This is a genomic window from Clostridium sp. TJA085 (assembly GCF_058310235.1).
Genome location: NZ_JBZEEZ010000003.1, coordinates 57,672 through 115,342 on the forward strand (window position 1 = coordinate 57,672; position 57,671 = coordinate 115,342).

The window sequence follows — 57,671 nt, forward strand, 5'->3', positions numbered from 1 at the left end:
TCATAACCTTTAACTATTTCTTTTCCATTTAAATTTGAAGAGTCTATTCCTTTTTTCTTAGCTACACTATTTACTAACGCAGTTGTTGATGCAACCTTTTGAATTTCTTCTCCATCAACTATCATATATCCTATCTCTCCTGCTGAATTAGTAAATCCATGAACAACTTTTCCATCTAACACAACTGCACCACCAATTCCTGTTCCAACAGTTATACATACCATTGACTTTTTACCTTTTCCAGCTCCAAGCCAAAGCTCACCAAGAGCAGCACTGTTGACATCATTTTCAACAGTACAAGGAATTTCAAATTCTTCTTCTAAAATTTTTTTAATTTCAACTCCAATATAATTTGGAATAGTAGGTCCTGCATATAATATTTTACCTTCTTTAGGACATACCATTCCTGCAGTTGATACACATATACCATCTATATTATAACTTTCTTTAAATCCATGAATTATCTCTTTGACTTTATCTATTATACTAATACCACCTTTATAAGCTTCTGTTGGTCTCTCTGAAGATTCTAATATATCACCATTTTCATTTATAATTCCATATTTAATATTAGTTCCTCCAATATCTATTCCAGCAAATAATCTCATAAAAATCACCTCTACAAATTCTCATATAAATTAATTAATTCTTTTATATATTTTTTATTTTTTTCTAAATCTATTTTATATTTAAAGTTAAGTTGTTTATCTCCATAATAATAGTTATAAATATTATTAGCTAATTCTTCTCCAAGTTCATTCAAAGCTTCTTGTGAGTAATGTACTTCATCAATTAAAAGATTTCTTTCTCTAAATGATAATGCTAAATTTGATGCTACAATTAAATCTTCACATTCTTCTGCAGTAATAATTTGTGTAGCTGCAATATTGTAAACTCTTTTATCATCAACACCTTCCCAATATCCCGTAAGACTTACAAATACTTTTTCAATACCTATATTCTCCAAATCTTTTACTAATCCTTTTAATTTTTCTCTATAATATAAAGGATCCGCACCATATTTAGCATCACTTTCACCTTGAATCCAAATAGCACTTTGATTATTTATTGTGTAGATTTTTTTTAATTTTTCAATACCAGCCTTATATTTATCTAATGCATTCATTAAATAACTGTATCTATCATGCCCCCAATTTTTTATCATAGAACCATCTACAGCACTATGTATAAAACATACGTAATTATCTGTTAATTCATTCCACTTAACAGAAAAATTTTGTGCAATAGTTCCATTTCCCCTAGATAACTCTAAAAATTTTCTCATTGGTATAATTTCATCTACTTCAATGTACTCAAAACATTTACCATTTGGAGTTATTGCATAATTTGTATCTCCCATTCCAAGAGCATTACTTTGTCCTATTAAAAAAAATACATCAATTAAAGGCTTATTCATATCATTCTCTCCTTTTAATTTTAAATAGCTTAATACCCTATAGCACTTTAACGTGCTACAGGGTATATAAAGACCTAAATATTTAAACTTATAATATCACCTTATAAATTGCCTTTTTAACATTGCTTTCTTTTTCATCTGCTTTTAAACAGGTCATATGAATATCCTCTGGATAGCATATTAAAAAGTCATCTTTTTCAAGAACTACTGTAGAATTCTCATCTCCTTCAAATTCAAGGAAATCGTCTTCTTCAACATACTTTTTAAAACTTAAATTATCTTTAAAATTTAAATTTATTCTTTCTTTTCCCTCAAACACTACATGAACATCTATATATTTTTTATGTCCTTCCCAAAATCTCTCTTCTTTATTTTTGGTAGTATAATTAACTCTATTTAAGAAAAGTTTTTTTCCATCAATTTCATGACTACCAGCCTCATAATTTATAACATTATTCTCTTTAGCATGTAATAGTGCTTCCTTAACAAGATTTTCTAAAAATCCATATCTTTCTATATCCTTTAAATTTCCGAATATCATTTCATTTCCTCCTAAATATAAAGAAATTAAATTTAAATTTATGATAAAGCTGCTTCTCTATTTTTTTCTTCTTTATCCTTTTCTTTATAGTAAACTGTAGCTTCTCTTTGAGTTTTTTCATCAACAACTTGTGATTGAGTCATTAATGATACTATCATTCCAACTATTACAGATACACCAATTGAAATAATTGAATATGACCATATACTTACATCAAATCCACCGTATTTACATACTACAACAGCTACTGCTGATGCTATAAATCCAGCATACGCTCCTGCTTTTGTTGCTTTTCTAAAGAATATACCTAATACAAATATTCCTGCTAAAACTCCAAGTACAAGTCCCATAAATCCATTAAACCATTCATAAGCTGATTTAACTCCTCCATTTGCAAGCATAATTGACATACCTATTGAAGCTATACCAACACCAAGTGATATATATTGAGCAAGCTTTGTTTGTTTTTCCATTGACATATCTTTTGATATATATTTTTGAATATCTAAAGTCCAGCTTGTTGCAACTGAGTTTAATCCAGTTGAAAGTGTTGATTGAGCTGCTGCATAAATTGCTGCAAGTACAATACCAGTAATACCAACAGGTAATTGATATGCTATATATGAAGCAAATATTTGATCTTGTTGAGCTGTTTGTAATAATTCAGGATTTTGTTTATAGAATACAAATAATGCTGTTCCAATTAAATAGAATATAGTTGCTACTACTAATGATAAAATTAAGTTTCCATAAGTCATTTTCTTTAATTGTTTTATATCAGTAGTTGTTGTAAACCTTTGCACTATATCTTGACTTGAAATATATGATGAAAAAGTATTTAAACCTCCACCAACAATTAATAAGAATACACTTGTCTTTAATATATTTGGATCGAATATTGGTTCATTTGAAGCTAAGAATTTTCCACCTTCAGTTAATTCTCCCATAACTGCTCCAAAACCACCGTTAATTGTTGAAACTAAGAATATTAATGAAAATATAATACCTGCTATAAGTACACAACCTTGAATAAAATCTGTCCATAATACTGACTTTAATCCACCTGTGTATGAATAAATTATTGCAATAACACCCATTGCAATGATAAGTACATTAACGTTTATTCCTGTAAGATTAGCTAAAACCATTGATGGTAAATACATAATTATTGCCATACGTCCAACTTGATAAATAATAAACATTATAGCACCAAGAATTCTAAGCCCTTTATCTTTATATCTTATTTCTAAATATTCATACGCTGTATCAATATCTAATCTACTATAAACTGGTAAGAAATATCTTATTGTAAGCGGTACAGCTACAAACATACCTAATTGAGCAAACCACATTATCCATGTACCTTTATAAGAGTTACCTGCTAAAGATAAAAATGAAATTGGACTTAAAAGAGTTGCAAATATTGAAACTGAAGTAACCCACCAAGGAATTGTTCCATCACCTCTAAAGAATTCCTTTCCTTTCATTTCTTTCTTTGAAAACTTTAATCCAGCAAATAACACAAGTCCTAAATAAACAACTAAAACAACTAAGTCAATCTTTGTAAAACCTTGCATCTCATTTTCTCCCCTTTTACTTTTTTGACTTCATAACTTAACTAATTAATTAGTTAAGTTATGAAGTTTTATTTTAATTACTAAAAATTAAAAGTATTTCTTATTTATTTCCTTTGCCTTTTCAATCATTTCTTCTGTTGCTTCTTTCATTGGTTGTCTGCAATATCCTGCATCTACACCTTGCTCTTGTAAAATTAATTTAATTGTTTGATATAATCCATTATTTAATATATCTGTAATTAAATCATTAGTTACATGTTGAACTTCTAATGCAGTTTTTATATCACCCTTTTGTGCAGCTTCAAAAATTTGTCTTGCACGAACTCCATTAACATTAAATGTTGAACCTATAGCCCCATCAACTCCTAATACTGTTGCTGGCAACATCATCTCATCAAATCCTGCAAAAATTAATTTATCTGGGAATGCCTTTCTCATACGCTCTAATAAATAGAAGTCTGCTGCTGTGAATTTAACACCTATTATCTTCTCATTTTCAAAAAGCTCTGCAAATTGATCTATTGACATATTTACACCTGTTAAAAATGGTATTGAATATATAATAAGTTTATTATCAACTGAATTTATTATTGTTTCATAATAATGTTTAATTTCCTTGAAATCAAATTTATAATAGAATGGTGTAACTGCTGATATTGCGTCATATCCTAAGTCAGTTGTAAATTTTGCAAGTTCAACTGCTTCCTTTAAATTAACTGAACCTACCTGAGCAATCAGTTTAACTTGTCCTTTCGCTTCATCCATAGCTATTTCAAATATTCTTTTCTTTTCATCAGTTGAAAGCATAAAGTTTTCACCAGTACTTCCCCCAACATAAAGACCATCAATTTTACATACATCAATATTATGTCTAATTATTTCTCTTAATCCCTTTTCATTTATATTTCCTTCCTTATCGAATGAAACTAATAAAGCTGAATAAATACCTTTCATAATATAAAACCTCCCAATAAAACCTTTTTAAAATTATTTATTTTAAAACATTTGTAAATCTTCTAGTTATTTGTTGCGGTCTTGTTATTGCACCGCCAACTACAGCTGAGTGTGCTCCTAAATCAAAAGCTTGTCTCAAATCTTCTGGTGTATTTATTTTCCCTTCACAAATAACAGGAATATTTACTGTTTTTACCAACTTCTTTAATAATTCAAAGTCTGCTTCATCACTTTGTGTTGAATATGGTGTATATCCAGAAAGTGTTGTTGAAACACAATCAAATCCAAGTTTTTCTGCTTCTACACCTTCTTCTAATGTTGATATATCTGCCATAGCTAATCTATTATTTTCATGTATATAATCTACTAAATCCTTAAGTTTTTCATCATTTGGTCTTCTTCTTCCCGTTGCATCTAATGCTATCATTTCACATTCAGTGGTAAGAAGATCATCGATTTCTTTTTTAGTAGGTGTTATATAAATATCTGAGTCATTATAGTTTACTTTAATTATTCCAATAACAGGTAGCCCTGTTACCTTTTTTATTTCATTAATATCATTAACTCCTTGTGCTCTTATACCTACTGCCCCACCTTCTTTTGCAGCCTTAGCCATTCTTCCCATAATAAACGAACTATGTAAAGGCTCGTCCACTAACGCCTGGCAAGATACTATTAATTTCCCCTTAACTACATCTAACATCTAATCACCTTTTCTGAAAATTTTTTTCTTTTATATTTACATTGTAATCATTTTCTTAATATTTTTCAATAGTTTTTTAAAAAATATTTTCACTTAAAGAAAATATTTTTCAAATTATTGGTTTATAATTTTCATTAATTTACATTTATAAAACAAAAAGCGAAGATTCAAATGAGTTAAATATGAATCTTCGCTCTAAAAACAATTATCATCTCTTATATATTTTTGTTTAAGTAAACTGAATCATTATTTATATTAATTAATAAGTTTACTATAAATATTCCTACTAAGAATACAAATAAAAATAATTTCCCCATCTTTTCTTCTCCCATACCCTTAAAATTTTATGTAATTAAATTACATTGTAAAATAATTTTATAATATAAATAACCATTTTTCAAAACATTTTTATTATGTATTTATAAACTTTATATCCATTTTAAATTACATAAATAAAAGAAGGCTTTTATACCTTCTTTTATATTTTATAAATACTTTTTATAATCTTTTTTGCCTTCAAGTTTATTTAAAAGATGTTTTATTTCCTGATCTTTTTCCCTATTCATAACAAGCAATACATCACCTGCATCAACTATCACAATATCTTTTACACCTAATCCTATTATTAAGCTTTTTTTACCAAATACAGAACAATTCTCACATTCTTCTAAATATACATTTTCAGATACTGAATTACTATTTTGTTTCTCTAAAAATCTACTTAAAGCACTAAAACTACCTATATCATCCCATGTAAAATCACACTTTATAACATAAGCTTTTCTAGTTTTTTGCATAACTCCAAAATCTATGGATATACCATCTATAAGCTTATATTGTTCCTTTATTACTTCTTCTTCATTTTCTTCTCCTATATACTTATATATTTCCATTAAAGGCTTATGCATTAATGGAAGATATTTTTCTATTTCCCTTATTATTACATCAGCTCTAAATATAAACATTCCAGAATTCCACAAATAAGTTCCTTTATATATAAAATCCTTTGCAACTTCCATATTAGGTTTTTCAGTAAATCTAGCTACCTTATATGCTGGTCTATTGCCATTAATTTTATTGCCCATTTCAATATATCCGTAACCAGTTTCTGGTCTTGTTGGATATATCCCTAAGGTTACTATACATCTTCTCCTATTTGCTAATTCAACAGCTTGGGCAAGAGTCTCTATATATTCTTTTTCATTTTCTATATAGTGATCTGATGGTAAAACTATCATTACTGCATCTCTATCTTTTTTTAATAATTTAACTGCTGAAAGTCCTATACATGTAGCAGTTTCTTTGTTTATAATTAAGGTTCTATATATAATAAATTTTAATTCATATACTTATTTACTAATTCATAACATCTTTTTTCAGTTTCATGTGCTAAAGTCATTCTATAATCAAAAGATGCCATTCTCGCTCCATTATATCCTGCTCTTACTTTTTCTGCTTTTTCATCTCTTTCTTTTATCCATTTTATTTCATCTCTTTCTAATATTTTAAATTTATCTTTAGGTAACTTAGCTTTTAAAGTTCCATATATATCATTTAATTCATTATCCCATTGATTATATATATCCATAGCTTGGTTTTGCATTTCAGGATTTGTTTCTCCAGTAACACTACCTTCTGTTTGCTCTTTTATTGTATTTAATTTATTTAAATAGTTTTTCTTATCAACAGCTGCATCTCCTAAATAACCTGTTGAACCACTTTTTTCTTCTGATTTACTAAGTTCAGAATTTACTCTACCTTTCAAATCTTCTAATTGCTGTTTTTGATTTTTATTTAAATCACTTTTTTGTAATTTTTCAATTAAACCTTTTGCATCTTGATAATTCTTCTTATTTATTTGATCTCTTATTTTATCTAAGTTATCATTTATTTCTTTGCTATTTTTAATTGCTTTATTTATTTTATCTTTTAAACTATTTACATCATCTTTAAATCCATTATAATTTGAATATTCATTATTTATTTCGTTTATTTTTTTATTTGCTTCATCAAGATCTCCTTTATCAAAAAGATCTTTTGAGTCTAAATAATTATTAATCATACCTTTTAATTGTAATGCTTTTTCATTGTTTGGTTTATCATCTAACACTAAATCAAAACAAGCTATTGATTTTTGATATTCTTTCTGTGTCATTAATTCAATTCCTTTATCTATTTCCTTATTAACTCCTGAGTTTTTATAAATAAAAAATGATCCTACTCCTATAATAGCTATAACTAAAATAACTATAGGAATTATGTATTTCTTTTTCATAAAACTTATCCCCCTTAATTTATATATTTTTATTATACAACTTTGAAATAATTTTACTAGTTAATATATATTTACCATTTATAAATAACTTTAACTTTTTTTGATTTCTTTATGTTTAAAATAATATATTTTTTCATATTTGTAATTGGTATTTTCTCTTGTAAAATTCCATATTATATAATTATTTTCTTTATATATTTTAGAAGAGGAAGAAATTTAATTCTTCCTCTTACATACTTTTTATATATTTAAAATCTATACATATAGTTCCATCAATATATATAACTATTTTTTCTATTATAGATTTCATCATTGAATTATTCCATTTATCTATAGGTGTATCTAATAAATCATCTATGCCTCCTATAAGTTCTTTTTCCTCTTCCTTAGAATTATCCTTTTTATTTAACTTACCTTCTATTTTCTCTTTTCTTTTAACTAAATTATCTAAGTTATCTCCTATTGATTTATTTTGTAACCTATATTGGTTTTCATTTATTATACTATTTGTATAACTCTCTAATAACTTATTAGAAAGGTTAGTATATTTTTTTATTTGTTTAGCTAAACTTTCTAACTCTTCTAATAAAATTTTATTATCATCTACTTTATTTTGTTCTTTTAACTTTTCTTTAAGCTTTCTATAATTATTTTTCACTAAAGAATCTAATTTATTTTTTATATAATCTATTAATGTATCTTCCCATATGAAATTTGAGGAATGATTACATCTAACTTTTCCATACATATCATAATCTATACACTGATAATATGGCTTTAAATTTTTTAATGATTTTTTTCTTTTTATTGTCATAGTTGATCCACAATTTCCACACTCTAAAATGTTACTAAATAGTGCCTTATTACTATATCTACTTCTTTTACCATTACTATAACTCTTCAATTTAGAACTTCTTCTCTTAACTTCATCTTGAACTTTATTAAAAAGCTCTTCTGATATAATTTCTTTATGATTATCAAAATGCTTGTACCAATCTTCTTCTGCTACTTTCATTTTAGTATCCATTGTAACATCTAATGTTCTTGTCTTTCCTTGTGTTAAAATACCTATATAAAAATCATTAATTAAAATTTTTCTTACAGTTTGTGCAGTCCATTTTCCCCCTCTTTTAGTTTTCACTTTATCTTCATATAAAATTTTCGCTATTTTATTGAAACCATTTCCTTGTATATATAAATTAAATATCTTTTTTACTATAATTGCTTCCTCTTCATTAATTATAAAATTCTTTTTATCAACATCATAATTATATCCATAAGGTGCTAAGCATACATGGATCTTTCCTTCTTGATTATAAGAATCCCAAACCATTTTTATTCTTTCAGAAGTTTTTTGAGCTTCTTGTTCTGCAAGCCATGCAAATAATCCAAACTTATTAGCATCTATTTTACTATCTAAATTATCTTCTAAAAATATTACTCTTATACCATTTTCTCTTAAAGTAGAAATTGCTGCTAACGTTTCCCTTTGATTCCTTCCAAATCTTGAGTATGATTTTGCAATTAAGACATCAAATTTCTTATTTTTCCCATCCTCTAACATCTTAAGCCACTGTTTTCTTTTATATCCTTTAGCTCCACTTATTCCTTCATCAATATATATTTTTTCTATTAAATATCCTTTATTTCTCTTTATCCAATTTTCAAATAATTCTTTTTGATTTTCTATAGATGAATGTTGATCCATAGTGCTAACTCTAGCTAAACAAGCTACTCTTAACATTTAATTCACCTCTTTTGTTATTAAAATAAGTATGCCATGTGGCATACTTATTTATTGAAAAATTAATGATTTCTTCTTTCATACATATTTTCTATGCACCTATTAACATCATCTTGACCATATATTGATATGAATTTATATATCTTTTTCCCTATCTTTTTTAAATCTATCTCAATTCCATTTGAATTATATATGTTCTTTAAATCTCCATCAGATAAAGTTTTGCACATTTTTTCATAATTTTCTTTTGATACATATTGAAATATATTATCCATTTTACTGTCCTCCTTAAATTTATTGTTCCCATTTTAATTCCCACTTTTAATTAACTACTAAAGTCCTTAATTAACTATATTACTATAGTTTAGGGTTTATTCCCCAATTTCCCACTAAATAGAATCCAATTTATTATATATACTTTTATATACAACTAAAACTCTAATACTTTTATTACCTATTTTTATTTTCTTTGTTCTTCTTATAGTTTCTTTTCCTGAATTTCTCTCTTTTGAAACTTCTATAGCATTAATTTTTTCTAAAGCTTTATTAACAGCTGTTTCTCCTACTGGAAATTCCTTGTCAAGACCTTTCCAAAATTTCTTTATTTTTTCAAAAGCTATTTTAGGTATTAAATAATATTTTTCTTCATCTTCATATCCAATAAAGTAATTATTTTTGTTGTCATCTTTTATACTATTTACTTTAACTTGTCCACTATAAATCAATTCTTTTAATGCTATCAAATACATAATTGCCGGATCTTCATTAAGATTATTTTTTTCATGCTCTCTAATAACATTAGCTAGTTTATATAACCACTCTTCTTTTTTTAAAATTTCACTACTATAATTTAAATCTTCAAAATATATAAAAATTATATTTACAGTTATATTTAATATTGAATATACTTCTCCTAATCTTGGGTGATTAAATTTATTTGTATAATAAGTTCTTATTTCATAAAACTTCTTTTCTATATACTTAGTAATATCTTCAAAATTATATGAAACCCATTCTATAAAATAATTCATATATGTTGAAAATATTAAAGGATTTCCTTGATGAAAACTTAATATTGTTTTATCAAATTCTTCACGATTAACTTCAATGCCAACATATCTAGCTATTGTTGATTCTCCACCTATAAGATCCTCACCTGTAATTACACAAAGTCCTCTTGGTGGATATACTTTTTGTTTTTGCATATATTTGTTAGATCTTCCCTTACTTATTCCATCACCATACATTCTTAAAATATTTGAAGCCTTTGACTCCATATCCTTTTTCTCTATATATGAAGATGAAGGATGGTAATCATCAATTAAAAGAGAACAATCTTTATGTTCAAAAGCCTTTAATTCTAAAGCTGCTTGAGTATCTTTAAATGTTGCTGATATTTTCATATCTTTTCCTCTATTAAATAAATTGAAAAATATTTTTGATACAGATGTTTTCATAGAACCTGTAAGTCCATAAATCCATAATACAAATTTAGGTTCAGCTCCTGCTAAAGAAAATAACTCTTTTAAAACAGAAAGATGTGAATATACAAACATAAAAATTGATTTTTCGTCATTTCTACATATTTTAGTTAATAATAAAATATCTTCAAAATTTGAATATCTATTATCAATTTCTATATTATACTTTCTATCTCCATGTATATTAATATCATTGCAACCAATTGCCCCTCTTCCATGTAAATAAACATACTTACCATTTATATTTCTCCATCCAACTTGCTTATATTCTATTTCCTCTTTAACAAACTTAGCTGATTCTGAAATATATCTATCCAAATATTTGTACGTCTTGCAATCTGCTCCAAGATAATATTTAATTCCAAGTTTATTTTTTATCCAATTGCTATCATTTAAGTCAATTGGTTCTAATATTATTGTTCTCTCTTCTATTCTATTTTCTAATATACATCTTAGTTTATATTTTTTGCTTTTATTACTTCCATCATCCTCAACTATTATTTTTTCTACTTTCACATTAAAATTACATATATCTAGCTGTCCATTAGGAGTATTTAAATATAAGTGTCCATTTTCTGCAACAACTATATCCCAAAAAACTTTTATAGGACATTCTAGTTTTTCTTCATTATTACTATAATTATTTTTATTAGTATATCTTACTACTGATCTAACCTCATTTTTTTCTTCATAGTTATTTAAGTTTATTTTCTCATCATTATTTATCATTTCATTCATTAATCTATTATCTTCATTTATCATTGTTATTGGACTATCTTCTATTGTTAATTCACTACTTTTTTTATTTTTACTCAAAATATTTATTGGGGTTTCTAATTCACTATTTTTATTTCTTTCCATATTAAATTCTCCTATTCTTAATTTTTTTTAGGAGTTGCAACTTCTAAATTTATCTTAAGATATTTTATATGAAATTTTTCAACTTCAAGTTAATAAAAATTTTTTCAACTTGAAGAATTTAAAAAACATCTAAATTCTTTCTACTTCTTGCTATACAACTTATATTTTTAAATATTTAATCTATTTATATAAGTGAGTTTTTCACCTGAAAATTTTTATACTTTTTTTATACTTTTTTTATACATAAAAAAAGATTATCTTTTAATTTCTTAAAAGATAATCCTAAAATATATTTTTAATAATCATTTTCTAAATATTCTTTTCTCAATCTAGAAAACATCATTTCTCCTAATGCATTATTTAAAATATGTTCTATCTCAACTTGAGAGCCATTTTGATTTAAATCATTTACAAATTCTTTCTCTAACTCAATTAATTTAGGAAGTAATAAATCAATATATTCCTTATATAATCGTCCTATATCTTTTTCACCCTTTCCTTTAATCAACATATCAGAGTAACCACATGAAAATTCAAAGATATCTTCTAAGTTATATTCCACAAAAACTATTATAAGATTCTTTTGAACATTATTTTCACAATTTTTAAAAAAATTCTTTTTGCATCGATTCATTAAATTTTCATCTATTTCTATATTATATTTATTTTCATCTACAATTAAAAACATTTCTTTATGAAAATGTTGCAATACATTAATTATAAATATTTCTTTATTATAATTATTTCTAAAAGATAGTAATTTTGTATTATTTTTAAATTCTTTATAATATTTTTCTATACTTATAACTTCATTTTTATCTAAACTTAATAAATATAATAAAAATTGTTTATGTAATTTTCTTTTTACATACTCATTATCTAATTTTGAAATATGTCTATATAAACTTTTATTATCATTTATTATACCTTTATCTATATCCCTAAAAATATTATTTATTTCACTCTCTAAATCATTATTATTATTTTTTAAATTAATATTTAATATATAATCCTTAAAACCAAAAATATTTTTATTTTTTATATATTCTATATCATATTCAATAACATCTGATTTATTTTTCTCTATAGTTTTGCGACTCTTATATTCCCATTTAATTTTCAAATCATCAAATTCATTTTTTAATGCAGATTCTAATGAATATTTAGATCTATTTTTAAAATTTATATTAAAATCTTCATCCAAATTAATTTGCTTTATATTTTCATTCATTAAATATTTTTTAAAAATATAATCATCAAAATATCTATATATCAATATATCTATGTTTTTAATTAATTCATCTAATATATTTCCAGCTTCAACATTACTCCTTAACATAATTATTGAAAATAATACGGATAACTTTTCAATTAATATTTTACTTAATTCATTGAACTTATAATTATATTTATATGAACTATCTTTTTTTATATTATATTTTATATAATCTGGAAGTTTCTCTATTTCATCAAAAAGTTTTTTATTATAATTTATTATTTCATCCATTTTTAATGTTTTTTTATTTTTAGGAAACTTTTTACCTTTTGTTATGCTTAATTCATAAGCTTTTATCATACAATTTAATATATCCACAAATTCATAAGGTATATCATATCTTGTTGAATTATTATTTTTATCATTATGAAAGAATCCTCTATCTATTTTAAAATATTTTAATGTTTCTCTTATTTTTCTCCTGTTTCATTTTTTTTACCACCAAATTCTTCTATAAAATCATTAATAGTGTAATTAAATTTTTCATTTTTTATATAATTTCCCATAAAAATTCTCTCCTCTTATTTTTAAAATACCTAAAAATAGAATATCTTTATTTGTAAACATTTACAAGAAGAGGTGTGTAAATATTTTATAAATTATATTTTTATATAATCCCTTTTTCTTTAAGACTACTATAATTATCATCACTAATTATTATATGATCCAATAGCTTTATTCCCAATATACTACCTGATTCATATATTCTTTTAGTAACATTTATATCTTCATTAGATGGATTAATACCTCCTGATGGATGATTATGTGCTAATATTATGGAATTAGAATTACTTAATATAGATGCTTTAAATACTTCTCTTGGATGTACTAATGATGAATTTAAAGTCCCTATACTTACTACATTAATACAATTAGGTTCATTTTTTGTATTTAAGCAACATACTATAAGCATCTCCCTATCAGCCTCATAAAAAAATCCTTTAAATAATTTTACTGCATCTTCAACTGAATTTATTGATCTGTTTTTATACAGAACGCTCTTTTCTTTAACCATTTTTAATGATACTATATCTATTCTTTTTGAATGTTTATTTTCCATTTTTAACTTCTTCCTCTCTACTTCTAAATTTATTTATAAGTTTATAAAAAGTATTTCTTTTTAAATTTAATTTTTTCATAGCCTCATTAGCTGTAATTTCTCTATTTTTCCATTTACCATAAATCTCATTCCAGTTTTCTGGATAACTAATTTCTTTTCTTCCTTTATATTTTCCTTTTTGTTTTGCTATAATGATTCCTTCCTTTTGTCTTTCTAAAAGGTTAGCTCTTTCAAATTCATTAATTGCTCCAATCATAGTTAACATTAACTTTCCAGTAGCTGTATTAGTATCTAAATTTTCTTTTACACTTATTAAATTTATTCCTTTTATTTTTATTTTTTCTACAATTTCTAATAAATCTTTAGTAGAACGTGCTAATCTACTAAAATCCCAAATATATATACTATCTCCTTCACGTGCAAAATCTAACATTTCTTGTAATTTAGGTCTACTCATATTTTTAGCAGATATTTTTTCTTCAAATATTTTATCTATATTATATTTTTTAAGACCTTCTAACTGCCTACTTTCATTTTGTTCTATTGTACTTACTCTAATATATGCAATATTCAATTTACTTCCCTCCTAAAAATAAAAAGCCAAGAATGTTTGTTTAACATCCTTGACTTTCTTAAACATATATTTTTTTATTGAATTTTAAACTCTAAATAAACATATTTATTACTTTCAAATATATTTATTTAAAGTATACTCTATTAAAATACTTTTAACAGCTATGTATTTAATATAATTATACTTTATCCATGTACATTATCTTGAATATAAGTGTTTAATGAATCATGTAAAAATGTATTTATTTCATCATGAGATATTTCTACATTGTTTACACTCATGTACGGAAAATATACATGTCCATGATCAACTATCATTTGTATAACTACATCTGCATCTTTATTAGCATAAGTACATTTACCAGTAAATTCTGCTACATCTACATCTGATTCAGTATCATGGAAAGCTCTCCATTTAGGATTTACAAAATAGTCATTAAACACTTCTTCAAATGTATATGATGAATCTAATACATTTCCTTTTTGAACACTTTCTAAGAAGCTTTTGTTATGAACAGCTATTTCTCTTAGATTATCTTTATCAACTCCATTTTGAACTACATCTTTATATCCTGGATTACTTCTTAAACCTAATTTATCTGTTTTAGATTTGTTATCTCCAATTACTCCAAGTCCAGCTAATATAAATACCACAATTAAACAAATACCTATTCCTATAATTCTATATTTTATTCTGCTATGACGCCTTTGTTTTCTTTCCTGTTTTCTAAGTTCTTTTTCCTCATCTGATACTTGTTTTACATTAAAATCAAAATTTCCTATTTTCATTTAAAAAAAATCCCCCTTCAATAAGCTTTATTATTTTTTAAATTTTTATTTATAATTTGTTTTATCCATCTTTCTGTATAACCTAATTCTCTTGATAATTGTTTTATATTATTTCCATTATAATTTTCTTTTAAATATTTAATTATATATTCTTTTGAATATAGCCTCATAGGAAATGTCACTTGTTGACCTTTATAATTTTTATATACTTCTAATGTGATTTTTTCTCCAAGAACTTCTATCATATCTTTATAAATTCCACTATAATATCCACTCTTACTATTCATACATACTTTTTCCTCCTTTATTTTACTTGTACATTTAAAATGATAACTATTTTTTTAATCGTTGTAATTGCAGTTTTCTCTTGTAAAATTCCAATTTCAATTTAAAAATCTTTTATATATGCATAAATGTAAGAATAACTATCTAATACAGGAACTAGTTTTATTACATACTTTCCAATTTCTAAATCAATATAAAGTAAAGTTTCTTTTTCATATCCATAACCTCTACATAATTCAATCACTTTAGAATAATTATTTAATACATCAAATTGAATATAATTTAATTCTTGTTGTAGTTTTTTTATATTTATCTTTTCAATATTTTTAAAATTTTTAGGATTCCATTTATTTGCTAATTCCCCATTATAAAAATCAATCCTCATTATTCCTAAAAGATCTTTTAAATCATAATTAAAATACCTTTTTCTACTTAATACTTTCATATATATTCCTCCTTAATAAAAAAACTAGGCACCATATTGGTGCCTAGAATTCCGAAATTTTTTATACAGTTATTTAAACTAAATAAGTCCAACCTTAAGTTGGACTATATCAATACTATAATATATGCTTTAAAATTTATTTTTTCACACTTGTATTAATCACATATAATCAATATAGTGAAATTTTTTATTTTTTTAATAAATTAAAATTATCATTCTTTACTCTTCCAATAGATGAAAACTTTAAAAATTTAGAGTTATAAAATTCATTTGATATTTTGTTTTTTAATAAATTATAAAATGATTCATCATGCGTAGATACAACTATTTGCCATTGTCCCTCCCTAACTATATTTCTTAACAAATCCACGAATGCAAGAACATTTATATCATCAAAGTGTCCTACTGGATCGTCTATAAATATTGTCTTTACTCTTAGATTCTGTAATGATAACGCTCCTGCAAAAAAAATACTCAGTGCAACTGTATTTAACTGTGCAGAGCTAAAGAAATATTCAGGTATAATCTCTTTATCCAATTCAGAATTTTTCCCTTTTATATATAATTCCGGTATATCATTTTCATTAAAGTTTACTTCACTTTTTAACTCCGTAAATTCTTTATTAGGCTCTATAATTTTATATATTTGATTTATTACTTTGCTTCCAAAAACTTTTTCGATATTTAATTCTAAATTAACTTTTAAAGCTGTAAATATTTCTTTTATTTTCTTTTCACTTTTTTTATAATTATCATGGCTTTTTTTTATTTTATTTAACTCTTTATATAATTCATCATGCTTTCTATTATATTCAGTTATACTTGATTCATTTATTATATAATTTAATATATTAATTTTAAATTCTAAATTTTTTATTGTATCTTTATTTTTCTTAAAGTCAAAAATCATATTATTGTAACTAATGTTATTATCAATATAAATTTGTGTATAATACTCTTTATACACATCAATATTAAAATAATTTTCTATTTTATAATCCATAATTTCTATAGGTAGCCCAGTATATTGTGCTAATTTCAAATTAACTAAATCTAATCTTTCTAAATAGGAATTATGTTCATCTTTTAAATCTTCATAATATTTTTTAAATACACTCCAATTAATATCAGATATATTACTTAATATTATAACCAACTCTTTATTTTCATCATTTTCAATAAATGAATCATATTTATTAGATAGTAATTTAATATCATTATCTAATTTGTTAATTTTTAATTTAATATCATTTATTTCACATATAAGTTTTGTTAATATTATATTTTCTTTTTGTAATCTCTCATTATAGATTACCTTTAGATTATTAATCCAAACTTCTAAAGAACTTCTAGAAAAATCTCCCTTATACTCTCCGAATTTTAATAAGTATTCCTTAAATTCTTTTATTTCCTCATTAATAGTTATAATTTGATTTTCAATATCCAAAAGTAATTTTTCTTTTTTTAAAATTTCATCAGATTTATCTGTAATTTGACTTGCTATTTCATCAATTTTTTTCTGACATATTTGATTCCAACTCTTAATCATTATAGATTTTTCATCAATTTTATAATTTTTTAATTTCTTTAATTCCTCTAATTCTAAATATATCTTCTCAGTTACTTTTTGATAATCATTTAAGTTTATCTTTGAGATCAATTCATTTACATTTCCAAATTCAGTTTTACATACAGGACAAGTCTTACTATTATTCATATATATATAATCTTTTATTTTTATTAAACTCTCTTCTAAATTCGAATAATTTTTTTTAGACTCAATATACATTTTTTCTTTTTCAATAATTTTATTATCAATTTCATTTATTTCTTTATATAAATAATTAGATTTTACTTCATAAATATTCTTATATTTATAAATTTCATCCTCAACATAACTAAGGCTAGATATATGAGTATAAAATTCTATCTTTTGATTATTATATTTGAAATTTTCTAAATTATCTATTAATATCAAATACTTTTCTTTCAAAAATTTATTTTCATGTATATACTTATTGATTTCAATTTTTCTTTTACTTAAATCTATAAATTCTTTTTTAAAATTCTCTATTTTAATTGCAGTATTAAAAATATAATCTGAATTTTTTAATAATTTATCATTCAAATCTAAATTTACTTTTATATTTTCATTTATACTATTTTTTTCTTCAATTAATCTATTTAAATTTATTTTACTTAGTTTTAAAATCTGATCTTTTTCTTTTATTTGAAATATTAAACTTTTATGGTCTAAATATTGATTAAGCCATCCCTCTCCAGCTTCATATAACTTTGCTTTTTTAAATAATTCTACCTCTATTTTGTTTATTTTTTTATCAATAAGCTTTTTTTCTTCATTATAATATTCATTATGGAATTTTATTAAATATATAATTTTATTATTTTTTAATGTAATATCCTCTTTTAAGCTTATTAAATTTGATTTTTTATTATCAATTTCTTTGTTATCCGGAATATTTATTATCTTATTATTATGTTTTTCTATTAATTTTATTTCTTCTTCATTGTTTGAAATTTTATTATATAAAGATATATTATTATTTATGTTTTCTATTTTTTCATCAATTATTGATAACTCTTCTATCTCTTCTTTAATATTTTCTATTTCTATTTTTAAATCCGAAACTTTTTTATTGCATGCCTTATTTAATAAATAAACTTTATTAAATAATTCACGTTGTTTTCCATCTAAATCCCAGAAATCTCCCCATTGTTTATATTTTTCAATAGGACTAGTAGCATAAACAAAATTATCAATTTTGCTATGTGGTAATATTTGATTTTCTGATATTATATTTTTGAAAGTTTTGGGAACAATACTTCCTTTTAGATAATCATTATTAGAACGACTACTATTTAATGTTGTCCTTTTAGCACTTTTCCCATCAGAAAATATCACTCTTACGTATGCATTTTCATCTCCTGCTCCTCTATTTTTTAATATGCTTCCCTTATACTTTTTTAATTCTTTACTTATATCTTTATCTTTAAATTTATGTATTTCTCCATATGAAAACCACTCTATACCATCAAAAAAAGAGGTTTTTCCCATTCCATTCTGTCCATAAATACATATAAAGTCCGCAATTTCACCTGCTTCATTTTCAAAATCTAAAGTTTCATTGCCTTTAAATGCTCTAAAATTATTGAATTCAACTTTTGAAATTTTTTTCAAGACTATATTCTCCTCTTCAAATTAATTATTTAAAATATCTATAGCTCTATTAAGAACAATATCATCAATTTTACCTATATTAATTTTATTAATAAATTTATAAAACTCTTCATTGTATTCTTTTAAAATTATGTCTAGCATAATATTTTCTTCATTCTCCTCAATACTAAACTTAAACAATCTATTTTCTACTATATCAATTAATTTTTCTTTGTCACTTGGCATTTTACTATTTATTACAATTTTTCGTGATGAATACTTATCCTGCTCAATAATATATAACAATTCTTTCGTTATATTTTCAATAAAAAAAATAACATAGACATTATATAATTCTATAATTTTTTCTAAATCAGTTTGTATATAAATAGCAACATTATCTATTATCTTTTTCCAATATTTTAATAAATCATTTTCATCTTTAAACTCACAACATATAATATTTATTTTATAATCATTGCTTTTTTTTTGAAAATGCCGCATGTCCAAATAATCACACGTTATATCTTCTTTTATTAAATCTATATATTTACCTATTAATTCCATATCATTCTCCTATTAATGCTTATATAATATTCTCAATAGCTTTTACCATATTAATTAAACTTTCGTCTTCTATTGAATTTAATAACTCATTTATATTTATTATAGATAATTCCTTTGGTTGACTAAATCCCTTTAAAATATCAAATCCTGTACCGTACAAAAATTCTCCCTTTATGTCACTAATTATTTTTTTGAATTTTTGAGAACTACAAACCTGCTCCCCCCTTATCTGTTTCTTTGTATTCCATATAATCAATGTATTATCTTCAACTTTATTCCTCATTAAATAATCAGTTTTCAATGAGCGAATAAAACTCTCTATACTAAATCTACTTAAATCCAAATCACCATCAGAACAAATATATTTAACTGGTATTAATTTAGATTTTAAATTAATTATTGGTTTTTCAAAATCAACTGATTTATTCAGATACTTTAATATACATAACACTATTAAAAGCGAATTTCTAAATATAGTGCATTCATGTGGCGTAATATTACTTTCACATTCCTTTGAATTTCCACAAAAATCACATTTGAACACGTAATCAAAATTTTCATCAATTAATTTATACATTATTTCTACTAATTCATCATTATTTATTTCATCTAAAAAATTTTTTGCACAATCTTTTAAATTTCCACAAATATCACAAACAAATTTAGGCTCATCCCATCTCATATCCTTACAAATATCATAAATTAATTCACATGACATTCCTGAAAATGTACCTAAGCCTGCATTTACACCTACTCCATTTGTATGAATACCTAAGAATAAAATCTCATCTGTACTATTTAAAAATATGCCTGCACCTGAAATTCCAATCATTTCTTCGTCTCTTTCTACATTGTTCAATCCAGTACTTAATGAATAAGTAAACCTTTTACTCACCCTATCTATATTTTCACGTATAGCATCTATCTTTTTATTACTCATAACAAATGATTTATCATTCAGTACATCTGGAAAGCCTCTGAAAATAATTTCTTTATTATCTATCGTATTTTCTGGCTTTAAGAATTTATAAGAACATAATTCTATATTCATTATTTTTTCCCTTTTACACCTTATTACAGCCACATCATTCATTGGTAATTTCCCATCTTCTAAAAACAACTCTTTATGTATTGCTATATCACCTCTATCTACTCTAACGCATCTATATTTTTGATCCTTATCAATATAAGAAATACTTATATTTTCTTCACTAAATATATGAGCTGCAGTGAAAACATATACATATTGTGAATTTGGATTAGGTTGCCACCATATACCAGATCCTAATATATTTTTATTCTCATTACCTTCTTGAAAACTCTCTATTCTAACAGAAAGATATAACAACTTATCTTCTAAATTCATTTATATATCCTCCTCATTTTTAAATACAGTTTTTTCACAAATAACCAATCTTTTATTTGTAATATATTTTTCTTTATCCTTCAAACTAAAGTAATTGTTGCCCTTCCACCACTCATAATTACAATATATTATCGCACTATCACAATAATTAGTTATTCTGGCTATAGTTTCTTTATCTACAGGTCCTTTAGATGATATAATGAATTCTTTACATTTTAAACTATTTAAAAGATCATAGCTTGTATTATATTTACTTCCATGATGTGCTATTTTAACTAAATCAAATTTTTCATTTAAAAAGTATTTGTTTTTACCATATATTACATCTTCTGAATGGGCATCCCCTAAAAAAGCAATCTTTTTACCTTTATACAAAAAAGCAAAAGAAATAGATGCTTCATTGGTATCACTACAATCACATTTATATTTATCTAATATAATTATTTCATCTATATCTTTATAATCTATATTAGATTTATGTAGATTATGTTTATCAATTATTTGTGCTACTTTTAAAAGACTTTCATATTTAGGAGTTATAACTTTTAAAAATGCTCCATTTATACTTTCTTGATATCCTTCATAAATAGGAGATTTTAAATTTATATTTTTTTCTTTTATTAAGTCAACCAATTTAGTTATATTATTAGGTGAATGCTGCTGATTAGTTCTATACGCCAAACTACCTTCTCCATTTAGCCATATATTTTTAATAATTTTAAAATCATTTTTTCCACTGCTAATATATTTTTTAAATCCCATTATATGATCATTATCTATATGTGTTAGAATCAATAAGTCAATATTTTCTCCATACTGTTTAATTTTATAAATTATTTCTTTAAATTTTAGGCTAAAACTTGCAGGTCCTGAATCTATTAATATATTAGTTTTTTTCTTTTCTCCATAACGTATCCAAATACTATCACCTTTGTAAGCTTTTCCAATCCTTATTTCTAATCCCAATTTCACTAGCTCCTATCAATAAAAATTACTTATATTATACATTTTATTACATTATTTTTCATAAATAAATATCTTTTTAATACATTAAATAATGACTAATTTAGTTTAAAATAACACCTCAAGAAAGTTATGTGTTATTTTTATGAGTAAAGATAATAAATATTCAAATGAATTTAAAAAATAATAGATGAATATTTAAGTGATAAAGAAAGCTTTTATTCAATATTAAAGAAAAAAACTTTATACAACAACAATATTAACTCTTTAGAAAAGTATAAAACTTTAGTTGAAGTGTAGATATTATTTTATAATATAGAACGTATAAAATTAAGAAAGTCAGGAAAATAAACTTCCTGACTTAGCTTTCTATTTTGGAGAATATTTAGGATTTACTTCAAGTTTTTAGTATATTTCCTATAATTAAGTTAACAACTTTTTTCATAAATTACTTATATCATGCCAATTATTGAAATATTATTTCCTTGATATTATACTTAACTTAGAACTTATTGTATTTAAATAAAAAATATCTACTTCACTATATCAACTGCCCAAGCTGGAATATTATTTTCTCTCCATATTAAAATTCCATTATTTACATAAGCAATTTCTCTAAATCTTTTTGTATTATCATATATATTTATTTCATCACATATATTAATAACTTCCTTTAAATTATGTAATGAATCATAATATCTTCTTTCTATATCATTATCAGGAATTCCATGTCCTCCATTACTTACTCTAATTTTAACTCTTTCTTTTGCAATTTCAGGATTATCAACGCCAATATAATTCATAACAATATAAAATCCATTTTCTTTTGCCAATTTAATATTCTTTATAATACTTTTTCCTGATAATGTTGTCTCCTGATTAAATGAAATTCCTTCTTTAATATATTTCTTAATTAATTTAACTGCTTCTCTTGGTTTACTAAAAATCAATTCCCAAATTCCTACGTTCATAATTTTATCATATTTACTTCATTGTTTAACTACATATAAAATTTAATCTTCAAAGTTTAAAAGTAAAACTTAACCATTTATAGGCATCCTTAAAAAATAGAAAATCTTTAAGATATTCAACCATATATTTTATTCCACTTGTATGATTCCTATAATTTTAACCTATAATAAAAAAGTAATGAATCAGATTACTTAAATTTTAACTTATTCATTACTTTATACTTTCATTAAATTATTTATATATATATTTAATTTGTATAAATACTTATATATCAAAATACTTACAAATATTTTACTCATTTTAATAAATATCTATCCTTTGACAATAAAAACTTATATATTCACCTTCTAAAATATCTACAGGAATAGTCCCATCTTCTAGTTGTAGTGCTATTTCACCTACCTTAGCTAAATTATTTTTTTATCTATTAGTTTAGCAATTATATTATAATATAACTCTTCTTTTTGCTTTTCTATATAGAATTTTTCATTATCGGATTTAATTACATTTCTATTATTAAAACAATACACAAACTCTGTTATTACCTGATTTACAGCTAAATTACATGGCTGAGAAAAACATATCAACTCATTAACCCAATCTGTAATTGAAACTTCTGCTTCTAATGCACTTTCTGAAATCATATTTATATTTTTTATTTTAAGCATATTATCCTCCTTATTATTTAATAAATCCTAAACTTAGAGCTTTATTTAATAATTTTAATACAGTCCTAATATGAAATGTTGTAATAATTTTCAATTGATCTATCGATTCCCACAAATACATATTTATCACTACTAATATCAGCTAATAACTTAATAAATCTATTTAACCAAGAATTATATTTCCATTTATAACCTTACCAAATATAATTATTACCTTTAGTCATGTGACCTTTATGCCTACAAATAATTACCAATATTTACTATCAAATAATAATTTTTTTAAGTTTACTAACAATTCCTATTTCTTTATAATTTAAATTATATTTTCTATTAATAGATTCAGTGATTATATACTAAATAAACTATGCTATATTCCGCCTTCATATTCTCTACAACCTTTAGATAAATAATATTTATACTTTTCAATTTGTATAATATCAATTTTATTCAATATTCATATAATTATTTAATTATTGAAAATACTGTTTACCCATACACGTATTTTTCTCTTGTTTGATTATATACACCATGTGTGCTACATAATATTTCATACACATCTTGAGCATAATATCTTATATATCATTCTTTAAATGAACTTTCATACATTTTCCCATCTGAATAATAAACTAGAGGAACAACAATTACAGCTTTAGGACAACCATCTAACCCTCAGTAACAACTAGATAGTAAAATATAAACATTTATAACAATAAATTTATTTCTTTTAATATTATTAGCATTTGATTTTTTAAATAAATCTATATCCAAAAGATAACTTTATTTAAACAATATACATTAATTTTATTTATCATAAATTTAATAATAAATAAATATATATATATATTTATGAAAATTTCAAATTAACTAATTTCATATTAATTCTTTGGTGGATAATATATATACTCTTGATAACCTATTGTATATTTATCTATAAAAAGTAAGAACAGCTTAATTGCTGTTCTTACTTTTTATAAAATTAATTATTTTTTATAAAAGATCATTCCAAAAAGGAATATAATTTAATTTTTCATAATCTATATCACTTTGATTTTTATCTCCAAATTCTATTTTTAAATATGAACTTAGATTTTCTCCATAACAAATTATATCAGTATCATGCATTGAAAATATTGGGATATTTTTCATGTTAACTTGTGGCATATATCTATGAAAATATATAGGTATTAATTTAGGAGCTTTTTCTAATAAATTTCTAATTATTTCTACTTTTTCTGATTCATTATTAGGCTCTTTTCCCCAATCATCACACCAATATACTTCATTCGCTAATTCATATATATCTTTTATCGGTCTTTCTATAACTTCCTTTATAAATTTTACATTTTTATCATCAAAATTTCTCCAATTACAAAATCCTTTGGATACAGGTAAAGCTATATTATATAAATTTTTTAATTCTTCTGGCAATTCAATATTATACACTTCTTCTATTTTTTTTATCTCGCTATTTGATAATCCAACTTCAAATTCTATTCCTTTATCTTTTAACTTATTAATTAACTTCATATACATTTAAAGTTCACCTTCTTTATTCTATATATAGTATTTGTAAATATTATATTAATTAAAAAAATTACTAATATAAATATATCTATACTCATTCTCGATAAATACTTTTTGAATTTAATATTTAAATTTCCCTATTTAAATTATCCATTCTTATTTATAATATTATACCTTTTTTATTTTTCTCTTCCTATTATTAAACTTATTATAACCCTTTTTATATAAATAAAAAATTAAGCCCTACTTTAAAATAGTAAGGCTTATTTGAATTTATTTTCTTAAATCACTTTTTTGTATCTAGATATTGAATTAATTCATATTATTAAAATAACCATAATAATTATTCTTAGTAGTATTCTCTCATACATTATTTATAAAATCCTATCATAATTTCACCATCATGATAAAATTCTATAACATATTCTTCATCTACTTAAAATAGCCATGTATCAAAGCTTACTGCTGTTACATCATAAATAACATTTAGCACACTACACAGATTGCTTTTTATTATTGGTAAATCTAGCTGATTCCATATAACATAAACTTCAATACTATTATTTAATATTTTTTCTTTAATATCTACAATATTATTTATTCTTTCTTTTTTAATAACTTTATCCTAATTAATTCTTCCCCAATCAGTGAAAGGAAATTTATCATACAAATTATTTAAAATCTTATTTTTTTCATCATCTAATACTATCATATAGTTATCTTTTAATTCTTCTAAACATTCTTCATATAATGTCACTTTTCAATCAATTCCTTTAATTTAAATTATCCCGATTATTTCTGTACTTAATAAAATACATTAATCATACTTATATTATTAATTAGAATTTTACAATTTTCCATTGTTTCTGATGTTAAAAATTCATCTATAGGATCCCCAAACGTCAACCATTTATTTGATATATTATTTAAAAAATATTTCAAGTTTTTCTCATCTAGTTTCTCGTAAAATTCTATTTCAACCTCAACTACATACATGGAATCATCTTTCCAATACAATTCATTTTTTATAAATTTTTTTGTTTTAATTTTTTCATTAATTGACTTTATTAATTCTTCAAAAGTATTTTTAGACTCTAAACTACTACATGAATATATATACGCCCTAATAAACATCCTTTAACCACTTTTCCTATTTATTTACCAAAAAATTTTTATGAATTTAAAACTAATTATCTATTAATTATTCACTATATTTTTCTTCTTCTCTATTGAATTCAATCATTTCATTAATAGCGTCTTTTAGCCAATCCCAAAAATAATCATATTTTTTTCTTTGCTCATAACCTTCTGATGAAAAATCATGTATTATTTGTACACTTTCACCTTTACCAATTTCAAAGCATGCTATATCATCATTGTCATTTCGTTTTGCAAAAGGTATTAATTTTCTAGATGGATACCTTTACCTAATCCCATTTAATCTATCTATTGTCATTTCTTCATTCATTATATATCATAAATCAAAATTCAACAGATCTAATTCTAAAGCTTTAATAAACGATTGTGGATATTCAAATCCGTAAATTTCTAGTTTATTTTTTAAAATATCTATTTTCATCTCCATTTTAATAGTTTAGTTTCATATTATATCATTGATTAATTCTATACACTGTTAACTGAAATTTTTAGTAACATCATTTTTAATTATATATAATAAAAATTTTAATACTATTAGCAGCATCAACAAATAAATTCTTTTTTTATCAAGAAAAAGAGTACCGAAAAAATCGATACTCTAAACTTTTAAAATTTATAAACCATTATAGCCTCATCTACATATCTATCTAAATCTTTCTCATTTAACCAGGAATTTTCATTTTCTCTAATCTTGTAGAATCTTAATGTAACATATTCCTTATCTGAACTAAAAACTATACAAAATTTATCATTAGGATACCTTAATTTAAGTTTATACTTTAATATCTCTATAATTTTAAAACTTAACTTAACAATTGAATTGAATGATCCTTCAATAATATAATCATTTACCCTAATTTCATTTCGTGATGCTTCATATCCTACCCTATCTCCAAATCTTTTAAGTATAAAATCAAAGTCTATATTTTTTTTAACTACTCTATTTTCTAAATCAAGAATAACACAATCATGTACTTCTATTATATTAGGATTAATTATTTTTTCTAATTCATTTAAATCTATTTTTATAATATTTTCTTTTTTATTATTTATATTTTTTAATATTCTTTTCATGTTTTGATTAACTTTTCTCAAAATTCATCATCTCTTTACTATAAATTTTTTTCACCTAAAAATTTCAATGCTTTATTTATACTTTTAAAAAACTCATTATCTTTTAAAAGATTTTGTATTTTCTTAGGTGCTAATTCACCTGTATCAATATCATAAAATTTCTTATTCTCTACATCAAAGTACCATTTTCTATTATTAGACTCATGATAGTGAATTTGACCTGCTCTTACTCCTGGTGCTGGATTTTCTACATCAATTCTTTCTGTTTTACTTTTTTCCAAACTGTTTTACTTGAAAACTGCGCACCGGATTCTCCCAAAAGCTTTTTTGCACAATCATTATGAACTAATAAACTATTAATTTTATTTTTAAACTATATAATAAAAAATACTAGAATGACTTGATTATCATTCTAGCATATTAAAATTATATTTTAAATATAAAACATATCATTAAATATTGACTCTTATACTGAATAAATTAATGATAGTATTACTAAACAGTATCTTTTATTATTATTTTGAATCCTTTAAGCTCCTTTTGAGCTTCGTCAAAAATCTCTAATAAACTTTTCGCATAGTCACCTAAATATTCTTTGCTTCTTTTAAAGTTTATCCATACAACTTCCATAGGTAAATCAATCCACCCTGTTAAGCAATCCCATAATGCATCCAAATTCTCTCCATAATATTCTGGTAATTCTAGTTTTGTCTTTAAAACCTTATGAAGTTCTTCTTTAGTTTTAAAATCTTTCCCGTCTAAAATAATTTTGTTCATTTTTTTCTCCTATTAATTTATTTTATTTTTTCAAATGTCTTATAGTGATTATTAGTTTTATATATTAAACCATCATTTGAATATAATATCCTTTCTGAACCCCTAAAGCCTGAAACATAATTAATATCTGCCTCATACCATATTCTTCCTTTAGCAACAGGTAATTTTTTTTCTTTATTTAAAAATATATCTCCGCCTATGCTTTTCCCTGGTGCTACCTCATGAAGATTTCCCTTTTTAGGATCCCATCCTAAAAGTTTAGCTTCATTCTTTTTAATGAAATTTCCAGGTAGTTTTCCATTTTTCTCAATATAATTCGCAACATCAGTAAATCTAATAAGTGATGCACAATCATTATGAACTAATAAACTATTCTCTCCAACAAAATAAGTATGATAATCATCTACTGACAAATTATATACTTTTTCTGGTTCTTTTAACTCTTTTACTTCAGTATTTTTTACCTTTATTATACCAGTTTTAGTTACTATTTCATCATTTTCTTTTAAATCTTTTGCAGATACCCAACCTGTTCCATTTACAAAGAATGGGTGATCTTCTGTTGATTCTATAATCTCATTTTTTGATGTTCCACAAACTGTTATATATACTAAACTTCTACTTTCTTTTATGAATGTATTTTTTACTTCTTTTAACTCTGTTTTTCCTGTTAGTATATCTTTTGAATATACCTTATCACCTATTTTTATATCTTTTATAGGTACTAATCCATTTTCAGTAATTACTAGTGTATTCCCAGTAAAGCAAACTGGTTTAATTAATTTTTCAGCTACTTCTTCTCTAGTTACTTCTCCTTTTTGTGCTTTTCCAACTAACATTGAAAGTTCTTCTAGCTTTCCTGACTCACTTATTATCTCAGTTAACATTCCAACGCCATGATCTACTATTACACATATAACTATTTCGCCTACTATTCGACCAATTCGTTTTGCATTCTCATTTGCATTTCCTTGTGAAACATCACTTACAAATTTTTCTGCCATTTTTGCAAATGCTTTATTTGCATCTGTTCCTGGTACTATTGCTTTTCCTACAAAAACAATACATTCTGAAGTACTTGTTAGTCCCTTTATTGGATGTGCTAAAAAGTCCCAAACACCTTTTACACTCTCTCTTCCCGCATCAGCTACGCCTTCTAAGAAGTTTCCTGTAACAGTAATTACATTAACTTTTTCTTTATTTGAAGATGAGCTTGAACTACTACTGCTTGATGAAGTTGAACTACTATGACTTCCACTTGTACTTGAAGATGAACCTGAACTAGGTTTTAATGATGAACCTTTTTTACTTGAAAATGCAAAATATCCTTGTGCTTCATTTATTATTGCATTTTGACTTAACAAGATAAATCCATCATCTTTTACTGTATCAATTATTTCACCATCATATATATAATATTCATTCCATCTATGTGGATCGTATACTTTAAAATATACTTTTCCATTTATTGTTGTATATCCTGCAAGTACTATATAGTGTCCCTGTCTTGTAACATGTCCACGTCCCATACTTGCTATTACTAAATGTTTATTATCTGAAAGTATGCTTTTAACCCCGCTTATACTTCCTACTGATTGATAATTTAAATTATATCTTGGATTTGCTGAATCATAAGATGCCCCACTAAATAGATATGGACTTGTACCATTATTATCCGTTCTATATCCATGTGATAAAGCATATCTACATATTTCTGTTGGCGGTACATCTATATTATTTAATGTTGATACAACAATTGAAAAAGCAGACGGTCCACATGCTGAATTTGCTATTGTTTGCCCTCTATCACCATGATTACTATACATTCTGTTTCCATATCTAGGGTCATCTTGTGCATAATATCTTATATATCCATCTTTAAATGATGATTCATATTTATATTTATCTGATCCTATTGATAGAGATCCACCTCTAACAACATAATCACTTCTTACATATCCTACTTTACCATTGAATTTAATTTTATACCATTGACCTTCTGTTCCTATTATCTCAACTACAGATCCATATGGTAAACTACCTATTACGCTAGAATTTATTGATGCACTACTTCTTACATTTAAACTACTTGATGGATCTTGTAACTTTATTGTACCTGTATTCCCAGTGCCTCCTGAAGCTGCTCCTAATCTTACATAGTCTCCTTTTACATATCCTACTTTACCATTGAAATTTATTTTATACCATTGACCTTCTGTTCCTATTATTTGAATTATTGAACCATGTTGTAAGCTTCCAATTACTCCACTAGTTATTGAAGCTTCACTTCTTACATTCAAACTACTTGATGGATCTTGTAATTGTATTGTACCTGTTCCTTTAGCAGAACTCATTGATCCACCTAGTATAACAAAATCATTTTTTACATATCCAGTTCCACCATTAAATCTTATTTTATACCATTGACCTTCTGTTCCTATTATTTCTACTACAGAACCATGTGATAAACTACCTATTACACTACTAGACAGTGATGCTCCATTTCTTACATTTAAGCTACTTGATGGATCTTTTAATGTTATTGTTGCAAGACCATTGCCTTTTCCTACAGCTCCACCTTTAACTACGTAATCATTTCTTACATATCCAGTTATACCATTATAGCTTATTTTGTACCAATTTCCACTTGAACCTAGTATCTTAACAACTGAACCATGTGATAAGCTACCAACTATACTATATCCAGTAGATGGACCACTTCTCACATTTAAACTACTTGATGGATCTTGTAATACTATAGTTCCATTACCTGATCCTATTGTTCCACCCTTTGTTATAAATTCATTTTTTACATATCCTGTTCCACCATTAAACTCTATTTTATCCCATTCGCCTTCAGCTCCTATTATTTTTACAACTGTTCCATGAGCCAAACTTCCTACTATATTACTTGTTATTGATGCACTACTTCTTACATTTAAAGCACTTGATGGATCTTTTAATGTTACTGTTCCATTTCCTGAACTTATTGATCCTCCTAATGTTACAAAATCACATTTTACATATCCTGTTGTTCCATTGAAATTGATTTTATACCAATCTCCACTTTTTCCTGTTATTTGTACAACTGTTCCATGGGCTAAACTTCCTACTACACTAGTATTTGTTGATGGACCACTTCTTACGTTTAAACTACTTGATGGATCATTTAACTTTATTGTTCCTGTTCCACTTCCTGATCCTGCTGATGCCCCACCTAACGTTAAATAATCTCCTCTTACATATCCTACTTTTCCATTGTAACTTATCTTATACCATTGCCCACTAGTTCCAAGTATATTTACAACTGTTCCATGTGGTAAACTTCCCACTACATTACTATTTGTTGACGGACCACTTCTCATATTTAGACTACTTGATGAATCTTGTAATCTAATTGTTCCAGTTGTAGCTCCTTCAGCACTTCCTAGATTTAAAAACTCCCCTTTTATGTAACCAATCTTTCCATTATAGCTTATTTTATACCAATCTCCACTTTTATCTAAAATACTTACACTTGTCCCATGAGCTAAACTTCCTATTATATTTGCTGATGTTGACGGTGTACTTCTTATATTTAATGAACTTGTTGGATCTTTTAACTTAACAGTTCCAAAAAATGCTTGAGAATATTCAAATGCTATTCTATTCCAATCATCTCTGTAGATACTGCTATAATCTTTATAAGCCTTCTCTAAATTAGATAAATCTCTTAAGCTATAGCCAAGTTCTTTTCTAATATAGTTTTCAATAGTTCCTGCAAATAGTTCTTCTTCTAATCTGTCCTTTTTACCTTCTTGTCCTCTTAATCCGTGTATTAACTCATGAAATAAAACAAAAGCCATATTTTCATCATCTTTTGCTTTTTCACTTAATATTATTAATTGATTAGTACCTTTCCCTCCTATAGTAACTCCAGCATTGTCATCTGTAAATTTTTTATTTATTACTTTTTCTTCATTTATACTGTATTCGTTCCAGCCATTATCCCTTCCAATAATAGTGACTTTATCACTATTTATTAACTTATCTAATATTCCAGAACATATCTTTGAATTCTTAGTATTCTTATTATTGTTTCCAGTACATCTTAAAAATCCATTGTTGTCGATATAATACTTTTTACTTGCAACATTATTTATTATATTTATAATACCTTTTCTATCTTTTTCTAAAATCCAAACACCATTGCCTTTTGGTATTTCATTTTTGAATTTATTTATGTTTTCTTCATTTACTTCAGTCTTTTCATTACCTAGAAGACCTACTATTGCTACATCAAATATATCTAGATTTTTAGTTATATGTTTATCTTCATCTTCAACACTTGAAGTTTCTTCTTTTTCTTTAATATCTTCATCTATTTTTTTGTCATTTTTATTATCTATATTTTTTTCTTCATTACTTTTTTCATTTGAATTTTCTTTACTGTTTTCTTTTTTATCAGATTCCTTTTTAGTATCATCATTTATTTTTATATCATTATTATTTTTAGAATCTTCTTTAACTTCTTCATTACTTGAATCATCTGAAGCATCTTTTAATGTACTTATATTTTTTAATTCTTTAAATAGAATTTCTTCTAAATCTAATTCATTTTCACCATTTAATATTAATAAGTCCCTACCAACTTTATCATTAAATTTAACCAACTTTTTATTTGAATTAAAATTTTTTATTTCTATTTTTTGTTCTTTATCATTAAATTCAGCCCATTTTTCGCTTTTAGCAATAATGACTTTTTTATTTTCGCTTAGTATATTATCAATTATTTTGGAATATTTTTTAGATTTTTCTGTTTCTTCTAGATTATTCGATTTATTTGAACTTTTTTTAATAAATCCTTCTTCATCTATGTAATATTTTTTACCTAAAGTTGTATTTATAATACTATTTATTACTTCTCTATCTTTTGAGAAAATATATATACCATTTTCTTTTGGCACTATGTCTTTTATCTTATTTATATCATCTGTATTTATTTTTACATTATTTTTTTCTTGCAAAATTCCTGAAAGAGCTACGTCTATCTTGTTATAATCCCATATGGATTGTTTCTTTTTTAGTTTATCTTTTAAATTATCATCTTTAGATATATTTTCTTTTTTTGACGTATCTTTATTTTCAGGTATATATCCCGTAGTATTATCACCCGTCTGTGTTTTTTTATTTTTATCTGTCTCCTTATCGTCCTTAGTATCATAATGAAGAATATTAACTTCATTATAATATTTTAAATTTCCAGCCTTAAGCTTTACTTTATTCTTGAATAACGTTGATGCTTCTACAACATTTACAGAACAAATATTAATTATAAAAATCATAAGTATGGTCATTGCCGTGAGTTTGTTTCTTGTAATTGATTTAAAGTTCATAAAAATATTTCTTCCCCCTTACTTTTCTTTTGTTTTAAATTATTCCCCTCCTAAAATATTCATTTTATTAATTTTCATACATAATTTTCACCCCTTTTTATAATTTTATTAATAAATTCTTAATAATAAGTCTTTGAAATTATAACATCTGTATACTAAATATTCAAATTAATAACAAATAAACTATTTATCCCCTTACATTTTTTAGTAATTTTATATGTTGAAAAAAATTTATTTATTAATTAAATTAAATTATTTTTAAAACAATTTAACTTTTCCTCCAAAAAATTTATGATTATTACCAATTTAATATTTTTAAATGAAATAGTTATAATATAATAATATACTAATCCTATTTAATTATTTTTCATTACTCCAAAATAAAAAAGCTTCTATATGTAATATTATTAATTACATATAAAAGCTTTAATTAATATTTTTATTCTTAACTATATTTTTTAAAGTTTATATTATCTATAACAAAAAACTTTTCTATATTATCAAGTTTTGTAAAATTACTATTATTTAATTTACCACTATTGCAAATAGTACTACCGTTGATATAATATTTTTTTAGTTTATCAATTTTACTACATAGATTATCCCTATCTAATTCATCATTTTTTATTTCATCTCTTAATAACTTTAATTCTCTTTTTAAATCTAATATTTCACCATTATTATTTTGTAACCTCAAAATTCATCACTCAAATCAAATACTGCTTCATTATCCAAGTCATTGTATATAATAATATTTATTAATATTATTATTTGTGTAACCATTTATTTCTGTTATTATTCCATAGTTATTAATCCCTTTTTTCTTTACTTCCATATTTAATACATATATAACTAGTAAAAAATAATAAACTTGGTATAACTACCAAAATTCCCTTAATATTACCCAATTTATTTCTAAATCTAATTTAATATTCTTTATAATACATAACATTTTTCCCTGATAATGTTGTCTCCTGATTAAATGAAATTACTTATTTAATATATTTCTTAATTAATTTTACTGCTTCTCTTGCACACTTCATTTGAATATTATTATCTTTCCATGAACCAAATTTCGCTACCATTTCATCAGAGTATTTATTCTATTTTCATCTTTATTTTCATTATAATAAATAGACTTATATATTGATGTTTTACCAGCACCATTAACCCCTGCAAATATTGTATAAGTTAACACATTTACTTACCTATAAATCTCTTGTTCTTTTTATAAAACTAAATTAGATAAAATCATCTAGAAATCTTGTTCTTCTTTTGTCTTGGCTTTTTTAAATAACTCTTTTAATTCACTATAAGAATAATGTGTAAATATATCATATAAATCAACTTCTTTATTTTTCATGACTATTACCTCTATAATATTTTATCTATTAAATATATTATTACATTAATTTACTATTTTACAACACTGATATATTTTTATATTGTATAAATTTAGAACCTTAATTATAAACTTAGATGTTTCTTTATTCATAGGTTCTGTAATAATATTTTCTCTCTTTATACATTTAAGTTCTTCAACTATCTTTTCTTTATAATCTTGATTTGTAACTACGTAAATATTATTTTTTTCTATTAGAGGAGTTATTCTATCAACAGTATTTTCTAAGAAGCTTTTATCGTTTATTACTTTAAGAAACTGCTTAGGATTCTCTGTTCTTGACAACGGATAAAGTCTACTCCCCTTTCCACCAGCTAAAATAAGCCCGTATATCACACCTTTTCAACTCCATGTAATACTATAGTGTATTCTATGTTATTTTTTATTACTTTGTGCAATAAAACTTTTTCATTGCTATAATACTTAAATTTAACTTTAATCAAACATATTTTTAACATATAAAGTCTATACTTTTCATAATATATATATGGAGGATTTAGCTATGAATTTTTTAAATAACTTTGTAGATATTATTGTTTCTTTAGTAGGTAACTTCGGTTATATGGGAGTATTTATAGCAGTATTTTTAGAATATGCTTGCCTTCCATTACCAAGTGAAGTATTACTTCCTTTTGTAGGATTACTTGCAGCTACTGGAAAAACTTCATTAATTGGTGCTATATTTGTTAGTGTACTTGGAGGAATATTAGGTTCTCTCACTTGTTATGCTATAGGATACTTTGGTGGTTCATTAATAATAGAATCTTTACAAAGAAAATTTCCAAGTTCAAGAAAAAGTATAAGTAAAATAAATCATTTTATAATAAAATATCAAAAATCATCTGTATTTTTAACTCGTTTAGTTCCACTTACAAGAACTTATATATCGCTAGTTGTTGGAACATTAAAATTTAATATTATACCTTTTATTTTATATTCATTAGGTGGAATAATTTTATGGAATACTTTATTGATAGTTATAGGATATTTTCTTGGAGAAAATACACAACTTATTAGTAAAATACTTAAAGACTATAGTTTTATTATAGTAGTATTAATTATTATTTTTTGTATATATATCTTATACAAAAAATTTCTAAAGAAAAGAAGAAAGTAAAATTAAATTTAAAAGTCATAGTTTTAATAATTTAATCTATAACTTTAAAAATATAAATAATATCAAAATAAAAATCTAAGAATATTATTAAAATATAATAAAATAACTTTTTAATAATTTATTTTAAAAGGAGGTGGTACTCTTTGCTTAAAGAAATATTAAAAATATTAACTTTTATATTAAATAGCTGCTCAGTAATTATTATTGTATGGGGAGTTATTCTAGCTTTTATTGCATTTGTAAAATTAGAATTAAAAACTAATGATAGACTTGATACAGTAAAAAAAATTACAACAATTAAAAATTATTTAGGAACTTACATTTTATTAGGACTTGAAATTTTAATATGTGCAGACATAATTGAATCAATATTAAATCCATCTATTCAAGATATACTAGTATTGGCTTCAATAGTTATTATTAGAACTATTATTTCATACTTCTTAAATAAAGAACTTAAATCTAGCGAAAAATAACTTATTTTTATTTATATATTTAAAATTATAAGTTTATTTATATATTAATTTTTACATACATTTAACAATGAAACTTCTTTCTATATTGTTGACTTTTAAAGTTTTAAGTATTATCCTTAAGTTAATAAATTAATAAGCGTCTTAAAAGGGAGTAGTTTAAAATATAACGTCAACAAACGCGGTATTATTTATACCTGGTGTTATATACCCTAGTGGTTACGAGACTTTTAATATAAATCATAAACTTATGATTTATATTAAAAGTCTCTTTTTTTGTATTAAATATTATATTTTGAAAGGAGAAATTTTTATGAAACAATTTTTTAACAAGCCAGCTAATGAAGTTTTAAAAAACTTTGGTACTACAACCGAAGGATTAACTGACAATGAAGTTAAGGCTAAAAGAGAAAAATATGGCTATAATGCTTTAAATGAAAAGAAGAAAAAAAGTACAATTCAAGTTTTCTTTGAACAATTTAAAGACTTACTTGTAATAATTCTTATAATTGCAGGTATAGTATCCATGACAACTGGTAATATTGAAAGTACTATAGTAATCTTTGCAGTTATTATTTTAAACTCAATACTTGGAACTATTCAACACATTAAAGCTGAACAATCCTTAAATAGTTTAAAAGCTCTATCTGCTCCTACTGCTAAGGTAATTAGAAATGGAATTAAAACTGAAATTCCTTCAAAAGATATAGTTCCTGGTGATATTTTAATACTAGAAGCTGGGGACTTAGTTGTTGCTGATGGTAGAATTATTGAAAATTATTCACTCCAAGTTAATGAAAGTGCCTTAACTGGTGAATCAGAAAGTGTTACAAAAACTTCTGATTGCATAAATAAGGACGAGCTTGCTTTAGGTGATCAAAAAAATATGGTTTTCTCTAGTTCATTAGTTACTTATGGACGTGCTTTAGTAATTGTTACTGCCACTGGAATGAATTCTGAACTTGGTAAAATTGCTACACTTATGGAACAAACTCAAGAAAAGAAAACACCTTTACAAATTAGCTTAGATGACTTTTCAAAAAAATTAGCAATAATAATACTTATTATTTGTGCAGTAGTATTTTGTTTAAGCGTTTATAGAAATACACCAATACTTGATTCATTAATGTTTGCTGTCGCTCTTGCAGTTGCTGCTATTCCAGAAGCTTTAAGTTCAATAGTAACAATTGTACTAGCTATAGGTACTCAAAAAATGGCAAAAGAAAATGCAATAATTAAATCACTTAAAGCTGTTGAAGGTTTAGGTTCTGTTTCAATTATCTGCTCAGATAAAACTGGTACTTTAACACAAAATAAAATGACTACAAAACAAATATACGTTGATGAAAAACTTATTCCTTCTGAAAAACTTGATTTATCAAATGAAGTAGAACAATATCTTTTAAATGGTGCTATTTTGTGTAATGATTCAACATGTATAGATGGCCAAGAGCTAGGCGATCCAACTGAAGTTGCTTTAGTAAATCTTGCTCACTTATATAACTTAAAAGAAACTGATATAAGATCTGAATTTGAAAGGTTAAAAGAATTACCTTTTGATTCAGATAGGAAACTTATGAGTACTGTTCATGAGATTAGTGGTAATACTATAATGTTCACTAAAGGTGCTGTCGATGTACTTTTAAATAGAATTACTTCCATTAAAACTTCTAAGGGAATAAAACCTATTACAGAAAAAGATAAGCAAAATATAATAGATACTAATATGGAACTTTCACAAAACGGATTAAGAGTTTTAGCTTTTGCTTACAGAGAACTTCCTGAAGTTCGCGATTTAACTTTAGATAATGAAAAAAACTATACATTCTTAGGATTAATATCAATGATTGATCCTCCAAGAATAGAATCTGCCGAAGCTGTAAAAGACTGCTTAACTGCTGGTATAAAACCAATTATGATTACAGGAGATCATAAGATTACTGCCTCTGCAATTGCAAAACAAATTGGTATATTACAAGATGGTGATATGGCTATAACAGGACTTGAACTTGATAAAATGGATGATGAAGAATTATCAAGAAAACTTGATCATATATCTGTTTATGCTAGAGTTTCACCAGAGCATAAAATTAGAATAGTTAACGCTTGGCAAAATAAAGGTAATATAGTAGCTATGACTGGTGATGGAGTTAATGATGCTCCTGCACTTAAACAAGCTGACATAGGTATTGCAATGGGGATTACTGGAACTGAGGTATCAAAAGATGCAGCATCTATGATACTTACTGATGATAACTTTGCAACTATAATTAAAGCTGTTACAAACGGAAGAAATGTTTATGCAAACATAAAAAACTCAATTAAGTTCTTATTATCTGGTAATACTTCTGGTATACTAGCTGTACTTTATGCATCAATAATGGCACTTCCTGTACCATTTATGCCAGTTCATTTATTGTTTATTAATCTTTTAACAGATAGTTTGCCAGCTATTGCAATTGGTGTAGAAAACCCAACTAAAGATCTTTTAAAAGAAAAACCAAGAAATAGTAAAGAATCCATATTAAATAAAAGTTTTATTACTGACATAGTAATAGAAGGTTTAATTATAGCAATATTTACTATAATTTCATTCCATATTGGACTTGAATCTAGTGCCGCTATTGGTGCTACAATGGCATTCTCTACATTATGCTTGGCTAGATTATTTCATGGATTTAACTGTCGTAGTAAATCTTCAATATTTAAACTTGGTTTAACTACTAATAAATATAGCATATATGCTTTTTTAACAGGTGCTATTCTTCTAAACTTAGTTTTATTTGTTAAACCACTACAAAAGTTATTTGAAATAGCTCCACTTAATGTAACTCAAATAGGGCTTATTTATCTTTTAGCTTTCTTACCTACAGTTATAATACAAGGTATTAAAGTATTTAAAGAATCCTTTACAAAACAAAATTCTAAAGAAGATAGCAAAGAAGCTACCATATAAAAAAACTCCAACCAATTTTAGGTTGGAGTTTTTTTTATTTCATTAACTTCTTAACAAGCTTTAATTTATCCTTAAATGGTGCAAATCTAAATGGTAATTCAATAAATGTACCTCTATGGACTACTGATTTTCTATGAGTAAAAGTTTCAAAACTTGCTTTACCATGATACTCTCCAATACCACTATTACCAACTCCTCCAAAAGGAATATATGTTGACGCCACTTGTATTACAGTATCATTTATTGTGGCACCACCAGACGTTGTATTTTTAATTACATAGTTTATTTTATTTTTATCTTCTGAAAAATAATAAAGTGATAATGGCTTTTCTCTATTATTTATAAAATCTATAACATAACTTAAATCATTAAATTCAAGTATAGGAAAAATAGGTCCAAATATTTCATTAGACATTACTTTGCTATTTTCATTAATATTAGTCAATATGGTAGGTTCAATAAACCTCTCTTCTATATTAAAATTTCCACCATAATATATATTACCTTCATTTAAATATGAAGTTAATCTAATGACATCATCTTTTGTTATTATCTTTGGATATTCTTCATTATTTTTTATATTTTCTCCATATTGTTTTTTTATTTCATGAACTAATAATTTTAAAAATTCATTTTTTATATCTTTATGTACAAATAAATAATCTGGTGCTACACAAGTTTGCCCCGCATTTAAAAGTTTTCCCCAAACTATTCTTTTTGCACTTAATTTTAAATTTGCATCTTTATCTATAATACATGGGCTTTTCCCACCAAGTTCTAATGTTACTGGTGTTAAATTTTTAGCCGCTGCTTCCATTACAATTTTACCAACTGTAACACTACCAGTAAAAAATATATAATCAAATCTAAGCGATAATAATTCTGATACGGCTTCTTTTCCCACTTCTGGGGCAACAACTTTTATATATCCTTCATCAAAATTATTATTTATAATTTCTTCTAAAAGTATTGATGTATGCTTTGATCTTTCTGATGGTTTTATAACAGAACAATTTCCACCAGCAATTGACCCTATTAAAGGAGCAATTGTTAATTGAAATGGATAATTAAAAGGACCTATTATTAAAGAAACTCCATAAGGTTCTTTATAAACATATGCCTTGCTTGGAAAATATACTATTGAACTTCTTTTTCGTTCCCTTCTACTCCATTTCCTTAACCCTTTTATCATAGTATTTATTTCTTCATATACTATGCCAAGCTCTGTAGAATATCCTTCAAAATAACATTTATTTAAATCCTTTTTCAAAGATTCTAATATTTTATCTTCATTATTTTTTAAGATTGATTTTAATTTTTTTAAATTATGTATTCTAAAATCAATATCTAAAGTTTTTTTGCTTCTATAAAACTCTTTTTGCTTTATTAAAACCTTCTCTAATTCCCCCATCCTATTTCACCTCTATTTCTTTACTTTATTTAATTTTATCATATATAAAGTTACCATCAAATTTTTGTATAGGTATATTAAACTCTGGAATTCCTGAAGCATATGGTGCTATTTCATATTGTCCATAATATATAACTAAATTATCTCCTCTTATAAAAAATTTAACATCATCATTTATTCCATTAAAACCTTCTGAACCTTCAAAATATTTATCTTTATTCAAATCTATTTGCCTATTAATTTCTTTGTCTATAAACAACTTATAATCATAGCCATCTTTAAATAAATCTTTTATTTTTAATTTTTCTCCCTTTTCAATATCTACAGTATATGCATTTCTAGTTGTTATGCCATGTGCTCCTCCTGTAAATTGATAATAATCTATATAGAAACTCATTAAACTCTCTTTCTCTAAAGTTATAAAAAATTGTGAAATTAATTGATATTGCATGTTGCATATATATCCTGCCTTTTTATAATCATTCAATATTCCCTTTACATCATTAATCCAGTCATCAGTCCATCCTTTTATTTCATTATTTATTAACTTTAACGAATTGGGAACTAATTGTGGATAACTTACATTAATTTCTATACACTTATTATTCTCTTTTATATTCTTTTCAATAATAAATTTATTCTCATTTAACTTATTAGTATACCCAAAACAAGTTATCCACATACCCTGTGTAAAGTTTGTGATAAAAAAAATTATGAATATTAGTATTGAAATCTTTATCATACTTAGTTTTCTCATATAAATACTCCTTTTTTCTACATAATATACTTTAAAATTCAACTTTTTATTAGTATTCTTCAAATTTCAATAAATTATCTACAGCTATATCAACAACTTTATCACAAGTTATCCACAAGCTTTTGTGGACAATGTTAGTAATATTTTGAATTTATATAAATATTTTATTATTAATAAAACTTAAATATATAATAAAAAGAAGTAGCTTTATAAATCTACTTCTTTTGTCTTCTTAGATTTTTGTATTAAATTATTTATTCCTTGAAGTTCTTTTTTAGTTAAGTCTCTCCATTCACCAATTTTAAGATCATCTAAATTTACATTCATAATCCTAATTCTTTTAAGCTTAACAACATTATATCCTAATGCTTCACTCATTCTTCTTATCTGTCTATTCATACCTTGAGTTAAAATAATTCTAAATGTTTTCTCTCCTTCTTTTTTAACAAAACATTTTTTAGTAATAGTTCCAAGTATTTTTACACCATTACTCATTTTATGAATGAATTCATCAGTTATAGGTTTATCAACAGTTACTATATATTCCTTTTCATGATTATTTCCAGCTCTCAATATTTTATTTACTATATCACCATCATTAGTTAACATTATTAATCCTTGTGAATCTTTATCTAACCTTCCTATTGGAAAGATTCTTTTTTTATGATTTACAAAGTCAACAATATTTCCTTTTACCTTTTTTTCAGTAGTGCATGTTATTCCAACTGGCTTGTTTAATATTATATAAACTAATTCTTCTTCTTTTGAAATTATTCTACCATTAACTCTAACAACCTGCCCTTTAGAAACCTTAAGTCCCATTTCTGCTACTTTACCATCAACAGTAACTTTTCCAAGTTCTATAAGTTTATCTGCTTCTCTCCTTGAACATATACCTGTTTCACTTATATATTTGTTTAGTCGAACTTCTTCACTTCTATCTAAGTGTTTTATAACATCTTTAGTATTTTCTTTTATAGTATTCTTTCTTTTAGATTTATTTATAGAAGCATTATTTCTAATCTTTTTATTTTTATTTAAATTATTATTTTTTCTTGTACTATTATTGTTGTTAGTTTTTTTAATTTTCATTTTTATCTTCCTTTATTTTTGCTTGATGATTGTATAAACTTCTTTCATTTCCAACATTGTTTATAGTTAAATCTATTTTATTTTTAACTACATAACTTCTTGTATTTTCTAATGCTCCATATTTTATAGGTTCTCCTGTTACAGTAATTAAAACACCTTTCTCTGGCAACATACCATTTTCTTTTGCATATTTTAAAATACCTTCTAATGTATTATCTAGCTTTGCATGATTTAAATCTAAATTTTTAATCATATTCTCACCTTTATCTGTTGGGGAATACGCTTCTATCACATTATTAAAACAATTAAGCTCTAGTTTAACTTTAGATGTAGTATTTATAAGAATAGTTCTATCTACAGTGTTATATTTATAAGTAAAAAATACTGCCCCTACCGTAATAAATATTAAAGCAACAATAATAAATGGTTTAAAATCTCTCATTCTTTTTGTTGGTTCAGAATTAATTTCTTCTCCAATATTTATCCCATCTTCTTTATGAACCTTACAAACCCTTCCTGTACTAGTTAGTATAAGAACACCATTTTTTAATATTTTTAAAACTATTCCTCTTTCTATTTTTGTTTTATCATCTTTATTATTCTCATTATTATTTATTTCTATAATTTCCTCTTTATTTTCATTTCCATCTTTTTTTTCTATTATAAGCTTCTCAATTATTATTTTTTTATTCTTTCTATTTTTTCTTTCCTTAAGAGAAACCACATTTTTATTCTTATCTTCTTCTTTAACTTCTTCAATTGATAAATAGTCTTGTAAATATTTATAATTAGGATTTGAAAAAATAATAGTATAAGCTATTATATAATCGCTCCATTCCATTAATTTTTTCTTATGTCTTTTTACCTTTTTAGATAACATATTAAACGGTATTTTTTTATGACTATTTATATATTCTAAAATTTCAACTTGCCCCACTATAAAAAAAGCAATATTTAATATTAAATTTAATTCATTTTCACTTGGTACATAAGTAAATAAATCCTTAATTAAAATATTATAAGAAAAAAGTTCTTCTTCAAATTTTAATATTTCTTCTTTTCTATGTTCGTTTACATTATTACTTATTTCTACTAAATTTGGAGTAGTTGAGAATTTATATTTATTCTTATCAAATATATCCAAATTACAATTCTCCCCTTTTAAAAATATTTTTTGTAGTTTTTTATCATTTTCTATCTTAATTATACATAAATACATTCTGATTTTAAATGAATTTAAAAATTTATATTATAATCATAATATTTTATAATATATTATAAGATAAAAGATTTATATATGTTAAAAATACATTATTTATATATTTTTTAAGCATAAAAATTATAAAACTTCTTTACTTCTTTATACTATCCTTTTATGCTAAACTTATAAAAGAAATATCAAAGAGGTGATTATATATGCGTATAGGCTTAGGTTATGATGTACACCGTTTAGTAGAAAATAGAGATTTAATACTTGGTGGAGTAAATATTCCTTATGAACTTGGATTACTTGGGCATTCTGATGCAGATGTATTAGTTCATGCTATAATGGATTCTCTACTTGGGGCAACAGCACTTGGTGATATAGGTACACATTTTCCAGATAACGATCCAAAGTACAAAGGAATCTCTAGCATAAAATTATTATCAGAAGTAGGGAAACTTTTAGATAGAAACGGGTATGAAATAACTAATATCGATTCAACAATAATTGCTCAAAAACCTAAAATGGCACCACATATAGAAGAAATGAGAAAAAACATAGCCAAAGCTTTAAATATTGATTTTGATATGATTAATATAAAAGCTACAACTGAAGAAGGTTTAGGTTTTACTGGTGAGGGACTTGGAATATCATCACAAAGTATATGCTTAGTTACTTTAAAATAATTAAAAGAACACTATTTTAAAATAGTGTTCTTTCTTTATAGATATTTTTATATAAATAATTTATAAACTATCAACAAAATTTAAATTTTCTTTTTCAATATTAGCTTCTTTATTTCTTGCCCAATATATAAATATTGCAATTACAGCTGATATTCCCATAAGATATGGATAATATAAATACCCCATTATCTGAAATGCAGATACTCCAGCAAGTGATGATGCTGATATAAGTTGTGCTCCATATGGGATTATTCCTTGGAATACACACGAAAACATATCCATAATTCCTGCAATTCTCTTTGGCTCTAAGTCAAATTCATCTGATATATTTTTAGCTATAGGCCCAACTGTTACTATTGCAATAGTATTATTTGCTGTACATATATCAACCAAACTCGTAAGAGCTGCTATTCCAAACTCCGCTCCCCTTCTTGTCTTGAATTTTTTCATTCCTTTGTTAAGTATATACTCTATACCACCATTGTATTCAATAAGAGCTATCATTCCTGATATTAATAAAGAAATTATTATAAGCTCGCTCATCCCACTAATACCAGTAGCTAAATTTTGAAATAATCCAATTATATCAAAACTTGAAGTAAGTATACCTATAACACCGGCTAATATTATACCTGATGATAAAACAAAGATAACATTAACACCAAAAAGAGCTGCTACTAAAACACCTATATAAGGAACTATTTTTATAATGCTATATTCATAAGTTCCTAAACTAAATCCTTGTGTTCCTCTTGTTATAAAAGCAAAAATAATTGCTGTAATTATAGCTGCTGGAAGAACTATCTTAAAATTCATTCTAAACTTATCTCTCATATCACAACCTTGAGTTCTTGTTGCTGCAATTGTTGTATCAGATATTATTGATAAATTGTCCCCAAACATAGCTCCACTTACTACTGCGCCAACCACTAAAGCAACCGCAATTCCAGTTTTCTCAGATATACCAAGTGCTATTGGTACTAATGCAACTATAGTTCCCATTGAAGTCCCTACAGAAAGAGCTATAAAGCAAGCTACTATAAATATACCTGAAATTAACAGATTTGGAGGTAATACAGAAAGTCCTAAATTTACTGTTGATTCAACTGCACCCATAGCTTTCGCAACACTTGCAAAAGCTCCTGCTAATATAAATATTAAAATCATTAAAATTATATTAGGATTACCTGCTCCCTTACAAAAAATATGTAATCTTTCCTCAAAACTAATTTTATTATTCATAATCAAAGCCGTAACTGCTGCAATTAGAAATGGAATTATTACAGATACAGCATAAAAATCTTTTGCTATTAAAGATATTGAAACATATGAAACTATAAATACTAATAATGGCATTAATGCCAATACACTACCTGTTTTATTATTTTTCACTTTAAAATCCCCCTTTAATTTTAATAAAAAAAGCTTCTGATAGAAATCAGAAGCTTTATAAACTCTATATAAACACCACTTATCTATCAGTATTTAACTGCTGGAATTAGCACCACACCAAATAATTTATCGTATGACAAATTTACAATGCAAAATTAATTACATTGAAAAATTATAGTCTTCCCTATATTATTTAGTAGGTTGCCGGGTTTCACAGGGCCAGTCCCTCCACCACTCTTGATAAGACTTTATTTAATTTTTAATTTATTGTAACAAGTACTAACCATTAATGTCAATATATTTTTATTTTCATAAATCCCTATTTATACCTTTAATCAAATAAAATATAGGATAAAATTTAAGTTTTATCCTATACTTTTTTATTTATAATACCTCAGTTAGTTTATCTAATATTACCTTTCTAAATACATTAGCTGCTTCTTTATCATGAGAAATTTTATGTGATATCTCAACAAAATCTTCTGTTGAAATTCCAATAGTATTTTTAAACTCTTCACATTTTCCAGTCATAATTACTGAATCTTTTATAAAATCTGCTAAATCTGAAGCTCTTTTAAATACTTTTATATACAAAAATTTGCTGTTATCTCCAAGCCAAGCTTTATTGAACTTTCTTGTAAAAGTTTTAAGTTCATTTAAAATTTCATCTTCTGGCTTATCCCACATATAACTTAATTCATCATACTGTTCTTTCATAATTTCTTTTTCTTTTTTTGTAATTTTACCTTTAGAATATAAGTTATTAATTAATTCTTTTGTTGGTGAAACTGGTACTTTCATAATTAATTTTTCTGTACCATTTGCCCAATTATAAAAGGCTTTTTGCATAAATGAATGTTGGAGATAACCTAAAAGGGCTCTGGAATTTGGGAAGTATGAATACAAACTCTCTATCCCATTTTTATTTGAGAAAATCAAAGCATGTATATATACAGACTTTGAATTAGGCATTTCATGTGTGAATGCATGCCCTCTCACAGCATTGCAATCATTTACATTTTTGCCCCAAAAACTGAATGAATTGTAATTATCCTTCATAAATATCACCTTTCCTCATAAATCTCAATATAATATACTATAAAGTATATGTTATACAATACACCCTATATAGTATATTATACTACTTTTTATTGTTTCTATTCTTGATTTTTATAAATATTTATATTAATATTCTGTAAATAACATAAAACTTTAAGGAGGTTAATCATTTGTATTTTTGTGAAATATGCAATAAAAAAGCCGATATCCACCATATAGTTCATAGAAGTGAGGGAGGATTTGATATAGAGCTAAATTATATGTATCTATGTCCTGAACATCATCGTGGAAAAAAAGGGCCCCATCATTGTCTAAAAACAGATATATTTTATAAAATTAATTTTCAAAAAAAATTATACAAGCTATTACCAAAAAGATTTTATTCATTTAAAGAACTTTGTATAATATTAAATGCATCAACTAATATAATTAAGCGTTTGACAAAAGACTTAAAATTATACAAAGAAGGCTATAAAAAAGAGGAAATTATTTTTATATTGATGGGAAAAGCATATTATTCTGAAGAATTATTGCAAAATATAGAAATCGAAGAACTTTGTGAAAGCATTTATTGACATCTTAAAATTGTATGATTATAATTAAGATAAATTATTTTATATAAATTTATATTAAACGCATTGATGAGAAGAGTAAGTTAACCCCTTATATTAAGAGAGAAAACACATTAGCTGTAAGTGTTTTTATATAAGCTTAGCTGAAGACTACCTCGGAGTGGCTCTAATCCAGCCCGTAATTGTCACGTTACGACATATTAAAGTGACTCTTTATTTTTAAGAGTAACTAGAGTGGAACCACGGATATTATACTTCGTCTCTAAATTTTGAGACGAAGTTTTTTTATTTAGTAATTAAATTTAAGTTTAAAATAAATTTCAGAAAGGAGTTTTTTAAAATGGTTAAAATCACTTTAAAAGATGGATCAATTAAAGAATTTGAAAATGGTGTATCAGTATTAGAAGTAGCAAAAAATATTAGCGAAGGTCTTGCTAGAAACACATTTTGTGCTAAAATTGATGGAAAAGTTGTTGACTTACGTCAACCAATAAATGAAGATTGCGAGCTTGAACTTTGCACATTTGACTCACAAGAAGGAAAAGATGCTTTAAGACATACAGCTTCTCATGTATTAGCTTATGCTGTAAAAAGATTATTCCCAAATACAAAAATCGCTATAGGACCAGCAATAGAAAATGGTTTTTATTATGATTTTGATAAAGAAGGTGCCTTCTCAACAGAAGATTTAGCTAAAATCGAAGCTGAAATGAAAAAAATAATTAAAGAAAACCCTGAAATAGAAAGATTTGAACTTCCAAGAAATGAAGCTTTAGAACTTATGAAAGATGAACCTTATAAAGTTGAACTTATAAATGACTTAGGTGAAGACGAAGTAATATCTTTCTACAAGATAGGAGATTTTACTGATCTTTGTGCAGGACCACATATAATGTCACTTAAACCAATGAAAGCTATAAAACTTTTAAGAAGTGCTGGGGCTTACTGGAAAGGTGACGAAAAGAATAAAATGCTTTCAAGAATTTATGGAACTGCATTCTTAAAAAATAAAGATTTAGAAGCTCATATAGAAGCTATGGAAGAAGCTAAAAAAAGAGATCATAATAAACTTGGTAGAGAATTAAAATTATTCACTACTGATGAAAATGTAGGTCAAGGACTTCCTCTATTAATGCCAAAAGGAGCTAGAATAGTTCAAACTCTTCAAAGATGGGTTGAAGATGAAGAAGAAAAAAGAGGTTATGTTTTAACTAAAACTCCTCTAATGGCAAAAAGTGACCTTTATAAAATTTCAGGACACTGGGATCACTATAAAGATGGAATGTTCGTTTTAGGTGCTGAAGATAAAGATGATGAAGTATTTGCTTTAAGACCTATGACTTGCCCATTCCAATATGCGATTTATAATTCAGAGCAACATAGTTACAGAGATCTTCCTGTAAGATTTGCTGAAACTTCTACTCTATTTAGAAACGAATCATCAGGAGAAATGCATGGACTTATAAGAGTTAGACAATTTACTTTAGCAGATGGTCATATTGTATGTACTCCTGAACAATTAGAAGAAGAATTTAAAGGTGTTGTAAGCCTAATTGATTACATAATGAGTACTTTAGGAATAGATGGAGATATTTCTTATAGATTCTCAAAATGGGATCCAAATAACACTGAAAAATATATAAATAATCCAGAAGCTTGGGAAAATACTCAAGATATAATGAGAAATATATTAGATCACTTAAATATAGATTACGTTGAAGCTGATGATGAAGCTGCATTCTATGGACCAAAACTTGATATTCAATTTAAGAATGTACATGGAAAAGAAGATACAATAATAACTGTACAAATAGACTTTGCCTTAGCTGAAAGATTTGACATGACTTATATTGATAAAAATGGTGAAAAGAAACGTCCATATATCATTCACAGATCATCAATTGGATGTTACGAAAGAACTTTAGCAATGCTTATTGAAAAATATGCAGGAGCATTCCCAACTTGGCTTGCACCAGTTCAAGCAAAAGTTCTTCCATTATCAGATAAATATAATGACTATGCTGAAAAAATCGTTAGAGATTTAAGAAATAACGGTGTAAGAGTTGAAGGAGACTATAGAGCTGAAAAACTTGGTTATAAGATTAGAGAAGCTAGACTTGAAAGAACTCCTTACATCTTAGTTGTTGGAGAAAAAGAAGCTGAAAACAATACAGTTTCAGTAAGAAGTAGAAAAAATGATGATGAAGGTTCAATTGATTTTGAAAGCTTCAAAGCTAGATTACTTAAGGAAATTTCTAATAAAGAAAGATAATTTTAAAAAAGAGCTTAGAAATTCTAAGCTCTTTTTAATGCAATTTATTATTTAATTATCCTTTTTTCTGTTATTATTTTATCTACTTTTATATCATGTTCCTCAGTTGATATATGTTCTAAAACTTGAAAATCATAAGCTAATGCAACTTTATTAATATTTACATTGGAACTACATAAAAGCCTATCATAATATCCTCCACCATACCCTATTCTATTTTTAAATTTATCAAAAGCTACTCCTGGCATAATTATTAAGTCCAAATCTTTTATATTCATATTAGATTCATTTTCACTAGGCTCTAATATTCCATAATTACTTCTTATTAAATTATTTAATGAATTTATCTCTATAAGTAACATATCTTTTCCTTTTACTTTTGGAACACATACAGTTTTTCCTTTATTTAATGAATCTTTTATTATTATCTCTGTGTCTATTTCTGAACCAAATCCTATATAAGAAAAAATAACTTTTGACTCATTGTATTCATCACTATTTATAAATTTATATATAATTTCATTATCTAGTTTTTCTTTTTCTATATTACTAATTTTATTTCTTTTATCTAAAATATATCTTCTAATATCTCTCTTATTGTTCATTATCTTTTCCCCTGTCTATAAAAATAATTAAATAATTTTACTAAAAGCTTCTATTAAAAAATATTTTAAAATTACTATAATTATTATTGCTGAAAGTAAAAGTTCTTTAATAGCATATTTTCTTAATTTAACAGACTTTATATATTCTTTTGATTTTAATAAAAATATCATAGATATTAACATTAAAATCAAATTAGTAAATGCATTATAAAGCCAAGAATCAATCCCTCTTAATGTGAAAAATAATAAACATAAAAATAATATAAATACATATAAGAATTTATTTAAATTATTAGGATATTTTTTATTAAATTCTTCACCGTAAACTTCTTCTAAATCATCTTTTTTTATATAAATTAAAAATATCAATATAGCTAACTCTAATATTTTGAAAATTAAATTTGATATATTAACCATGTTTAATGCTCCTTCTTATTATTCATTATATTATTATCATACAGCAACGCATTGTCATTTTAAAATAAATTCTTACTTTATTTTATTTAATTTAATCCTGTATAGTATTAAATACATATTTTTTAATAAAAACTTTCTTAAATTATGAACCTAAATTATATACTAACTATTAAAATAATTTTTAAAATTTATAAAAATAAAAGCTTATGCCCAAAATGCATAAGCTTTTAAATTAATTTACTTAATTATATTCTCTAAATCTTCAATGACCATATTTATTATATCAATTTTGGATTTTGCAGCTTCATTATCAGGCATCCATTCTAAACCCGATTTCAAACATCTGCCAGTATCCTTATACTCTTTAATTAATCTTACTAATTCATCTCTCATAAAAAACCCACTCCTTATCTTTATTGGAAATTTATCTCAACTCAGATATTATACATCTTTATTGAGCATTATTCAACTGTAACTGATTTAGCTAAATTTCTTGGCTTATCTATATCAAATCCTTTAAGACTTGCTACATAATATGCTAATAATTGTAACTCAACAGCTGCAAGAATTGGAGCAAACATATCTATAGTTTCTGGTATAAATAGTACTTCATCTAAAACCCCTTGAGCTTTTTCGCTTCCTCTAAATGTTATTCCAAAGTTTATAGCTCCTCTTGATTTTATTTCAACTACATTACTTATCATCTTATCCATTAGATCCCTTTGAGTAAGAACTGAAACAACTTTTGTTCCTTCTTCAATTAAAGCAATTGGACCATGCTTTAATTCTCCTCCAGCATAAGCTTCTGAATGAATATATGATATTTCTTTTAATTTTAATGATCCCTCTAATGCAAGAGCAAAATCCATTCCTCTACCTAAGAAGAATATATCATCTTCGTCTTTAAGTGATTCTGCTACTGCTTTAACTTTGTCAGCATCATTTAATAAGTCTTCTATTTTTCCAGGAATCATTAATAATTCTTCTTTTAACTTATTTATTTCCTCTGTTTTTAAAGTTCCAAGTAATTGAGCAAAGTACATTGCTATTGTATGCATTATTACAACTTGTGTAGTATATGCCTTAGTTGAAGCTACTGAAATTTCAGGACCTGCCATAGTATATATAACATGATCAGCTTCTCTTGACATTGTGCTTCCAACAACATTTGTGACAACAAGAGTTTTAGCACCTATTTTATTACAATCTCTTAATACTGCTAAAGTATCTGCTGTTTCTCCTGATTGACTTAATACAATTACTAATGACTTTTCTGTAACTAATGGATTTCTATATCTAAACTCTGAAGCTATATCAACTTCAACTGGTATTCTTGCTAATTTTTCAACTGAATACTTACCCATAAGTCCAGCATGATATGCTGTACCACAAGCTACCATATATATTCTATCTATATTTTCAAGTTCTTCTTTTGTAATTTTAAAATCATCAAAAACAATTTCATGATCCATTGATACTCTTGAAGTCATAGTATCCTTAATTGCTTTTGGTTGTTCGTGTATTTCTTTTAACATGAATGAATCAAATCCACCCTTTTCAGCAGCATCTGCACTCCATGTTACTTCATATACATCTTTATCTATCTTATTTCCGTTTTCATCTAAAAGTTCAACACCTTTATCTGTTATAACAACAAACTCATTATCTTCTAAAAGATATACTTTATTTGTTCTATTTAAAACTGCTGGAATATCTGAAGCTATAAAATTTTCTTCATCTGAAAGACCAACAATTAATGGACTATCTTGTCTTACTGCAATAAGCTTATCTGGCTCATTGTTTGAAATAACACCAATAGCAAAACTTCCTTGTAAGTCTTTTGTAGCTCTAACTACAGCTTTAAATAAATCTCCTTCATAATAATACTGTATAAGGTTTGGTATAACTTCTGTATCTGTTTCTGATATAAAAGTACATCCTTTGCTTTTTAAGAATTCTCTAAGTTCTATATAGTTCTCAATAATCCCATTATGAACTACAGCAATATCTCCTTTAGAACTTAAATGTGGATGTGAATTAGTATCTGATGGCGCTCCATGTGTTGCCCATCTAGTGTGACCAATACCTATTGTTCCATTAATAGGAGCTTTATTTAAACTTTCTTCAAGATTTGAAAGACGTCCTTTTTGCTTCTTTACTTCAATCTTTCCATCAGATATAACAGCAACTCCTGCTGAGTCATATCCTCTATACTCTAACTTTGATAATCCTTCTACTAAAAAGTCTGTTGCTTGTTTATTTCCAAAATATCCTACTATTCCGCACATAAAAAATCTTCCTTCTTTCTTCACAAATAATATTTAATTGTCATCTTCTTTAAGAATTATCCTAGCAAAATTGAAAGAAGGCATAATAATCCTAGGACTAAAAAAATCTTAAATTGAAGTTTTTACACCAAGCTAGATTTGTCCTATAAATTGCTTCATAGTTTTGCTAGCCGTTATCGGTAGTGTAAATACCGTGGGGCACCCGCCGAAAATTTCGATAACTCCCCAACCTCGTCAACTTAAACAAATTTAAGTTCTGGCGCTTCTAGACTAATTATACACTTTAAATTCTATATATATCACACTCCTACTTTTTCAAATTTTATACCTTCTTTGTAATTTTATCATAAATTTATATTTTGTCTATATATTTAAAATACTTTTTTCCCAAAAATTTGCTACAAGTTTTTTAATTTTCTATAGATTTATTTAAGCTTTTTATTAAAATAAGTTTCTGTTCTCTTTTCATCTTCTTTATTTGATATTCCCTTCTCATAGCATCTTTCTTATTTTTAAATTCTTCAAAATATACTAATTTTAATGGCCCTCTACCTCTAGTATATTTAGCACCTTTTCCTTCGCAATGCATCATAAATCTTTTTTCTAAATTATTTGTCCAACCTGTGTATAATGAATTATCTCCACACATTATTATATATACATAGTTCATATAATCACCTCACAAAATACAATTAAATTATATAATATATTATTAAATTTTTTTAATTTTTATCTATTGATTTTTGTATAGATTGATATTAAAATATAAAAATAATTAGTCGTCTAACTAATTTAGAAAGGAGTATTTTATGGATAATGAATTTAATTTTCCTTTTTATAAACTTTTAGGAGATGTTTTAAGAGGTCACTTTTCTCTTAGTCATAAAACATTAGAAAAAGAAGGTTTATATCCAGGACAACCCCCTGTTCTTTTCACTATATACAAAAATGATGGTATAAGCCAAAAAGAAATTGCAGAAAAAACAAAAATTAAACCTGCAACTGTTACTGTCATGATAAGAAGATTAGAAAAAGCAGGTTTTGTATCAAAAAGCATAGACTCTAATGATCAACGAATTTCAAGAATCCATTTAACAGAAAAAGGATTAAATGCATGTACAAATTTAAAAAAAGTTATATCAGAAATTGATTCAATATGTTTGAATAATTTCACTAAAGATGAAATTAATTCTTTGCAATATTTATTAAATAAAGTAAAAAATAATTTAAAAGAAAATAAAACCGAATTAAGTTAAGGAGTGAAAAATATATGTTAAAGCTGTTTAAGCATTTAAAGCCATATATGAAAAGCTTAATATTTATTATAATATTGCTTTTCGTTCAAACAATGGCTCAATTATATTTACCAACATTACTATCTAAGATAGTAGATACTGGTATTATAAATGGCGATGTAAATTATATACTTAAAATTGGTGCTATTATGATTTTAGTATCTCTTATTGGAAGTATATGTACTATATTTGCTAGTTATATTTCATCAAAAGTCTCAATGTCTTATGGTAAAGATTTAAGAAGAAAAATTTTCGTTAAAGCTGAATCTTTTTCTTTAAAAGAAATGGACAAAATCGGAAATGCTTCACTTATAACTAGAACTACTAATGACGTTAACCAAGTTCAACAAGTTTTAATTATGATACTTAGAATGATGGTTACTGCTCCACTTACTTGTATTGGTGGTATTATAATGGCCATTTCCGTTGATAAGGATTTATCTCTTATTCTTTTAGTTTCAATGCCATTAGTTATTTTAGCTATAGGTCTTATAGGAAAAAAAGGAATGCCTTTATTTAAAGCTATGCAATCTAAACTTGATAATATAAATAAGGTTTTAAGAGAAAACCTTACTGGTATTAGAGTTATAAGAGCTTTTAATAAGCAAAGTTTTGAAACAAAAAGATTTTCTAAAGCTAATAATGATTTCACTACAAATGCAATTAAAGTAAATAAAATTATAGCATTACTTATGCCTATTCTTATGCTTATATTAAATCTAACTTCTGTTGCTATACTTTGGTTTGGCGCAAACAGAATAAACTCTGGTGTTATGGAAGTTGGTAACCTTATGGCTTTCTTACAATATGTTATGCAAATAATGTTCTCACTTATAATGGTAAGTATGCTATTTATAATGATTCCTAGAGCTTCAGCTTCTGCTGATAGAATTAATGAAGTCCTTGAAACTGAACCTTCAATTATAGATAGTAACAATAAGAAAACTAATTCTAATAAAAGAGGTTATGTTGAATTTAAAAATGTTTCCTTCTTCTTCCCTGGTGCTGAGAAAGGTGCATTAAATAATATTTCATTCGAAACAAAACCTGGTGAAACTACAGCCATAATAGGTGGTACTGGATCAGGTAAATCAACATTATTAAATCTTATAGAAAGATTTTATGATCCAACTAAAGGAGAAATTTTAATAGATGGCTTAAATATCAAAGACATGTCTCAAGAAGAACTTAGAAATAAGATAGGTTTTGTTCCACAAAAAGCTGTTCTTTTTTCAGGAGATATAAAAGAAAACTTAAGATATGGAAAAGAAGATGCTTCTATGGAGGAGCTTGTTCACGCATCTAAAATTGCCCAATCATATGATTTTATAATGGAAAAAGAAGATGGATTTGATTCAATTGTTGAACAAGGTGGTAAAAATTTCTCAGGTGGTCAAAAACAACGTCTTGCAATAGCCCGTGCTTTAGTTAGAAAACCTGAAGTATATCTTTTTGATGATAGTTTTTCAGCACTTGATTTTAAAACTGATGCTAAACTTAGAGCTGCTTTAAAAAATGAAACTAAAGATTCAGCAGTTATTATAGTTGCCCAAAGAGTAAGTACTATAATGGATGCAGATAGAATCTTAGTATTAGATGATGGTAACATTGTTGGAATTGGAACTCATCAACAATTACTTGAAAACTGTGCAATTTATAAAGAAATTGCCTCATCACAACTTTCAGAGGAGGAACTTTCAAATGAGCATAGATAATAAACATAAAAAACAATCCCATATGATGGGAGGAGGAAAAGGAGGTCATGGTATTGTTATTGGCGGTGAAAAAGCTAAAAATTTTAAAGTAACTGCCAAAAGATTATTAACTTACTTAAGACCTCATAGAATTAAACTTATATCAGTAATATTTATGGCAATTTTAAGCACTGCCTTTACTGTATTTAGCCCTAAATTACTTGGAGAAACTATTAATGTAATACTTGAAGGTATGATTGCAAAATTTAAAGGAATTCCTGGAGCATCAATTGATTTTACAAAATTATCTCACTATATTTTATTACTTTTATTCTTTTATATTTTAAGTGCAGCATTTATGTATCTTCAACAATATATAATGGCTGGAGTTGCTCAAAATACTGTTAAAGATATGAGAACAGATGTTGATAATAAACTTAATAAATTACCAATAAAATATTTTGATGCAAATTCAAAAGGTGATATTTTAAGTAGAGTTACTAATGATGTTGATAATATAAGTAGTACTTTACAACAAAGTTTAACTCAACTTATAACTGCTGTTGTAACTATAATTGGCATTACAATAATGATGCTTACAATAAGTCCCCTTTTAACTTTAATATGTATTTTAACTTTACCTGTTTGTATAATAGCAACTAGACCTATAATAGGTAGATCACAAAAATACTTCTCAGCTCAACAAAAAGAACTTGGAGCTCTTAATGGACATGTTGAAGAAATATATACTGGTAATATAGTTGTTAAGGCATTTGGACATGAAAAGAAAGCTATTAAAGAATTCGATGAAATAAATGATAGACTTTATAATTCTGCTTGGAAAGCTCAATTTATGTCAGGACTTATAATGCCACTTATGAACTTTATAAACAACATTGGTTATGTAATTATAGCTGTTGTTGGTGGTATACTTGTTACTAAAAACAAATTAAGTGTTGGTTATATTCAATCTTTCATTCAATATTCAAGACAATTTACTCAAATGATTAATCAAACAGCTAACATTGCAAATATTCTTCAATCTACAATGGCTTCAGCAGAAAGAGTTTTTGAAATATTAGATGAACAAGAAGAAATTGAAGATCCAGCTAACCCAGTTATTCTTGATAATCCTAAAGGAAATGTTGATTTTAAACATGTTAAATTCGGTTATAGCGAAGATCACATATTAATGAATGATATGCAAGTATCTGCTAAAGAAGGTCAGACTATTGCTATAGTTGGTCCTACAGGTGCAGGTAAAACAACATTAATAAATCTTATGATGAGATTCTATGAATTAAATGGTGGTGCTATTGAATTTGATGGTGTTGATATAACTAAGTTTTCTCGTGAATATTTAAGAAATATGTTTG

At 25.2% G+C, this 57,671-nt stretch carries 50 protein-coding genes, 3 pseudogenes, 1 riboswitch and 1 other annotated feature (2 of these 55 cut by a window edge); of the genes and pseudogenes, 9 read left to right on the top strand and 44 right to left on the bottom strand.

Going from position 1 to position 57,671, the window contains the following annotated elements; all coding sequences use genetic code 11:
• From AC4FQW_RS09605 to AC4FQW_RS09765, 33 genes and pseudogenes are all read right to left on the bottom strand, one after another.
• Positions 1-608: the 5' portion of an ROK family protein gene (locus AC4FQW_RS09605; RefSeq protein WP_491148780.1), read on the bottom strand. It extends 274 nt beyond the left edge of the window; only the first 608 of its 882 coding nucleotides appear in the window; it begins with the start codon at positions 606-608; the stop codon falls past the left edge of the window.
• An 11-nt stretch (positions 609-619) separates the two neighbouring features.
• Positions 620-1,417 carry a sialate O-acetylesterase gene (locus AC4FQW_RS09610; protein WP_491148782.1) on the bottom strand — a complete coding sequence of 266 codons (798 nt, stop codon included), beginning with the start codon at positions 1,415-1,417 and terminating at the stop codon, positions 620-622.
• A gap of 88 nt (positions 1,418-1,505) precedes the next feature.
• Positions 1,506-1,958, bottom strand: a complete 453-nt coding sequence (locus AC4FQW_RS09615) for a NanQ anomerase/TabA/YiaL family protein (protein ID WP_303129820.1) — start codon at positions 1,956-1,958, stop codon at positions 1,506-1,508.
• A gap of 38 nt (positions 1,959-1,996) precedes the next feature.
• On the bottom strand, positions 1,997-3,535 hold the full coding sequence (locus AC4FQW_RS09620; RefSeq protein WP_303129822.1) for a sodium:solute symporter family protein: 1,539 nt from the start codon (positions 3,533-3,535) through the stop codon (positions 1,997-1,999).
• An 87-nt stretch (positions 3,536-3,622) separates the two neighbouring features.
• Entirely contained in the window at positions 3,623-4,489 is an 867-nt protein-coding gene (locus tag AC4FQW_RS09625) for an N-acetylneuraminate lyase (RefSeq protein ID WP_491148785.1), read from the bottom strand.
• A gap of 37 nt (positions 4,490-4,526) precedes the next feature.
• Positions 4,527-5,192: an N-acetylmannosamine-6-phosphate 2-epimerase gene (locus AC4FQW_RS09630; RefSeq protein WP_491148787.1), complete on the bottom strand. Its 666-nt coding sequence runs from the start codon at positions 5,190-5,192 to the stop codon at positions 4,527-4,529.
• 485 nt (positions 5,193-5,677) lie between these two features.
• Positions 5,678-6,499: pseudogene (locus tag AC4FQW_RS09635) on the bottom strand (mannose-1-phosphate guanylyltransferase); the annotation flags it as partial.
• Positions 6,500-6,528: 29 nt separating this feature from the next.
• Positions 6,529-7,467 (bottom strand): lysozyme inhibitor LprI family protein, encoded by a 939-nt coding sequence (locus tag AC4FQW_RS09640; protein WP_491148789.1) that lies wholly within the window; start codon positions 7,465-7,467, stop codon positions 6,529-6,531.
• 229 nt (positions 7,468-7,696) lie between these two features.
• Entirely contained in the window at positions 7,697-9,211 is a 1,515-nt protein-coding gene (locus AC4FQW_RS09645) for a recombinase family protein (RefSeq protein ID WP_491148791.1), read from the bottom strand.
• Positions 9,212-9,273: 62 nt separating this feature from the next.
• Entirely contained in the window at positions 9,274-9,486 is a 213-nt protein-coding gene (locus AC4FQW_RS09650) for a hypothetical protein (RefSeq protein ID WP_491148793.1), read from the bottom strand.
• A 114-nt stretch (positions 9,487-9,600) separates the two neighbouring features.
• Positions 9,601-11,553, bottom strand: coding sequence for a DUF927 domain-containing protein (locus AC4FQW_RS09655; protein ID WP_491148795.1), 1,953 nt, complete (start codon positions 11,551-11,553; stop codon positions 9,601-9,603).
• Between the two features lie 295 nt (positions 11,554-11,848).
• Complete coding sequence (locus tag AC4FQW_RS09660; protein ID WP_491148797.1) at positions 11,849-13,147, bottom strand: hypothetical protein; 1,299 nt, start codon at positions 13,145-13,147, stop codon at positions 11,849-11,851.
• 289 nt (positions 13,148-13,436) lie between these two features.
• Positions 13,437-13,889 carry a JAB domain-containing protein gene (locus tag AC4FQW_RS09665; RefSeq protein ID WP_491148799.1) on the bottom strand — a complete coding sequence of 151 codons (453 nt, stop codon included), beginning with the start codon at positions 13,887-13,889 and terminating at the stop codon, positions 13,437-13,439.
• Positions 13,879-14,463 (bottom strand): recombinase family protein, encoded by a 585-nt coding sequence (locus AC4FQW_RS09670; RefSeq protein ID WP_491148801.1) that lies wholly within the window; start codon positions 14,461-14,463, stop codon positions 13,879-13,881. Before AC4FQW_RS09670 ends, AC4FQW_RS09665 begins: the two co-directional genes overlap by 11 nt.
• 185 nt (positions 14,464-14,648) lie before the next feature.
• Positions 14,649-15,251 (bottom strand): hypothetical protein, encoded by a 603-nt coding sequence (locus AC4FQW_RS09675; RefSeq protein WP_491148803.1) that lies wholly within the window; start codon positions 15,249-15,251, stop codon positions 14,649-14,651.
• A 17-nt stretch (positions 15,252-15,268) separates the two neighbouring features.
• Positions 15,269-15,538 carry a Mor transcription activator family protein gene (locus tag AC4FQW_RS09680; RefSeq protein WP_491148805.1) on the bottom strand — a complete coding sequence of 90 codons (270 nt, stop codon included), beginning with the start codon at positions 15,536-15,538 and terminating at the stop codon, positions 15,269-15,271.
• A gap of 101 nt (positions 15,539-15,639) precedes the next feature.
• Complete coding sequence (locus AC4FQW_RS09685; RefSeq protein WP_491148807.1) at positions 15,640-15,981, bottom strand: hypothetical protein; 342 nt, start codon at positions 15,979-15,981, stop codon at positions 15,640-15,642.
• 187 nt (positions 15,982-16,168) lie between these two features.
• The gene (locus tag AC4FQW_RS09690; RefSeq protein WP_491148809.1) at positions 16,169-19,180 is read right to left on the bottom strand and encodes an AAA family ATPase; all 3,012 of its coding nucleotides are present in this window, start codon (positions 19,178-19,180) and stop codon (positions 16,169-16,171) included.
• Positions 19,181-19,201: 21 nt separating this feature from the next.
• Positions 19,202-19,726 carry a hypothetical protein gene (locus AC4FQW_RS09695; RefSeq protein WP_491148810.1) on the bottom strand — a complete coding sequence of 175 codons (525 nt, stop codon included), beginning with the start codon at positions 19,724-19,726 and terminating at the stop codon, positions 19,202-19,204.
• Between the two features lie 19 nt (positions 19,727-19,745).
• Complete coding sequence (locus AC4FQW_RS09700) at positions 19,746-21,092, bottom strand: hypothetical protein (protein WP_491148812.1); 1,347 nt, start codon at positions 21,090-21,092, stop codon at positions 19,746-19,748.
• Complete coding sequence (locus AC4FQW_RS09705) at positions 21,093-22,058, bottom strand: ComEC/Rec2 family competence protein (protein ID WP_491148814.1); 966 nt, start codon at positions 22,056-22,058, stop codon at positions 21,093-21,095.
• A 530-nt stretch (positions 22,059-22,588) separates the two neighbouring features.
• A complete protein-coding gene (locus tag AC4FQW_RS09710) occupies positions 22,589-23,026 on the bottom strand; it encodes an ATPase (RefSeq protein ID WP_491148816.1) in 438 nt (145 codons plus the stop codon).
• Positions 23,027-23,434: 408 nt separating this feature from the next.
• Positions 23,435-23,695, bottom strand: a complete 261-nt coding sequence (locus AC4FQW_RS09715; protein ID WP_491148818.1) for a hypothetical protein — start codon at positions 23,693-23,695, stop codon at positions 23,435-23,437.
• A 987-nt stretch (positions 23,696-24,682) separates the two neighbouring features.
• Entirely contained in the window at positions 24,683-25,228 is a 546-nt protein-coding gene (locus AC4FQW_RS09720) for a hypothetical protein (protein WP_491148820.1), read from the bottom strand.
• 427 nt (positions 25,229-25,655) lie between these two features.
• A pseudogene (locus AC4FQW_RS09725) lies at positions 25,656-25,976 on the bottom strand (CDI toxin immunity protein).
• A 47-nt stretch (positions 25,977-26,023) separates the two neighbouring features.
• The gene (locus tag AC4FQW_RS09730; protein WP_491148822.1) at positions 26,024-26,353 is read right to left on the bottom strand and encodes a hypothetical protein; all 330 of its coding nucleotides are present in this window, start codon (positions 26,351-26,353) and stop codon (positions 26,024-26,026) included.
• Between the two features lie 630 nt (positions 26,354-26,983).
• Positions 26,984-27,472, bottom strand: coding sequence for a PM0498 family protein (locus AC4FQW_RS09735; protein ID WP_491148824.1), 489 nt, complete (start codon positions 27,470-27,472; stop codon positions 26,984-26,986).
• Between the two features lie 17 nt (positions 27,473-27,489).
• On the bottom strand, positions 27,490-27,732 hold the full coding sequence (locus tag AC4FQW_RS09740; protein ID WP_491148826.1) for a hypothetical protein: 243 nt from the start codon (positions 27,730-27,732) through the stop codon (positions 27,490-27,492).
• Positions 27,733-27,946: 214 nt separating this feature from the next.
• The gene (locus AC4FQW_RS09745; RefSeq protein ID WP_491148828.1) at positions 27,947-28,228 is read right to left on the bottom strand and encodes a barstar family protein; all 282 of its coding nucleotides are present in this window, start codon (positions 28,226-28,228) and stop codon (positions 27,947-27,949) included.
• Between the two features lie 17 nt (positions 28,229-28,245).
• Positions 28,246-33,603, bottom strand: coding sequence for an SH3 domain-containing protein (locus tag AC4FQW_RS09750; protein ID WP_491148830.1), 5,358 nt, complete (start codon positions 33,601-33,603; stop codon positions 28,246-28,248).
• Between the two features lie 445 nt (positions 33,604-34,048).
• Positions 34,049-34,300: a hypothetical protein gene (locus AC4FQW_RS09755; protein WP_491148832.1), complete on the bottom strand. Its 252-nt coding sequence runs from the start codon at positions 34,298-34,300 to the stop codon at positions 34,049-34,051.
• Between the two features lie 298 nt (positions 34,301-34,598).
• A pseudogene (locus tag AC4FQW_RS09760) lies at positions 34,599-34,801 on the bottom strand (ATPase); the annotation flags it as partial.
• Positions 34,802-35,011: 210 nt separating this feature from the next.
• The gene (locus AC4FQW_RS09765) at positions 35,012-35,341 is read right to left on the bottom strand and encodes a sugar phosphate nucleotidyltransferase (RefSeq protein WP_491148834.1); all 330 of its coding nucleotides are present in this window, start codon (positions 35,339-35,341) and stop codon (positions 35,012-35,014) included.
• A gap of 166 nt (positions 35,342-35,507) precedes the next feature.
• Between AC4FQW_RS09765 and AC4FQW_RS09770 the strand changes: the two genes are divergently transcribed.
• The 3 genes from AC4FQW_RS09770 (at position 35,508) to AC4FQW_RS09780 (ending at position 39,551) form a co-directional block, all read left to right on the top strand.
• On the top strand, positions 35,508-36,122 hold the full coding sequence (locus AC4FQW_RS09770) for a DedA family protein (RefSeq protein WP_491148836.1): 615 nt from the start codon (positions 35,508-35,510) through the stop codon (positions 36,120-36,122).
• 143 nt (positions 36,123-36,265) lie between these two features.
• Positions 36,266-36,598 carry a DUF1622 domain-containing protein gene (locus tag AC4FQW_RS09775; RefSeq protein WP_303129834.1) on the top strand — a complete coding sequence of 111 codons (333 nt, stop codon included), beginning with the start codon at positions 36,266-36,268 and terminating at the stop codon, positions 36,596-36,598.
• 310 nt (positions 36,599-36,908) lie between these two features.
• Complete coding sequence (locus AC4FQW_RS09780; protein WP_491148838.1) at positions 36,909-39,551, top strand: cation-translocating P-type ATPase; 2,643 nt, start codon at positions 36,909-36,911, stop codon at positions 39,549-39,551.
• Positions 39,552-39,585: 34 nt separating this feature from the next.
• Here the strand turns inward: AC4FQW_RS09780 and AC4FQW_RS09785 are convergent, their stop codons facing one another.
• The 4 genes from AC4FQW_RS09785 to AC4FQW_RS09800 all read right to left on the bottom strand — a co-directional run bounded on the left by AC4FQW_RS09785 (position 39,586) and on the right by AC4FQW_RS09800 (position 43,955).
• Entirely contained in the window at positions 39,586-40,962 is a 1,377-nt protein-coding gene (locus tag AC4FQW_RS09785) for an aldehyde dehydrogenase (RefSeq protein WP_491148840.1), read from the bottom strand.
• A gap of 25 nt (positions 40,963-40,987) precedes the next feature.
• Entirely contained in the window at positions 40,988-41,719 is a 732-nt protein-coding gene (locus tag AC4FQW_RS09790; RefSeq protein WP_491148842.1) for a DUF3298 and DUF4163 domain-containing protein, read from the bottom strand.
• A 207-nt stretch (positions 41,720-41,926) separates the two neighbouring features.
• A complete protein-coding gene (gene rluF / locus AC4FQW_RS09795) occupies positions 41,927-42,811 on the bottom strand; it encodes a 23S rRNA pseudouridine(2604) synthase RluF (RefSeq protein WP_303129843.1) in 885 nt (294 codons plus the stop codon).
• Positions 42,801-43,955, bottom strand: a complete 1,155-nt coding sequence (locus AC4FQW_RS09800; protein WP_491148844.1) for an anti-sigma factor domain-containing protein — start codon at positions 43,953-43,955, stop codon at positions 42,801-42,803. Before AC4FQW_RS09800 ends, rluF begins: the two co-directional genes overlap by 11 nt.
• Before the next feature lie 272 nt (positions 43,956-44,227).
• Between AC4FQW_RS09800 and ispF the strand changes: the two genes are divergently transcribed.
• The gene (gene ispF, locus AC4FQW_RS09805) at positions 44,228-44,701 is read left to right on the top strand and encodes a 2-C-methyl-D-erythritol 2,4-cyclodiphosphate synthase (protein WP_303129848.1); all 474 of its coding nucleotides are present in this window, start codon (positions 44,228-44,230) and stop codon (positions 44,699-44,701) included.
• 60 nt (positions 44,702-44,761) lie between these two features.
• Here ispF and AC4FQW_RS09810 read toward each other — a convergent pair whose 3' ends face one another.
• A complete protein-coding gene (locus AC4FQW_RS09810) occupies positions 44,762-46,093 on the bottom strand; it encodes a Na+/H+ antiporter NhaC family protein (RefSeq protein WP_491148846.1) in 1,332 nt (443 codons plus the stop codon).
• 76 nt (positions 46,094-46,169) lie between these two features.
• A riboswitch (SAM riboswitch) is annotated at positions 46,170-46,340 on the bottom strand.
• A gap of 137 nt (positions 46,341-46,477) precedes the next feature.
• Positions 46,478-47,152 carry a hypothetical protein gene (locus tag AC4FQW_RS09815; protein ID WP_303129851.1) on the bottom strand — a complete coding sequence of 225 codons (675 nt, stop codon included), beginning with the start codon at positions 47,150-47,152 and terminating at the stop codon, positions 46,478-46,480.
• A 170-nt stretch (positions 47,153-47,322) separates the two neighbouring features.
• Between AC4FQW_RS09815 and AC4FQW_RS09820 the strand changes: the two genes are divergently transcribed.
• Both AC4FQW_RS09820 and thrS read left to right on the top strand, forming a co-directional pair.
• On the top strand, positions 47,323-47,727 hold the full coding sequence (locus AC4FQW_RS09820; protein WP_303129853.1) for an HNH endonuclease signature motif containing protein: 405 nt from the start codon (positions 47,323-47,325) through the stop codon (positions 47,725-47,727).
• A 54-nt stretch (positions 47,728-47,781) separates the two neighbouring features.
• Positions 47,782-47,991, top strand: a binding site (T-box leader).
• 73 nt (positions 47,992-48,064) lie between these two features.
• Positions 48,065-49,996, top strand: a complete 1,932-nt coding sequence (gene thrS, locus AC4FQW_RS09825) for a threonine--tRNA ligase (RefSeq protein ID WP_491148847.1) — start codon at positions 48,065-48,067, stop codon at positions 49,994-49,996.
• A 47-nt stretch (positions 49,997-50,043) separates the two neighbouring features.
• Here thrS and AC4FQW_RS09830 read toward each other — a convergent pair whose 3' ends face one another.
• From AC4FQW_RS09830 to AC4FQW_RS09850, 5 genes are all read right to left on the bottom strand, one after another.
• Positions 50,044-50,601 carry a 5-formyltetrahydrofolate cyclo-ligase gene (locus AC4FQW_RS09830; protein ID WP_491148848.1) on the bottom strand — a complete coding sequence of 186 codons (558 nt, stop codon included), beginning with the start codon at positions 50,599-50,601 and terminating at the stop codon, positions 50,044-50,046.
• Positions 50,602-50,628: 27 nt separating this feature from the next.
• Entirely contained in the window at positions 50,629-51,018 is a 390-nt protein-coding gene (locus AC4FQW_RS09835) for a hypothetical protein (protein WP_491148849.1), read from the bottom strand.
• Positions 51,019-51,255: 237 nt separating this feature from the next.
• The gene (locus tag AC4FQW_RS09840; protein WP_303130594.1) at positions 51,256-51,411 is read right to left on the bottom strand and encodes a hypothetical protein; all 156 of its coding nucleotides are present in this window, start codon (positions 51,409-51,411) and stop codon (positions 51,256-51,258) included.
• Positions 51,412-51,479: 68 nt separating this feature from the next.
• The gene (gene glmS, locus AC4FQW_RS09845; protein WP_303130596.1) at positions 51,480-53,306 is read right to left on the bottom strand and encodes a glutamine--fructose-6-phosphate transaminase (isomerizing); all 1,827 of its coding nucleotides are present in this window, start codon (positions 53,304-53,306) and stop codon (positions 51,480-51,482) included.
• A 409-nt stretch (positions 53,307-53,715) separates the two neighbouring features.
• Entirely contained in the window at positions 53,716-53,976 is a 261-nt protein-coding gene (locus tag AC4FQW_RS09850) for a GIY-YIG nuclease family protein (RefSeq protein WP_491148851.1), read from the bottom strand.
• Between the two features lie 139 nt (positions 53,977-54,115).
• Between AC4FQW_RS09850 and AC4FQW_RS09855 the strand changes: the two genes are divergently transcribed.
• The 3 genes in view from AC4FQW_RS09855 to AC4FQW_RS09865 are tightly spaced (at most 14 nt apart) and all read left to right on the top strand, a layout consistent with a single transcriptional unit that may run on beyond the window.
• Positions 54,116-54,562: a MarR family winged helix-turn-helix transcriptional regulator gene (locus AC4FQW_RS09855; RefSeq protein ID WP_303130599.1), complete on the top strand. Its 447-nt coding sequence runs from the start codon at positions 54,116-54,118 to the stop codon at positions 54,560-54,562.
• A 14-nt stretch (positions 54,563-54,576) separates the two neighbouring features.
• Positions 54,577-56,316: an ABC transporter ATP-binding protein gene (locus AC4FQW_RS09860; protein WP_303130600.1), complete on the top strand. Its 1,740-nt coding sequence runs from the start codon at positions 54,577-54,579 to the stop codon at positions 56,314-56,316.
• Positions 56,303-57,671 carry the 5' portion of an ABC transporter ATP-binding protein gene (locus AC4FQW_RS09865; protein ID WP_491148852.1) on the top strand. The gene runs 506 nt beyond the window's last position, so 1,369 of the gene's 1,875 nt are visible here — the first part of the coding sequence; its start codon is at positions 56,303-56,305; its stop codon lies off the right edge, out of view. The genes AC4FQW_RS09860 and AC4FQW_RS09865 overlap by 14 nt, the downstream gene beginning before the upstream one ends.

Excerpts from the sequence above, each read along its gene's own strand:
- AC4FQW_RS09850 (WP_491148851.1), bottom strand. The coding sequence starts at position 53,976 with ATGAACTATGTATATATAATAATGTGTGGAGATAATTCATTATACACA.
- AC4FQW_RS09680 (WP_491148805.1), bottom strand. The coding sequence starts at position 15,538 with ATGAATAGTAAGAGTGGATATTATAGTGGAATTTATAAAGATATGATA.
- AC4FQW_RS09610 (WP_491148782.1), bottom strand. The coding sequence starts at position 1,417 with ATGAATAAGCCTTTAATTGATGTATTTTTTTTAATAGGACAAAGTAAT.
- AC4FQW_RS09815 (WP_303129851.1), bottom strand. The coding sequence starts at position 47,152 with ATGAAGGATAATTACAATTCATTCAGTTTTTGGGGCAAAAATGTAAAT.
- thrS (WP_491148847.1), top strand. The coding sequence starts at position 48,065 with ATGGTTAAAATCACTTTAAAAGATGGATCAATTAAAGAATTTGAAAAT.
- AC4FQW_RS09745 (WP_491148828.1), bottom strand. The coding sequence starts at position 28,228 with ATGAACAAAATTATTTTAGACGGGAAAGATTTTAAAACTAAAGAAGAA.
- AC4FQW_RS09780 (WP_491148838.1), top strand. The coding sequence starts at position 36,909 with ATGAAACAATTTTTTAACAAGCCAGCTAATGAAGTTTTAAAAAACTTT.
- AC4FQW_RS09770 (WP_491148836.1), top strand. The coding sequence starts at position 35,508 with ATGAATTTTTTAAATAACTTTGTAGATATTATTGTTTCTTTAGTAGGT.
- AC4FQW_RS09860 (WP_303130600.1), top strand. The coding sequence starts at position 54,577 with ATGTTAAAGCTGTTTAAGCATTTAAAGCCATATATGAAAAGCTTAATA.
- AC4FQW_RS09720 (WP_491148820.1), bottom strand. The coding sequence starts at position 25,228 with ATGTATATGAAGTTAATTAATAAGTTAAAAGATAAAGGAATAGAATTT.
- AC4FQW_RS09790 (WP_491148842.1), bottom strand. The coding sequence starts at position 41,719 with ATGAGAAAACTAAGTATGATAAAGATTTCAATACTAATATTCATAATT.
- AC4FQW_RS09685 (WP_491148807.1), bottom strand. The coding sequence starts at position 15,981 with ATGAAAGTATTAAGTAGAAAAAGGTATTTTAATTATGATTTAAAAGAT.
- AC4FQW_RS09695 (WP_491148810.1), bottom strand. The coding sequence starts at position 19,726 with ATGGAATTAATAGGTAAATATATAGATTTAATAAAAGAAGATATAACG.
- AC4FQW_RS09630 (WP_491148787.1), bottom strand. The coding sequence starts at position 5,192 with ATGTTAGATGTAGTTAAGGGGAAATTAATAGTATCTTGCCAGGCGTTA.
- AC4FQW_RS09615 (WP_303129820.1), bottom strand. The coding sequence starts at position 1,958 with ATGATATTCGGAAATTTAAAGGATATAGAAAGATATGGATTTTTAGAA.
- AC4FQW_RS09655 (WP_491148795.1), bottom strand. The coding sequence starts at position 11,553 with ATGGAAAGAAATAAAAATAGTGAATTAGAAACCCCAATAAATATTTTG.
- AC4FQW_RS09855 (WP_303130599.1), top strand. The coding sequence starts at position 54,116 with ATGGATAATGAATTTAATTTTCCTTTTTATAAACTTTTAGGAGATGTT.
- AC4FQW_RS09625 (WP_491148785.1), bottom strand. The coding sequence starts at position 4,489 with ATGAAAGGTATTTATTCAGCTTTATTAGTTTCATTCGATAAGGAAGGA.
- AC4FQW_RS09830 (WP_491148848.1), bottom strand. The coding sequence starts at position 50,601 with ATGAACAATAAGAGAGATATTAGAAGATATATTTTAGATAAAAGAAAT.
- AC4FQW_RS09750 (WP_491148830.1), bottom strand. The coding sequence starts at position 33,603 with ATGAACTTTAAATCAATTACAAGAAACAAACTCACGGCAATGACCATA.
- AC4FQW_RS09620 (WP_303129822.1), bottom strand. The coding sequence starts at position 3,535 with ATGCAAGGTTTTACAAAGATTGACTTAGTTGTTTTAGTTGTTTATTTA.
- AC4FQW_RS09710 (WP_491148816.1), bottom strand. The coding sequence starts at position 23,026 with ATGAACGTAGGAATTTGGGAATTGATTTTTAGTAAACCAAGAGAAGCA.
- AC4FQW_RS09785 (WP_491148840.1), bottom strand. The coding sequence starts at position 40,962 with ATGGGGGAATTAGAGAAGGTTTTAATAAAGCAAAAAGAGTTTTATAGA.
- AC4FQW_RS09840 (WP_303130594.1), bottom strand. The coding sequence starts at position 51,411 with ATGAGAGATGAATTAGTAAGATTAATTAAAGAGTATAAGGATACTGGC.
- AC4FQW_RS09675 (WP_491148803.1), bottom strand. The coding sequence starts at position 15,251 with ATGAAAATAGGAAATTTTGATTTTAATGTAAAACAAGTATCAGATGAG.
- AC4FQW_RS09665 (WP_491148799.1), bottom strand. The coding sequence starts at position 13,889 with ATGGAAAATAAACATTCAAAAAGAATAGATATAGTATCATTAAAAATG.
- rluF (WP_303129843.1), bottom strand. The coding sequence starts at position 42,811 with ATGAAAATTAAAAAAACTAACAACAATAATAGTACAAGAAAAAATAAT.
- AC4FQW_RS09645 (WP_491148791.1), bottom strand. The coding sequence starts at position 9,211 with ATGTTAAGAGTAGCTTGTTTAGCTAGAGTTAGCACTATGGATCAACAT.
- AC4FQW_RS09700 (WP_491148812.1), bottom strand. The coding sequence starts at position 21,092 with ATGAATTTAGAAGATAAGTTGTTATATCTTTCTGTTAGAATAGAGAGT.
- ispF (WP_303129848.1), top strand. The coding sequence starts at position 44,228 with ATGCGTATAGGCTTAGGTTATGATGTACACCGTTTAGTAGAAAATAGA.
- AC4FQW_RS09640 (WP_491148789.1), bottom strand. The coding sequence starts at position 7,467 with ATGAAAAAGAAATACATAATTCCTATAGTTATTTTAGTTATAGCTATT.
- AC4FQW_RS09835 (WP_491148849.1), bottom strand. The coding sequence starts at position 51,018 with ATGGTTAATATATCAAATTTAATTTTCAAAATATTAGAGTTAGCTATA.
- AC4FQW_RS09650 (WP_491148793.1), bottom strand. The coding sequence starts at position 9,486 with ATGGATAATATATTTCAATATGTATCAAAAGAAAATTATGAAAAAATG.
- glmS (WP_303130596.1), bottom strand. The coding sequence starts at position 53,306 with ATGTGCGGAATAGTAGGATATTTTGGAAATAAACAAGCAACAGACTTT.
- AC4FQW_RS09730 (WP_491148822.1), bottom strand. The coding sequence starts at position 26,353 with ATGTTTATTAGGGCGTATATATATTCATGTAGTAGTTTAGAGTCTAAA.
- AC4FQW_RS09715 (WP_491148818.1), bottom strand. The coding sequence starts at position 23,695 with ATGCTTAAAATAAAAAATATAAATATGATTTCAGAAAGTGCATTAGAA.